Here is a 56,012-nt window from a genome sequence, read left to right as displayed (position 1 = left end):
CAGCTCGGTGACGGACACGCGGGCACGCCGCTCCGGTTCGAGGGCGAGGACGTCACGGATGTGGACCGTGCCGATCACCTCGTCCAGGCTGTCGCGGTAGACGGGGAAGCGGGAGAGACCGGTGGCGTGCGTGAGATTGGCCGCGTCGGCCGCGGTCGCGCCGGCTTCGAGCGCCTGGACGTCGACGCGGGGCGTCATCACGTTCTCCGCGGTCAGCTCGCCGAGTCGCAGCGTCCGTACGAACAGCTCGGCCGAGTCCTGCTCCAGCGCGCCCTCGGCGGCGGAGTGCCGGGCGAGGGAGATCAGCTCGTCGGGGGTACGGGCGGAGGCCAGCTCGTCGGTGGGCTCCAGGCCCATGCGCCGGACGAAACGATTCGCCGTGCTGTTGAGATGCCTGATGAGCGGGCCGAAGGCGGCGGTGAAGCCGCGCTGCGGGCCCGCGACGACCTTGGCGACGGCCAGGGGCCGCGAGATCGCCCAGTTCTTGGGGACCAGCTCGCCGATGACCATCAGCACGACCGTGGAGATCACGACACCGAGAACGGTGGCCACCACCGAGGCGGCCGAGCCGAGGCCGACGGCCACCAGCGGTCCGCGCAGCAGCACGGCCATGGACGGCTCGGCGAGCATGCCGATGACCAGCGAGGTCACGGTGATGCCCAGCTGGGCGCCGGAGAGCTGGAACGTGAGGCGCCGGACGGCCTTCAGGGCGCCTTCGGCGCCTCGCTCCCCGGCCGCGGCGGCGCGCTCCAGGCTGTCGCGCTCGACCGTGGTGAGGGAGAACTCGGCGGCGACGAAGACGGCGCAGGCGAGGGTCAGCCCGAGGGCGATCAGGAGGAGGAAGATCTCGGTCACCGTGCCACCCCCGCTCCGCCGGTCAGCTGCTGCGGAGGAGAAATGGCACGGCTGGTACTAGGAGGCTCCATCGTGGAACTGCTGCTTCCTTCTTGGTCGGTCGGGGCGTCCCCGCCGTGATCGGCAGAAGGGACGGAACATCATGGTAAAGGAATGGCAAACAGAATGGCAGTACCCGGAAGGGTGACTGAGAGTGACTGCGGCGCGGTCCGTGAAGTGGCCCTTCGCCGGACGGGACGGGCCGGTGTCACGTGCCGGATGTCACGTCTCGGGCGTCACGTGCCCGTCGTCACGTGCCCGACGTCACGTCTCGGGCGTCACGTCTCGGGCGGGACTCCGCGGGCACGCCCTCAGTGGCGCTCGCGCCACTCGGCGGCGATCTCTTCTACGTCATAGGGCTTCTTGTTCAGCGTCGGCCCGGCCGGCGGCCTGGCGGTCGCGGCGCGGATCTTCTCGTTGATGTCGGCGATGATCCGCCGCGCCTGCGCCTCCGACGCGGCCTCGCGCGCGGCTGCGACCGCGTCCTCGACCTCCTTACGGAGTCTCAGCGTCGGCGGCAGGTGGGAGATTCCCTCCCGCTCCATCTTTCCCTTGATCCACCACAGTTCGTCGTACGGGGCGTCCACCGACGCCAGCGGCCGCCCGGCGCCCGGCAGGTTGTCGAAGGCGCCGCGCTCCGCCGCCTCCCGGACCTGTCTGTCCACCCAGGTCTCGAAGTTGACGCCGGGTGGCTTGCGCTCGGTCATCGTGCGACCTCCTGTTTCGACTGCGCCTTCGCTTTCGCCTTCGACTTCGATTTCGACGGTGGCTGGGGCACCGGGCCATCTCCATGGTGCCTGGCGACACGGCGCGGGGGAACGTTCAGAGTTCCTTCGCCGGCCAGTCCAGCAGCCGCGCGCCGATCACCGCGGTCTGGAGCGTGTAGCGGTGGAACGGCTCCGCCGGGTCCGACCCGGTGAGCTTGTGTATGCGCTCCAGCCGGTACGTCAGCGCCCGCACGCTCAGATTCAGCCGCCGCGCCGCCTCCGCCGCCACACATCCCGCGTCGAAGTACGCCGTCAACGTGTCGAGCAGCGGTCGCGCTCCGCCGCGCGCCTCCGTAAGAGGACCGAGCGCGCTGCGTACGAGATCCGCCATCGCCTCGCGGTCCCGGCTAAGCACCGGATAGACCAGCAGGTCGGCCGCCCGCAGCACCGGCTCGTCCAGCGCCATGCGGTCGGCGAGATCGTGCGCGCTGAGGGCCTCCTCGTACGACTGCACGACACCGCCCGCCCCCGGATGCGCCCGTCCGATGGCCACCCGCCCGCCGTCCGTCGCCGCGTGCGCCTGCTTGGCGAAGTAGGTGAGAACGTCGCCCTCGTCGGCCGGCGCGACACAGATCAGCCGCCCGTCCTTGGTGGTCAGCAGGATGCGGCGGTCGCCGAAGCGGGAGACGAGGGCGAGTTCGACGCCGCGGGTGACCGGGTCGGTCTCGGCGTACGCGCTCTCCCCCACGGCCACGGCCACCGCGTGCGCGTGGGAGAGCTGGAGCCCGAACCGCCCGGCGCGCTCGGCGAGTCGTCCCAGGTCGCTGCGCCCGTGCAGCAGGTCGTCGATGAACTCGCGCCGGGACGCCTCCTCGCGGCGTACGGCGAGGCGCTGGGCCCGCTCGTACCCCTCGGCGAACGCGTCGACCGCCTGCTCGACGGCGGCCAGGACGCTGTCGGCGGACGCCGTGTCGGCCGAGGAGACGGGCCAGGCGTCGCGGGTGGCGGTCAGATGCCTGCTGACGAGGGCGCGCAGGCCGTGCCCGGCTTCCGCGGCCTGTTCGCCCAGCGCGCGGCGCGAGTCGAGTTCGTCGCGGGTGAGGCGGCGCCCGGTCGCCGCGACGTCCGAGAGGATCCGGTCGTAACCGGTCAGATACTCCTGGAACATCGCGGGATCCATGGTCCGGCCTGTTGTCGTCTGGTCCGTCATCCGAGCCCCCCGGCTTCCTGATCCGTCCTGACGCGTTCTTAACGCGCAGGGCATCCAGCCTGTCAGACCCCGGTCCGGCGAAGGCACCCGGCATTAAGGAAGCGTAAAGATTGCCGGGATCCGGCAATGCGCGCACTGCCCGCCGGCTGACAGGATCGGACCACGGAAAACGGGGGACGGATTCCGGTGCCGGAGTGCGCGCACTCGCACTCCGGCATCCGGAGCCGGTCCGGTCGGACACGACGGCGGAGCGTCGGACGAGGGGGAACGGGAATGCGTGAATTCATCGACGCGGCACTCGGATTCCCCACTTTCCTCTTCACCGCCGCGCTGATCGTGGTCATCGGCTTCTGGCTGCTGGTACTCACCGGCGTCGCCGAGACCGACACCTTCGACTCGGACGTCGACCTCGACGCCGCCGGGATCGGCGGAGTGCCGGTCACCGTGGCCTTCTCCCTGCTGACGGCTCTCGCCTGGTTCGGGAGCCTCGCCGGGTCCGTGACGCTGCACCGCTTCGGTGCCTTCGACGCCTCCGGTCTCGTACGGGCCGTACTGACGCTCACCGTCCTGGCCGGCGCGACACTGCTCGCCTGGTGGGCCACCCGGCTGCTCGTACGGCCGCTGCACACGCTCTTCCCCGACGAACCCGGGCCGTCCCGGCTCGACTTCGTGGGACTGACCTGCACCATCCGCACGGGGAGGGTGGATGCCTGGTTCGGCCAGGCCGAGGTCGCGGCGCGGGACGGTTCCACCGCCGTCGTACAGGTCAGGCAGCACCGCGCGGACATGGCGAAGGCCGACGCGCCGCTCCTGGGCAACGGCAGCACGGGGCTGCTGTACGCCTACGACGAGGCCGGCGAGTTCTTCTGGGTCGCGCCGTACGACACGGCGCTCGACCCGCGCGCCTCGGCCGCCTGACCGCCGCCGCTCCCTCTCCGGCTTCCGTCAACCGATCCTCCCTGTCTTCCCTCACCTGATCCTCGTCGGTCGGGCCCTCATGCCTCCACGCAAGGACTACTCATGGATGCCATCACCTTGGGCGTCGGCGTGCTCGTCGCCGTCGTCCTGCTCGTCGCAGTGACCCTGCTCCTGATCGTCAGCCGGCTCTTCCGCAAGGTCGAGCAGGGCAAGGCGCTGATCGTCTCGAAGATGCGGAAGGTCGACGTCACCTTCACCGGCCAGGTCGTCCTGCCCGTACTCCACAAGGCCGAGACGATGGACATCTCCGTCAAGGCCATCGACATCACCCGCACCGGCCGGGACGGGCTGATCTGCCGCGACAACATCCGCGCCGACATCCGGATCTCGTTCTTCGTCCGGGTCAACAAGACCACCGAGGACGTCATCAAGGTCGCGCAGGCCATCGGCACCGCGCGGGCCAGTGACAAGGAGACGTTGCAGGAGCTGTTCAACGCCAAGTTCTCCGAGGCGCTGAAGACGGTCGGCAAGCAGCTCGACTTCACCGATCTCTACACCAAGCGCGACGAGTTCAGGGACCGGATCATCCAGGTCATCGGCACCGACCTCAACGGCTACAGCCTGGAGGACGCGGCGATCGACTACCTGGAGCAGACGCCGCTCGCGCAGCTCGACAGCAACAACATCCTGGACGCCCAGGGCATCCGGAAGATCACCGAACTGACGGCCATCGAGCACGTGCGCACCAACGAGTTCCGGCGCACCGAGGAGAAGGAGACCACCCGCCAGAACGTCGACGCCCGGGAGGCCATCCTGGAGCTGGAGCGCCGTCAGGCCGACGCGGAGATCAAGCAGAAGCGCGAGATCGACACCGTACGGGCCCGTGAGGAGGCCGAGACGGCGCGGGTGCGCGAGGAGGAGCGGCTGCGGGCGCAGAGTGCCTTCCTCAGTACGGAGGAGCAGCTCGGCGTCCAGCGCGAGAACCAGGCGCGCGAGGTCGCCGTCGCCGAGAAGAACCGCGAGCGGGTCATCGCCATCGAGACCGAGCGCATCGAGAAGGACCGCCTCCTTGAGGTCATCGCACGTGAGCGGGAGACCGAACTGACCCGTATCTCGGCCGAGAAGGAGGTCGAGACGGAGCGCAGGGAGATCGCCGAGGTGATCCGCGAGCGGATCGCGGTGGACCGTACGGTCGCCGAGCAGGAGGAGTCCATCAAGCGGCTGCGCGCCGTGGAGTCCGCCGAGCGCGACCGCCAGGCGATCGTCATCGCGGCGGAGGCCGAGGCGCAGGAGAAGCTTGTCAAGGACATCAAGGGCGCCGAGGCCGCCGAGCAGGCGGCGGTCCACCGGGCCGCCGAGCAGATCACGCTCGCCGAGGCGCGGGTGAAGTCGGCGGATCTGGACGCGCGGGCCAAGACGCGGCTCGCGGAGGGCATCCAGGCCGAGACGGCGGCCGTCGGGCTGGCCGCGGTGCAGGTGCGCGAGAAGGAGGCGGACGCGGTCGAGAAGGCCGGCCGCGCGGAGGCCGGGGCGACGGAGGCGCGGCTGCGCGCGGAGGCGGCCGGGCTGACCGAGAAGGCGGCGGCGATGGCCGCGCTGGACGAGGCGTCGCGGGGCCACGAGGAGTACCGGCTGCGCCTGGAGGCGGACAAGGAGGTACGGCTCGCGGACCTGGAGACGCGGCGGCAGGTCGCCGAGGCACAGGCCGCGGTGCTGGCGACGGGGCTGGAGAGCGCGGACATCAACATCGTCGGCGGGGACACCGTCTTCTTCGACCGGCTGGTGTCGTCGATCTCCTTCGGCAAGGGCCTGGACGGCTTCATGGAGCACTCGGACACCGCGCGGACGCTGGCGGGGCCGTGGCTGGACGGGTCGGCGAGCTTCACGGACGACCTGGCGAAGATGCTCGGGTCGGTGTCGACGGCCGACGTGCGGAATCTGACGGTGTCGGCGCTGCTGACGAAGCTGATGACGTCGGGCGGCGGCGCGGGACCCCGCAGCGGCCAGCTGGGCGAACTGCTCGACAAGGCGAAGCAGTTGGGCCTCGCGGACATGCCGATCGCGGAGCTGAGCGGGGTGGGCGGGGACGTGCGGCTGAACGGCACGCTCAACAAGCCCTGACGGCGGCCCGCCGTCAGGGCGGGGTCCTCAACCGCGACGTTGCGGTCGAAGCCCCGGCCGGTGCTGCGCACGGACCGGCCGTACGCGGCCGGCCTCGGGCCGCGACGGCGCAGCGCCGCGCCGACCGCGGGCACATGACCGGCCGGGGCTGCCACCACGGGGGTGTGGCGGCTCCGGCTCCTCTTCGCCTACCCCGCAGGGAGTGACCACTGATGACAACCACGGCCAACGGGGCGGGTACAGCCACCGATACGGCTCCCGAGCCGGGCACGCCCGCCGGCGCCGGTGCGGACACCCGCATCGACGCCGGTGCCTACGAGGTGCTGCGTGACCGGCTCGCCGCACGGGGCGGCGAACTCGCCCTCCGTACGGAAGCGCTCAACTCCCGCCGCACCGAGTCCTTCGGCTCCACCGAACTGCGGCTCACCGGCACCGGACACCTCCGGACACCGCACGCGAGCATGCCCCGCGACATCGTCGCCGTCGGCGACGCACTGCTCTTCGGGCACGCCGTCGACACCACCGCGGACGCCGGCCGCGGCCCCGAGATCGCGGTCGCCGACGTCTTCGCCCTCCACGACCGCGCGCTCGACCCGCTCCCCGAGGACGCGGTCCCCGGACTGCTGGACGACCCCGCCTTCGTAAGAGAGCTGGGCGCGCTGTTCCGCTACTACCGCGACGCCCGGCTGCTCCAGCTGCGCCATCTCGGCGGCAAACTGCTGGCCGTCTTCCGTACCGGCGAGAAGACCGGTGACATCCGCGTACTGCGCTGGGCGCTGCGCACCGACGGCACCGCCCGGTTCCTCGACGCGCGCGGCGACCGGGACCATGTCTTCCCGCCGTCGCACGACATGGAGTGGACGCCCGCCACCCGCGACGACCACGTCCTCGGCCGCCACCCGCACATCCGCGTCGGCGGTGAGGCGTACGTCTCCACGGTCGGCGGCTCCCTCACCCTCAAGGCCGAGGACGACACCGAGACGGCCGAGGGCATCCACTCCGAGCCCGTCACCGAACCCCTCCAGTCCCTCGCCGACGCCGACGTCGCCCACGCGCGCGTGGGCGCGCTGCTCCTGCTGCGCGTGCGCCCTTACAAGGAGGACGCGTGGCGGCATCTCGTCCTCAACACCCTCACCGGGAAGGTCACCCGTCTCGACGGCATCGGCCGGTCCTGCCGCCGGCTCCCGGAGGACCAGGGCATCGTCTTCCCGGGCGGCTACTACCTGGCGGCCACCGACACCGCCAAGACCTTCGACACGGACGCGGGAGAGGGATCCGCCGGAGACCTGGAGTTCGAGCGGGCGGTGTCCTCCCCCAACGGTGAGGACGTGCTGTACGTCTTCCAGGACCGTGCCGAGGGCCGCACCCTCCTCCTGCCGTACAACGTCATCCGTAAGGAGGCCGCGGCGCCGCTGACCGGCTCCGGGTACGCCGTCTTCGACGACGGCGCCCTCATGACCCTGCGCGCCGCGACGGAGCCCGCGCGGGTGCATCCGCTCCAGCTCTGGCACTCGCCGTACGTCTCAGACACCTACGCCGCCACCCGCCCCGCCGGCACCGGGCCCCTCGCCCGCGTCGGCAACGCCGACCTCGTGCGCGGTATCGCGGACTGTCTCTCGATCGCCCGCGCGGTCGCCGGGACGACGGCGCCCACCGCGACGCCGACGACGGCCGCGTACGCCTCGCTCGTCACCGCCTGCGCCCGCGCCGCCGACCGTCACCACTGGCTGACCGACCCGGAACTGGACGCCCCGCACGACCTGCTGGCCGAGATCAGGGCCACCGCCGAGCAGGTGCTCGGCGAGTTCGAGACCGTACGGACCCTGACCAAACAGGCCGCCGACGCGCTCACCGAGTCCGCCGCCAAGGTCACCGCGCTCGTTCGCCGCGTCCGTGGCGAGGCACCCCGCAGCGCGGCCGACTGGGTGGACCGGCTCACCGAACTCCGCCGTGCACAAGGCCACTTGGTGACACTGAAGGAGATGCGGTACGCGGACACCGACCGGATCGACTCCCTCGTCGCGGCCACCGAGGGCGACATCGACGCCGCCGCGCGCCGCGCCGTCGCCTTCCTCGGACGCGAGGACGCCTTCGCCGGCCACCACGCGGAGGTCGAGCGGCTGACGGCCGACGCGGCGGCCATCACCACCGTCGCCGAGGCCGCACCCGTCGCCGACCGCCTCCGAGAGCACGCCGCCGGGCTGCGGACCGTCACCGACGTCGTCACGGGGCTCGACATCGGCGACACCGTCGTCCGCACGTCCGTCCTGGAGCGCGTCGCGGACGTCCTCGGCGGTGTCAACCGCGCCCGCGCCACGCTCGAAGCGCGCCGCTCCGAACTCCTCGACCACGAGGGCCGCGCCGAATTCGCCGCCGAATTCGCCCTGCTGGGACAGGCGGTGACCGGCGCGCTCGCCGCCGCCGACACCCCCGAGACCTGCGACGAACAACTGGCCTCGCTGCTTCTTCAGTTGGAGGACCTTGAGTCCCGCTTCGTCGAGTACGAGGGCTTCCTCGCCGAGCTGGAAGCCAAGCGCACCGAGGTCTACGAGGCGTTCGCGGCCCGCAGGCAGAGCCTTCAGGACGCCCGCGCGCGGCGGGCCGAGCGGCTGGCCGAGTCGGCCGTGCGCGTACTCGGCTCGATCACCCGCAGGCTCTCCTCGCTCGCCGACACCGACGCCGTCAACACCTACTTCGCCTCCGACCCGATGGTCGCCAAGGTCCGCCGCACGGCCGGCGAACTGCGTGAGCTGGGCGACCGGGTACGGGCGGAGGAACTGGACGGCCGGCTCACCTCGGCCCGCCAGGAGGCCGCACGCGCCCTGCGCGACCGCACCGACCTGTACGCGGACGGCGGCGCCACGATCCGCCTGGGCCGCCACACCTTCGCGGTCAACACCCGGACGCCGGAGCTGACCCTCGTCCCGCACGGCGAGCGCACGGCGCTCGCGCTCACCGGCACCGACTACCGCGATCCCGTCACCGACCCCGCGTTCGAGGCGACCCGCCCGTACTGGAGCCAACTGCTGCCCTCCGAGTCCCCCGAGGTCTACCGCGCGGAGCACCTGGCCGCCCGTCTGCTGGCCGAACACGGCGCCGCCGGGCTCCGGGACGCCGACGACCTCCCGGCGCTCGTCCGCGCGGCGGCGGAGGCCGCGTACGACGAGGGCCACCAGCGCGGTGTCCACGACCACGACGCGACGGCGCTCCTCACCGCGCTGCTGCGTCTGCACGACGAGGCGGGTCTGCTGCGCCACCCGCCCGCGGCCCGCGCGGCGGCGCAACTGTTCTGGGCGCACGGCGTGACGGCCCGGTCACGGGAGGACTGGACGCGGCGGGCGGTGTCGCTGGCGCGCGTGCGCGAGACGTTCGGGCCGGCCGTCGGGATCGACGCCTTCCGTACGGAGGTGGCGTCGGCGGTACGGGACTTCGGCGCGCACGGCGCCGACACCGGAGCTGACACAGGTGCCGGGACGGGTGCCGGGACGGGTGCCGAGACGGATGACGTCACAGGTGCCGTCACGGATGCCGATCCCCTCCACGTCGCCGACTACCTCTTCGAGGAGCTGACCAGCGGCCCGCCCGGTTTCGTCACCGGCGCGGCGGCCCGCGCACTGCTCGACGGCTTCCACCGCTCCCCCGGCGGCCCCGCATTCAACGAGGACCTGAAGCAGGCGCGGGACGACAGCCTCGCCGCCCGGCGACAGCTCGTCGAGGCGTGGCTCATGTCGTACAGCGCCGCGTCCCACGCGCCGGGCGAGCGAGCCGACGCGGGAGACCTGGCCGAGGCGGTGGCCGTCGCGCTCTGCCCGGAACTCGACCGGTACGACTCCACGGCGGACCTCACCACCGAGGTCGACGGCCTGCTCGGCAGCCATCCGCGCGTCACCGGCCGCCGGATGACCGTACGGATCGACGAACTCCTCTTCAAGACAAGGAACTTCCGCGAGCGGACGGTTCCCGGTTTCCGCGCCTACCAGCGACAGCGCACCGCCCTGGTGGCCAGCGAGCGGGCCCGGCTGCGGCTGGACGAGTTCCGTCCCCGGGTCATGTCCTCCTTCGTACGGAACCGGCTCATCGACGAGGTCTACCTGCCGCTGATCGGCGACAACCTCGCCAAGCAGCTCGGCACCTCCGACGACAGCAGGCGCACCGACACCAACGGACTTCTGCTGCTCGTCTCACCGCCCGGCTACGGCAAGACGACGCTCATGGAGTACGTCGCCGACCGGCTCGGCCTCCTCCTGGTGAAGGTCGACGGTCCGGCGCTCGGCCACGCGGTCACCTCGCTCGACCCGGCCGAGGCACCGAACGCCACCGCGCGCCAGGAGGTCGAGAAGATCAACTTCGCGCTGGCGGCGGGCAGCAACACCCTCCTGTACCTGGACGACATCCAGCACACGTCACCGGAGCTGCTTCAGAAGTTCATCGCGCTGTGCGACGCGCAACGCCGCATCGAGGGCGTGTGGGAGGGCGAGGCGCGCACGTACGACCTGCGGGGCAAACGGTTCGCGGTCTGCATGGCCGGCAATCCGTACACCGGCACCGGCGGGCGCTTCCGGGTCCCCGACATGCTCGCGAACCGCGCTGACGTGTGGAACCTCGGCAACGTACTGACCGGCAAGGAGGACGTGTTCGCGCTGAGCTTCGTGGAGAACGCCCTCACGTCCAACCCGGTGCTCGCGCCCCTCGCGGGCCGCGACCGGCGCGATCTCGACGTGCTGGTACGCCTCGCGGACGGCGCCCCCGGAGCCACGTCCGAGGCCCTGGTCCACCCGTACGCCCCCGCCGAGCTGGAGCGTGTCCTCGCCGTCCTGCGGCATCTGCTGACCGCCCGGCGCACGGTCCTCGCCGTGAACGAGGCGTACATCGCGTCGGCGGCGCGGACGGACGAGTCGCGTACCGCACCGCCGTTCCAGCTCCAGGGCTCGTACCGCAACATGAACAAGATCGCGGCGCGCATCGACCCGGTGATGAACGACGCCGAGCTGGCGGCCGTCATCGGCGACCACTACGCGGGCGAGGCGCAGACCCTCACCACGGGCGCCGAGGCGAATCTGCTGCGGCTGGCCGAGCTGCGGTCGTCGCTGACACCGGAACAGGCCGACCGCTGGGCGGAGATCAAGGCGGCCTACGTACGAAGGCAGGCACTCGGCGGCCCGGAGGGCGACCTGATGACACGGGCGGTCGCGGCGCTCGGCCTGCTGGCGGACCGCGTGGCGGCGGTGGAGTCGGCGATCACGCGGGCCGGCACCTCAAGTCTGTCCGTTGACTGAGGACAGGCGCGGCTCACGCGTGGGCCGGCGGCTGCCATCCGGGATCACGCCCGGTCTCGGCCAACAGGGACTCGAACGCCGTCGCGTCCCCGCCCACCGGGAAGGGCTCGCCGAAGACGTTCATCGACCGGGCCGTCGGCGCCAGCGCCGCGAACTCGACGCCCAGCATCCTTACGACGGCGGCGTCCGGCTCGTACGGCTGCCCGGTCGCGCGGGCCAGATCCCAGGAGTGCACGGTCAGATCGCCGAGTGCCATCGCGCCGACGGTCCGCGCGGGCATGTTCATGGCTCCGGTGAGGCCGTCCTCCGCGCCCGGCGCGGCCCATGCCCCGATCAGCCCGTCGATCTCGGCGGCGAACCGCTCGCGCCGGTCGTCCGACAGGCGCTCGGGCGGGGAGCCGAAGTCGGACTCGCCCTTGCCCGCGAGCGCCTGGAAGTTGGTGATCACCTGGAAGAGGTGGTCGAGCAGGCCGTGCACGTCGTACTCGACGCAGGGGGTGGGCAGGGTGAGCTGGTCGTCGCGCACACCGCGCAGCACCGGCAGAGCGTCGGCGGCGGCCGCTTCGAGGAGGGTGCTGATCTTGTCGTCCATGGCACCGACGCTATGGTCGGCGGCCCTCGCGCGTATTGAACAAACGCGACATAGGATCCCGCCATGGCAGCAGCTCCACGGCGCGACACCCGAGGCATCGTCGACGCCTCCGGACTCTTCGCTCGGGCCGATTTCCGCCGCCGCCTGCCGGCACCGGAGCTGCGCCGTTACGTGGAGCTGTACTGGCTGATCGACTGGGATCTGTCGGAGCCTTACGCCTCCCATGTCGTCCCGCACCCCTCGGTGAACGTCGTCTTCCAGCGGTTCGGCGCGGCCCCGCCCTGGGGCGAGGTCGCGGGGATCGGGCTCGAACTGTTCACACAGAAGCTGGAGGGACGCGGCCGGGTGTGCGGGGTGAAGTTCCGCCCCGGCGGCTTCCGGCCGTTCGCGCCCGCGTGGCCGGTGTCCGAGTGGTCCGGCCGGCGGGTGCCGATCGCCGAGGTGCTGCCCGCGAGCGACGCGGACGTCGGCGCGGTCCTGGACCCGCCCGGCGAGGACGCGCGGGTCGCCGCGCTCGACACGTACCTGCTGGGTCTGGGCGCGCGGCCGGACCCGCAGGCGGACGAGGCCATGAGGGTCGTCGCTCTGGTCGGCGAGGACCGTGCGATCCGGCGGGCGGCGCAGCTCGCGACGGCGGCCGGGCTGTCGGTGCGTTCGTTGCAGCGGCTGTTCGCCACCTACGTGGGAGTCGGGCCGAAGTGGGTCATCCTCCGTCACCGCATCCACGAGGCGCTGGAGCGCGCGGAAGCGGCGGACGGAGTCGACTGGGCGGCGCTGGCGGCCGAGCTGGGCTACAGCGACCAGGCGCATCTGGTGCGGGACTTCACGGCGACGGTGGGCGTGCCGCCGACGGCGTACGCGCACGCGCACTCGGTCCGGTAGCTCTCGTCAGTAGCTCTCGGTCACGGCGACGACGCCCAGGCCGTGGGCGGCGGCGTACCGGAGTACCCGCAGCGGCCCCGCCAGCAGCCCGGCGGAGTCGAACTCCCCCTCCGGCGCGTCCGCCATCGCGTACGCCCAGGCGTCGATGCGGGCGAGTACCTCCCTGCGCCGGGGCCCCGTCACGGCCAGCACGGACTCGGCGCCCGGCAGCACGGCCCGCACTTCGTCGGCGGTGAGGAGGAAGTCCCCGAACCAGCCCGGCAGCCGGGACGACGCCTCGGCGCCGAGACCGTGGTGGAGCGCGGTCGCGGGCTCCCCCTTGCGTACGGCAACGGCGAACAGCGCGTCCGGATCGCTCCCGTCGGCGTCGGCACGTCGCAGGAGGCCGGTCGCCGCGTCCTTCATGGCGACCACGGCGGGGGCGGAGGGGCCGCCGCCGCGCGCGAACGCGGCGAAGCGGTGTGCGGCGGGGGTCGGTTCGGGCGTGAAGTACGGTTCGCGGTCGCCGCCGCCCAGCCACCAGCCCAGGTCCTCGGCGCAGCCGTCCGGGACGGTCCAGGTCTCGTCGAGATGGGCGAACCGCCGGGGCAGGGCGACGACCTCGGCGTCGGGCACGGCGCCGACCGACCAGACGCCCGTGTAGCTCACGCGACCGCACCTCCCGCTCCGGTTGTCGGCGCTCCGTTGCCGGTGCCTCTGTCATGGCCTCGTCGTCAGTGCCCCGTTGTCAGTGCCCCGACCTAGAGTCGGTCACATGGAAATGAAAGCACCCCGAGTGCGGCTGGAGCCATGGTCGGAAGGGGACCTCGGCCTGCTGCGCGCCGCCAACGCGCCGGAGCTGATGGAGCATCTTGGCGGCCCCGAGACCGAGGACCAACTGCTCGTCAGGCACCACAGGTACGTGGCCCTGAGCGCCGACCGGACAGGCAAGGGCCGGATGTTCCGGATCGTCCTGCTGCCGGACGGCGTTCCGGTGGGGAACACCGGCTTCTGGGAGACCACCTGGCAGGGGCAGGACGTGTACGAGACGGGCTGGGGCGTGCTCGGGGAGTTCCAGGGGCGCGGGCTCGCGGTGGCGGCGACGAAGGCGGTGGTGGAGGCGGCGCGGGCGGAGCGCGGGCACCGCTATCTGATGGCGTACCCGTCGGTGGACAACGGCGCGTCGAACGCGGTGTGCCGCAAGGCGGGTTTCGAACTGCTCGGGGAGGGCGAGTTCGAGTATCCGGTCGGCCACATGATGCGGTGCAACGAGTGGCGGCTGGATCTGGAGGCGCGGTGATCACGGAGTCGCGGAGTCGCGGAATGATCGCGGAGTGTCGGCGAGCGATCACGGACCGATGCCGCGCCCACGCGGAAAGCCCTGGCCCGCCTCGCGGCCCGGTGACATGCTGACGATGTGAACGGACCGGAGATCCACCTCACCTTCGCCTCCGAGCTGCACGTCTTCGTCCCGGCCGGGCGGCGCGGCGGGCGTACGGCCGTGGCCACGGACGGCTCGTCCACGCTCGGCCACGTCGTCGAATCCCTCGGCGTCCCGCTCACCGAGGCCGGTCAACTCCTCGTCGACGGACGCCCGGTGGCCACGTCGCACATCCCGTCGGCGGGCGAGTCGGTGGAGGTACGGGCCGTGGCCAGGCCGCAGCGCGTACCGGGCGCACCGCTGCGCTTCCTGCTCGACGTCCACCTCGGCACCCTCGCCCGCCGTCTGCGGCTGCTGGGCGTCGACGCGGCCTACGAGAGCGAGGACATCGGCGATCCGGCGCTGGCCGCGCTCTCGGCGAAGGAGCGACGGGTCATGCTCTCCCGCGACCGGGGCCTGCTGCGGCGCCGGGAGATCTGGGCGGGGGCGTACATCTACAGCGACCGCACGGACGACCAGCTCAGGGACGTTCTGGGACGGTTCGCGCCCGTGCTCGCCCCGTGGACCCGCTGCACGGCCTGCAACGGTCCGCTCGGGGCGGCCGACAAGGACTCGGTCCAGGCCAGGCTGGAGCAGGGCACGCAGCGTACGTACGACGTCTTCGCGCAGTGCACGGCCTGCGGCAGGGTCTACTGGCGCGGCGCGCACCACGCGCGGCTGGCGGCGATCGTGGATGAGGCGTTGCGCGAATTCGGCGGCGCGGCGGCGTAGTTGCCGGGCCCTACCTGTTGTCGGGACCCGGATTCAGTAGATGTACAGATCGCCGGTGGCCGGGACGAGCACGTGGTGCTTGTCGTTGTCGGGGTTCAGGTCCACGGCGCCGCCGTTCCACACGGTGGCGATGTCCATGGACATCTCGGCGGGATCGCCGACCGTCCGCAGATCGAGCAGGAACTCGCTGTCCCGTCCGTCGGCCCGCAACGCGCCCGCCTGGCAGTACACGACCTGGTTCCCGCCCCACAGGCACCCGACGGGCAGCGCCTGCCCGACGGCCAGCTGTTCGGAGAACGCGATCCTGGCCGTGGCGCCGGCCAGGTCCGACGGGCCGTGGTTGCCGGTCGACAGCCGTACGGCGAGCCGCCCGCCCCGCAGGGAGACATGGCCGTGGTGCGCGACGTCGGCCTCGGCCGGACCCTGTTCGGGCCCGTGTTCGGAACCCTGGCCGACGCCCGCGCCGGGGGCTTCCACGCCCGAGCCCGAACCCGCGCCCATCATCACGGCCACGGCCGCGGCGGACACCACCATCATCGCTCTGTGCATTACACGCATAATCGGAAGATACCCCCACAACCTTCCCTTACCTGACCAACCGTCAGCGTGGCGAGTCGTCTTCCGCCCTCATGGCGGCCTTCGCCCTCGTGGCACGCTGATCACATGGTCGTAGCCCGCTCCGTCGCCCTCTTCGCCGTCGCCGCCCTCTTCGAGATCGGCGGCGCCTGGCTCGTCTGGCAGGGCGTACGCGAACACAAGGGCTGGATCTGGATCGGCGCCGGAGTCGTCGCGCTCGGCCTGTACGGCTTCGTCGCCACCCTCCAGCCCGACGCCGAGTTCGGCCGCATCCTCGCCGCGTACGGCGGCGTCTTCGTCGCCGGTTCGATCGCCTGGGGCGTCGTCGCCGACGGCTACCGCCCCGACCGCTACGACATCATCGGCGCGCTCATCTGTCTCGTCGGCATGGCCGTGCTGATGTACGCCCCGCGCGACCACTGAGCCGCACCGCCTGCCTATCCTGGCCGGGAGTCGATCAGTCGCCCACACGCGCGAGGAGCACGCCATGACCGTCGCCGGTACCCCCACCGCCGTCGTCACCGGAGCCAGCAGCGGCATCGGAGCCGCCACCGCTCGCCAACTCGCCGCCGCCGGCTGTCACGTCGTCGTGACCGCCCGCCGCAAGGACCGCATCGAGGCGCTGGCCGCCGAGATCAACGCGGCCGGACACTCGGCCACCGCCCATGTCCTCGACGTCACCGACCGCGCCGCCGTCGACGCCTTCGCCGCCGAACTCGGCCGCCTCCCGTCCGTCGACGTACTGGTCGCCAACGCGGGCGGCGCGCTCGGCGCCGACCCGGTCGCCAGCGGCGACCCGGACGACTGGCGCCAGATGTTCGAGACGAACGTCATCGGCACCCTCCACACCACCCAGGCCCTGCTCCCCGCCCTCACCGCGAGCGGCAACGGCACGGTGGTGATCCTCTCCTCGACCGCCGGTTTCGCCACGTACGAGGGCGGCGGCGGCTATGTCGCGGCCAAGCACGCGGAGCATGTCCTGGCGGAAACCCTCCGCCTGGAGATCGTGGGCACGCCGGTCCGCGTGATCGAGGTGGCGCCCGGCATGGTCAAGACGGAGGAGTTCGCCTCCACGCGCTTCCGCGGGGACACCGAGCGGGCGGAGAAGGTGTACGAGGGGGTCGCGGAGCCGCTCAGCGCGGAGGACGTGGCCGACACCATCACCTGGGCGGTCACCCGTCCGCACCACGTGAACATCGACCTGCTGGTGGTACGCCCCCGGGCACAGGCGTCCAACACCAAGGTGCACAGGGAACTCGGATGACCGGGGGCACCCGCCGTCCCGAAGAGATTCACGGTCCCGAGGACGCCCGCCGGGACGCCGCCGTCCGTCGCGCGAGCGCGGCGCTGGAGACGTACACCCTCTCCGGCGACGGCTGGCGCCGCAGCCCCGGCGAGACGCTCTCACGCGTCCTGGCGGACCTGATGCACTGGTCCGACGACACCCAGCGCGACTTCGACGACGCACTGTCACGGGCGCGCGATCTGCGTGCGGCGGAACGGCGCGGCTGACCCGATCACCGTTCCAGCCCCTCCACTCACCAGTGCGAGGGGCGCGCCAGTGAGGCCGGCAGCACGGTCGCGGCGTCGCCCCTCGCCGCGTCGAGCTGCGACTGCGTGAGGAACAGGGCGCCGGTCAGATCGGCGCCCCGCAGGTCCGCGTCCCGGAAGTCGGCGCCGATCAGATCGGCCGTCCGCAGGTCCGCGCCGCGCAGATCGGCGGCGATCAGGAGCGCACCCCGCAGATTGGCGCCCCGCAGGTCGGCGCCCTTGAGCCTGGCGCCCATCAGATCGGCGCCCCTGCGTTCCTTGCGCTTGACCCGGACCCCGGCGCGTACGACTTCGCTGGTGCGCAGCAGCAGCTCGCTGACGCCCGCCCGGTGACCGGCGACGTCCAGTTCCAGGAGGGTCTCGGGGTCACTCGCGGTCAGCCGCTCGGTCGCGTCGAGGGCGGCCCGCAGCTCCCCGTGCAGGCCGCGAGCGGTCTCCATCGCCAGGGCCTCGGTCAGATACCGGAGCAGTTCGTGCAGCTGCCGCATCACGGGAAACACGGCGAACATCCGCCGCGCCGTCGCCGGGTCCTCGCGCCAGTCCCGCCCGCCGAAGGTGACCTGCGAGACCTGCTGGCCGGCGCCGAAGCAGTCGTACACCGTGCAGCCCTGGAAGCCCTTCTCCCGCAGCCTCGTATGGATGCCGCAACGCGAATCGCTCCGCAGGTTCACGCACGGCTGCCCGGCCTTCTTGTCGACGGCGAAGTCCGTCGAGGCGGCGAAGGGCAGCGCGACGCAGCACAGCCCGAAGCAGCTTCCGCAGTCGGCGAGCAGATTGGGTCGATCGGTCACGAAGGCGTTTCTCCATGCTCTGTCGGGTCTGTGGGTGGCTCGGCTCCGCCGCCAGTGAACACCAAGGCGGGGGCCTCGCGGCAACAACAAATCGTTTGCCCGCCCCCTCCCCCGGTGGAACGCTCGCCGTCATGACGACGACCGTCCCCCGCGTTGACCTGCTGGTCCGCCAACTCGACATGGCCTGGGCGCTGTTCGAGTACTACCTCAAGGACCTGGACGACCGGGCCTGCCTCTGGGAACCGTCCCCCGACTGCTGGACGGTCCGCCCGGACGCCGAGGGCAACTGGGTGGCCGACTGGCAGGTCCCTGAGCCCGACCCGGTCCCCAGCACCTCGATCGGCTGGCTGACCTGGCACATCGGCTACTGGTGGACGACCACCCTCACCCACTGCTTCGGCCCGGGAGCCCCGCCCCGCGAGTCCATCCACTGGCCGGGCACCACGGACGCCACGATCACCTGGCTGAACTCCCTGAAGGACGCCTGGCGCACGGAACTGCTCCGGCTCACCGACGCCGACCTCGACTCGAAGTCCCGGACGGCGGGTCTGCCCTGGGGCGAGAACGTGGAACTGGTCCATGTGGCGAGCTGGCTCAACTTCGAACTGACGAAGAACGTGGCGGAAATCGGCCTGACCCAACGCGCCTACGAGTCCTCGACCCGCACCGCCCACCCGCACAAGCCGTGACACGGATGTGGGGGCACCGCGTGCGCGGCGCCCCCACATCCCCCCGGACGGTGGCCGTCAGCCCTTCACGCAGACCACCTGCTTGAGCTTGGCCACCACCTCGACCAGGTCCCTCTGCTGGTCGATGACCTTCTCGATCGGCTTGTACGCGCCCGGGATCTCGTCCACGACGCCGGAGTCCTTACGGCACTCCACGCCCCGCGTCTGGTCCTCCAGGTCACGCACCGAGAACTTCCGGCGCGCGGCGTTCCGGCTCATCTTGCGGCCGGCTCCGTGGGACGCGGAGTTGAAGGACGCCTCGTTGCCCAGGCCCTTCACGATGTACGAACCCGTGCCCATCGAGCCGGGGATGATCCCGTAGTCACCGCTCCCGGCGCGGATCGCGCCCTTGCGGGTGACCAGCAGGTCCATGCCGTCGTAGCGCTCCTCGGAGACGTAGTTGTGGTGGCAGGAGATGACCGGATCGAAGGTGACCTTCGCCTTCTTGAACTCCTTGCGGACGACGTTCTTGAAGAGGTCCATCATCACCGCGCGGTTGTAACTCGCGTACTCCTGCGCCCAGAACAGGTCGTTGCGGTACGCCCGCATCTCCGGGGTGTCCGAGACGAAGACCGCGAGGTCCCGGTCGATCAGGTCCTGGTTGTGCGGAAGGCCCTGTGCCACGCCGATGTGGAAGTCCGCCAGCTCGTTGCCGATGTTCCGGGAGCCGGAGTGCAGCATCAGCCAGACGGATCCGGTCGAATCAAGGCAGAACTCGACAAAATGATTCCCGCCTCCGAGCGTTCCCATCTGCCTCACCGCCCGCTGCTGACGGAATTTGACCGCTTCGGCGATCCCGTCGAACCGCGTCCAGAAGTCGTCCCAGCCGGCGCCGATCGAGTCGGGCTCCACCAGATCGTCATGCATCCCCCGCCCCACCGGAATCGCCTGCTCGATCCTGGACCGCAGCCGCGACAGGTCCCCCGGCAGGTCGTTCGACGTCAGGGACGTCTTGACCGCCGACATGCCGCAGCCGATGTCCACCCCCACCGCGGCCGGGCAGACCGCGCCCTGCATCGCGATGACCGAGCCGACCGTCGCGCCCTTGCCGAAGTGGACGTCCGGCATGACCGCGAGGCCCTTGATCCAGGGCAGCGTCGCCACGTTCCGCAGCTGCTGCATCGCCACGTCCTCGACCGAGGCCGGGTCCGTCCACATACGGATGGGGACCTTCTCGCCCGGCACTTCCACGTACGACATAGTTCCTCGATTCCCCCGAAAATCTTCCCGAAAGTCTGATAATGCAAAAACCGGAACCAGGGCCGCCAAATCAGACAGCGGACCGGCATCCACGGCAATGCGTGAGGTACACATTGTCTCCACCGCACGCCATGCGGCGGCAAACGCTTTTCGCGTGAACTCGCCAGTTGTGCCGTACGTGGAACCAGCACGGCACCTGCATAGTTCTCATCAGTACGACCGCTTAGAACTCATGTCCACATCGCGTAGAAAGGAGCCCGGGACCGTGCAGCGAAAGGCGTACGTACCCGGCCTGGCGGCGCTGCTCGTGACTCTCGTCGCGGGTTGTACTTCCGGCACCGGTGGCGACGGCTCCGACATCGACGCCAAGGCCGGTGTCCCCACCACGACCACCGCGCCTCCGGGCAAGTACCGCACCCTGCGCGAGCCGTGCGGCTCCGTGGACCCCGCCACGCTGCGGGATCTGCTGCCGGGCGTCGCCCAGCTCCCCGAGGAGCAGCGGGAGAAGGCGTACAAGGGCACGGCGGCCGTGACGTACGACACCGACCGCCGCGTCGGGTGCGCGTGGACCGCCGACTCCCCGGACGCCTCGCACAATCTGGTGATCGACGTCGAGCGCGTCGTGTCCTACGACCCGGCGGTGAGCGACGCCGACAAGGCGCAGGAGGTCTACGCGAAGAAGGAGGACGGCGCTGCCCTGCCGCCTCCCGCGGCCGGCGCGACCGATGACTCGGACGATGACGCCGACAGCGACGGCGACACGGGCCCGGCCGGCTCGCCCTCCCCCGGCAAGACCCCCAACGCCGCGACGACACCCCCCGGCCTCCAGCCCCGCCTGCTGGACGACCTCGGCGACGCGGCCTTCGTGGACGACGTCTTCGCCGCGTCCGGTTCGGCCGCCAAGCGCCGTACGGTCAGCGTGGTCTTTCGCACATCGAATGTGGTCGTGACGGTGCGGTACGCGGAGCAGCCGGCCCACTCGACGACGGTCCCCGACAGCAAGGAACTGCAGGAAAAGGCCCGGGGACTGGCCCGGAAGCTGGCCGACCAGCTCAACGAGTAGAGGGTCCGTGGCCACGTTCGGGCCGGGTGTCCGCCCGGGGCCGAGTCCGCCGCCCGGGCCCGTAGCCACGCCCCGTGCGGTTACCGTGGCCGATCGGACCGTACGACTACCGAGTGAAGGAACCATGCAGCGATCAGCCCCGCGACCCAGCCGCTCCCGCACCCGCACCCGTCTGCGCATGCTCGCCTGCGCGGCCGTCCCGGTCATGATCGTCGCCGCGGGCTGCTCCTCCGACTCGGGCTCGGACTCCGACAGCGGCAAGGACAAGCCGGCCGCCTCGGCCTCGAAGGAAGCGACGAAGGTCGCTCCCGCCAAGTTCACGTCCCTGCCCGCCGATCCGTGCAAGTCGATCGCCGCGAAGACGACGGCGGACCTGGTGCCCAAGGCGAAGGACAAGTCGGGCTCGGCGGGCAAGTCCTCGGACATAACGACGCGCGGAAGCTGCTCGTGGAACGGCCTGGACGACAACGGCGTCAAGGGCTCGCAGTACCGCTGGCTGGACATCTCCTTCATGCGGTACGACTCCGAGGAGGGCATCGGCTCGGGCCAGGACCGCGCCGCGGAGTATTACAAGAAGGAGGTCGCCAAGGCGCGCGCCACCGAGGGTGCGAAGGGCGCGAAGGCGACCCCGACGCCGGGCGTGGGCACGGAGGCGACGGCAATCACATACAGCCTGTCGAAGACGGGCGAGACGTTCGGCTACGCGACGGTCGTGGCGCGCTCGGAGAACGTGGTCATCACGCTCACGTACAACGGCGCGGGCTACGCGGGCGCGAAGTCCCCGGCGGCGTCGGACCTGGTGAAGGGCGCGACGAAGGCGACGAAGGAAGCGGTGGCGGCCGTTCCGGCGGCGGCCGAGTAGACCGCCCCGGGGGCGCCCGGCAGCCGGCCCGGCCCGCGCCCCCGCACCACCCGAGTCCGCCCGGCGATTGAGGACAAAAACCCCAGTACGCCGCCCCCGGGCCCCAACTCCCCGGCGCCGCAAGGCTCCCAGGGACACAGCATCCGCACACATGTGCCAGGCTGTGCCCCGCCAGATGTCCAGGACGGGAGGGGCCACGGGTGGCCGCGATGCAGCTCACTCGCACGCACCGAATACTTATCGGCGTCGTCGTCGCCGGCGCGGTTCTCATCGCCGCGATCGGTTTCGCGGGGTCGTACTCCGCCGTGCGCGACCTCGCCGAGAAGAAGGGCTTCGGGCAGTTCTCGATCGTCTTCCCGATCGGTATCGACGCGGGTATCTGCGTCCTGCTCGCGCTCGACCTGCTGCTGACCTGGATGCGGATCCCGTTCCCGCTCCTGCGCCAGACCGCCTGGCTGCTCACCGCCGCGACCATCGCCTTCAACGGCGCCGCCGCCTGGCCGGACCCGCTCGGCGTGGGCATGCACGCGGTGATCCCGATCCTCTTCGTCGTCTCCGTCGAGGCGGCCCGCCACGCGGTCGGCCGCATCGCGGACATCACCGCCGACAAGCACATGGAGGGCGTCCGCCTCACCCGCTGGCTGCTCTCGCCCATCCCCACGTTCAAGCTGTGGCGCCGGATGAAGCTGTGGGAGATCCGCAGTTACGAGGACATCATCCAGCTCGAACAGGACCGGCTCATCTACCAGGCCCGCCTCCAGGCGCGCTACGGCCGCAACTGGCGCCGCAAGGCGCCCATCGAGGCGATGATGCCGCTGCGGCTCGCCAAGTACGGCGTCCCGCTGGCGGACACCGGCCCGGCCGGTCTCGCCGCGGCGGGCATCGAACCGGCCCTGCTCCCGCCGACCCCGGCGACCGCGATCGAGTCCGCGACCGTGTCCGCGCCCGAACTCCCGCAGTCGCAGCAGGAGCGGGAGCTCACGGAGGAGGACTGGATCCAGCTCCAAAAAGAGGAGCAGTGGGCGCGGGATCACGGGCAGCAGCCGCAGGACAACGGTGGCGCTGTCCACGAGAGCCCCTGGTTCGCCGCCCCGCGGGCGCCCGAGGGCCAGTACGAGGGCTCGTACGACCCCGACTTCGACCCGCGGCAGTACGAGCAGCAGCAGTACGAGCAGTACGAGCAGGCCCAGCAGCAGTACGAGCAGTACGAGGCCGAGCGGTACGAGGACCAGCAGCCCCAGGCGGAGCAGCGGCAACCTCAGCAGCAAGCGGCCCAACAGGCCCAACAGACGCAGCAGTCGCAGCAGTTCCCGCCCCGCCGCCCCCTCGGCCCCCAGCCCGCGGTCGACTTCGAGCCCGACTTCGAGCCGGAGCCCGCGCCGGAGCCGGAGGAACTCCCCACCCCCACGCTCCCCGAGGGCATGTCCCGTGAGGAGGCGTACTACAACGCCTTCCGCCGGTATGTCAGCGAGCGCCAGGGCATGCCCAACACCCGCCAGCTCGCGGTCTACTTGCAGGACCTGTACGGCGTGACGGGCCGCACGGGCGGCCCGTTGAGCGAGAGTTCCATGCGTGGCTACGTGAAGGACTTCACGCGCCGCTACCAGGAAGAGCTGGACGCGCAGGACTCCGAGCACATCGCCTAGACACGCTGCTTGCGCACCACCTCCCCCCACATGGCCAGCGCCGCGCCCACCACGGCGAGCACCACGTACAGCGCGGTGGGCGGACTGTCGATGAGGGTGTGCACCAGACCCCAGTCGCTGTCACTGAGCACGCGTCCGGCGACGCCGAGGACTCCCTGGATCCCGAGGACCCAGCCGATGATTTCGATCGTTTCTCTCATGCCTCAAGAGTCGCGTCCGAAAAGTCCGTTTCCATCGTGCCTGTGGCCGAACCCGAGGTAGCCCGAAGGATGCAGCGACACGGTGAGGGCCCTCGTCCGATCAGTCGGACGAGGGCCCTCACCGGCGACGAAGCGGCTCAGCCGCCCAGCAGCGTCCGCACCCGGTCCGCCCCGACCGCCAGCAGCAGCGTCGGCAGCCGCGGGCCGGTGTCCCGGCTCACCAGCAGCCGGTAGAGCACGGCGAAGAACGACCGCTGCGCGGCCTTCAGCTCCGGCGTCGGCTTCGCGTCGGGCGCCAGCCCCGCCAGTACCTTCGGCACGCCGTAGACCAGTGTCGTGAGCCCGTCCAGCGACCAGTGCGAGTCCAGGTCGGCCAGCAGCAGCCGCAGCGCCTCACGCGTCTGCTCGTCAAGCGAGTCCAGCAGCTCCCGGTCGGGCTCGCCACGGACGACCGTCCGCGCCTCGGCAGGCACCTGGCTGGTGATCCAGTTCTCCGCCCTGTCCAGCCGGGGCCGCACCTCGTCCAGCGAGGTCAGCGGATCGGCCGGGTCCAGGTCGCCGAGGATCCGCAGCGTCTGCTCCTCGGCGCCCGCCGTGATGTCCACGACGGAGGCCAGCGTGCGGTACGGCAGCGCGCGCGGCGTACGCGGCAGCTCACGGGCGGCCGTACGCGTGGCCCGCGAGTACGCCGCGGCGTCGGCCGCCTGCACCGACCCGTCCGCGATCTTGCGCTCCAGCGCGTCCCACTCGTCGTACAGCCGCTGGATCTCCTGGTCGAAGGCGATCTTGAAGGACTGGTTGGGCCTGCGCCGCGCGTACAGCCAGCGCAGCAGCGGCGCCTCCATGATCCGCAGCGCGTCGGCCGGGATCGGCACGCCTCCCTTGGAGGAGGACATCTTCGCCATCCCGGAGATCCCCACGAACGCGTACATCGGCCCGATGGGCTGCACACCGTCGAAGATCTCGCGCACGATCTGCCCGCCGACCACGAAGGACGACCCGGGCGACGAGTGGTCGACACCCGACGGCTCGAAGATCACGCCCTCGTACGCCCAGCGCATCGGCCAGTCGACCTTCCAGACCAGCTTGCCGCGGTTGAACTCGGAGAGCCGTACGGTCTCCTCGAATCCGCAGTCCTGGCAGACGTAGGTCAGCTCGGTCGTCGCGTCGTCGTACGCCGTGACGGTCGTCAGGTCCTTGCCGCAGCCCTCGTTGCCGCAGTACGGCTTGTACGGGAAGTACCCGGCCGATCCGGCGCCGTCGTCCTCGTCGGCGGCGCCCGATCCCTCGGCGGCCTCCAGCTCGGCCTCGTCGACCTTCTTCTGCTGCTGGGGAGCCTTCTTCTGAGGGCCGGCCGCCTTGTCCTTCGTCCGGTAGCGCCCGAGGATCGCGTCGATGTCGCCCCGGTGCCGCATCGCGTGCAGGATCTGCTCGCGGTAGGTCCCCGCCAGATACTTCTCGGTCTGGCTGATCCCGTCGTACTCGACGCCCAGCTCCACCAGGGACTCGATCAGCTGCGCCTTGAAGTGCTCGGCCCAGTTCGGGTACGCGGACCCGGCCGGCGCGGGCACGGACGTCAGGGGCTTGCCGATGTGCTCGGACCAGGACGGGTCCACCCCGGGGACCCCGGCCGGGACCTTGCGGTAGCGGTCGTAGTCGTCCCACGAGATGAGGTGCCTGACCTCGTGCCCCCGCCTGCGGATCTCGTCGGCGACGAGGTGCGGTGTCATGACCTCGCGCAGATTGCCGAGGTGGATGGGGCCGGAGGGGGAGATGCCGGATGCGACGACGACCGGTTTGCCAGGCGCACGTCGCTCCGACTCGGCGATGACATCGTCCGCGAAACGGGAGACCCAGTCGGTCTCGGTGCTCTGAGCCACGGTCGGTACGTCCTTCTTTCTCATACGCCCTGCGAATACGCCTGCGATAGCGGCGACGGCCATTGTCCCAGGCCCTTACGACAATGCGAAAACGACTTGTTGCCCCATGGGAGAATGGGGTCACCGACATCCCCTTCTACAGGAACGGCTCCCAGCCCATGGCCCCGGTCACTTCCCTCGCATCGACCGTCGATCAGCGCATCGCGGACGCCCTCTCGGCAGCCCTGCCGGAGGCCGGCCCCGCAGACCCCCTGCTGCGACGTAGCGACCGGGCGGACTTCCAGGCCAACGGGATGCTGGCCCTCGCCAAGAAGCTGAAGGGCAATCCGCGCGAGCTGGCGGCGAAGGTCGTTCAGGCGCTGTCCACCGGCGACCTCGTCAAGGAGGTCGAGGTCTCGGGCCCCGGCTTCCTCAACATCACCGTCACGGACCGGGCGATCACCGAGACGCTGGCCGCCCGCGCCGCCGACGACCGCCTCGGCGTCCCGCGCGCCGCGGACCCCGGCACGACGGTCATCGACTACGCGCAGCCCAACGTCGCCAAGGAGATGCACGTCGGCCATCTGCGCTCCGCCGTGATCGGCGCCGCGATGGTCGAGATCCTGGAGTTCACGGGCGAGAACGTGATCAGGCGCCACCACATCGGCGACTGGGGCACGCAGTTCGGCATGCTCATCCAGTATCTGACCGAGCACCCGCACGAGTTGGACCACAGCGGCGCGGAAAACGTCTCCGGCGAGGAGGCGATGTCGAACCTCGGCCGTCTCTACAAGGCCGCCCGCGCGATCTTCGACTCCGACGAGGAGTTCAAGGCCCGAGCGCGCGACCGCGTCGTGGCCCTCCAGGCCGGTGACGCGGAGACCCTCGCCCAGTGGCAGCGGTTCGTGGACGAGTCGAAGATCTACTTCCACTCGGTCTTCGACAAGCTCGACATGGAGATCCGCGACGAGGACGTCGTCGGCGAGTCCGGCTACAACGACATGCTCGAAGAGACCTGCCGCATCCTTGAGGAGACGGGCGTCGCCGTCCGCTCCGACGGGGCGCTGTGCGTCTTCTTCGACGACGTGAAGGGCCCGGACGGCAATCCGACGCCGCTCATCGTCAAGAAGAGCAACGGCGGTTACGGATACGCGGCCACCGACCTCTCCGCGATCCGCGACCGGGTGGGGAACCTGAAGGCCGACACCCTGCTGTACGTGGTGGACGCCCGCCAGTCGCTGCACTTCAAGATGGTCTTCGAGACCGCCCGCCGGGCCGGCTGGCTGAACGAGGACGTCAAGGCCGTCCAGCTCGCCTTCGGCACCGTCCTCGGTAAGGACGGCAAGCCGTTCAAGACCCGTGAGGGCGAGACGGTGCGGCTGGTGGACCTGCTGGACGAGGCAGTCGAGCGCGCGTCGGCGGTCGTCCGGGAGAAGGCGAAGGACCTCACGGAGGACGAGATCGTCGAACGCGGCACGCAGGTGGGCATCGGCGCGGTGAAGTACGCCGACCTGTCGACCTCCGCCGCGCGGGACTACAAGTTCGACCTGGACCAGATGGTGTCGCTGCACGGCGACACGAGCGTGTACATCCAGTACGCCTACGCCCGTACCCGCTCGATCTTCGGCAAGGCGGGCGACCGCTCCCCGGTGGCCCACCCCGAACTCGAACTCGCCCCGGCGGAACGGGCACTGGGCCTGCACCTGGACCAGTTCGGCGAGGTGCTCAACGAGGCGGCCTCCGCGTACGAGCCGCACAAGCTGACCGCGTACCTGTACCAACTGGCGTCGCTGTTCACGACGTTCTACGACAAGTGCCCGGTCATCAAGCCGGCCCCGCCGCAGGAGATCGCGGAGAACCGCCTCTTCCTCTGCGACCTCACGGCCCGCACGCTCCACCAGGGCATGACCCTGCTCGGCATCCGCACCCCCGAGCGCCTGTAGATCCGCCCTCGATCGCCGGCCGGGCCATAAGCCCGTCCGGCGATCGAGGACATCACCCGTGCCTACGCGGCGCGCGCCCCCGGCAGTACCTCCGGGTACTTCACCTCGTCCGGGAGCCGGTAGCCGAGTTCGGTCAGGCGGGTGGCTACGTCCGACGGGCTGCGGCCCGTCAGGGTCGCGGAGCGCAGGACGTGTTCCAGGTGGACGTCGTCCAGGTACGAGCGGGTGAGCGTTTCCAGGAGGTGGATGTCCGACTCGTCGGCGACCGCCGACAGGTTCGCGTTCTCGTGGAGCCAGTGGCCCAGCGCGGCCAGCCTCTCGGCGACCTGTGCGGGGCTGCGGCCCGTGATGAGGGACGCGCGCAGGATGTGGCGTACCTGGAGGCCGACGACGTTGTTCTTCCACAGCCAGGGCGCGTGGCCGTCCAGGTTCGCGCTGAGGAGGACGAAGTCGTCCGCCTCCGGGGCGTCGGGCACGTTCCCGTCCGGCCGCTGGCAGCCCAGTTCGTTCAGCCGGGCGAGGACGTCCGCCTGCGAGCGGCCCGTATCGCGGACGACGTCGAGGATGTGCCCGACGGGCGGGGCCGTCCAGCGGCCGAGCCAGCCGGCGCCGAGGGTGTCCGCGTACTTCAGCAGCCGCTCGTCCCCCGGCTCGGGCGTGTACGGCAGCCGGAAGCCGAGCTCGATCAGCCGCTTCGCGGCGACGTGCGGGCTGCACGACAACTCCAGTGCCACGCCCAGCACATGCTGCGGGGACACCTCGTCTCCCCAGTCGAGCCACGACCCCGAGCTTCTGCGGTCGGTGAGGATCAGCGCGACATCACGCGGGTCGGCGGTCTCGGGCAGCGGCAGGGCGCCGGTCCCGACCTGGTAGCCGTACGCGGTCATACGCCGTGCGACGTCGGCCGGGGAGCGGTCCGTGAGAGCCGCCGATTCGACTATCTGCCGCAGGGTCACGGTCTTGTCGACGTCGACCGGGACGGCGCCGAACCTCCTCTCCACGCCGGTGATCAGCGGTGCGTCGTCGGGCTCGACAGCGTCGGGCAGCGGGCCCTCGGAGCGCTGGACGTCGGCGTACCCCAGCGCGCCCAGCCGTACCACGACCGCGGCGGGGCTCCACTTCAGCTTGGCCGCGACGAGCAGCACGCGCCCGTACTGCACCTGCTCGGCGGGATCCTGCCAGGGGTACCTGCCGTTGAGATTCTTGCTCACGATCAGGAGATCGTCCGGGTCCTGGGACTCAGGAGCATGACGTTCGGATGCGCGGGACATGGTGGTGCGGCCTTTCGACGTTGGACGGGAGTGGGTGGCGCAGGTGCTCATTCGGACGCAGCGATGTACCGGCCGTCCTCGTCCCACTCGTCCGCCTCGCGTTCGTGCTTCATCGTCAGATCCACCCTGACCCCCGCCGGCTCCAGCGCCGTCCAGAGCCGCAGCATCATCTCGTCGCTCATGAAGTGGAAGGAGAGATCGAGCTCTCGCAGGTGGGTGAGCGGCTGCCCCTGGAGCAGCGACGCGGCGCCCTCGTCGGAGAGCGTGCCCATCGACAGGCTCAGCGAGGTGAGTTGGGACACGACCGGCGCCGAGGCGAGCGCGGTGGCCAACTCGTCCTGGATGAAGCTGTTCTGGAGGCCGAGGTGGCGCAGCGCGGGCTTGCCCTCCCCCGTGAGCAGCGGGGCGAGCTGCTCGACCGTGACGCCGCCGCCGTAGTTCTCGTCGCCGAGCCACAGCTCCAGGCGTTCCAGTGACGGCAGTTGGGCGGCGGCGATGTGTTCCGCCGCGACCGGCGGCAACCCGCCGGACTCGACGCGCAGCACACGCAGTCCCTCGTGGCCGGAGACGGGGAAGTCGAGGCCTTCCCCGCCGCGTACGGCCAGCTCCCGGAGGCCGGGGTACGCCTGGAGGATCGGGGCGACGTCGCAGTGGCTGATCGTGGAGAGCATCGCCTGCTCGTCCTCCAGATCGCCGAGGAAGAGCGCTTCGAGCCCGGTCAGCCGGTCGCGCAGCTCGATGAGTGGCTCGTCCGTCATCCCGCCGTCGCCGTCGTACCAGGGTTGACCGAAGACGATCGCCCGTACCTTCTCCAGCTCGACCGACTCGGTGAACCGCTTCCAGCAGTCTTCCGCGCTCTCCTCGGCGTCGTACGGCTCCCGGTGCAGGCGCCAGGCGACCGCGTCGGCGGGTGGCAGGTCCGCCGGATCGGCGTACGGCGGGAAGTTGAAAGCGGGCAGTCCGTAGAACCGCTCGACATGGTGCACGTAAGACAAGATCGGGCTCCTGAGGCTCCTGGTACGCCAGTTGGCCCTCGCCATCCTTCCGCGTCCAGCCCATCTCTCGCACACACTTCCGTATCTCGCTCGCTTACCTTCCGGTGCGTACCGCACTAAATAGTCAGTACTTGTAGGCAGAAGTCCTCCGCCCGAAGATCGAGAGCGACCACCCAGTTCGCCCGCCCGGAGGAGCACCCGCATGTCCCCGACCACAACCCCCAGGCCCGCCGTCTCCGTCATCGGCCTCGGCATGATGGGCACCGCCCTGGCCGCCGCGTTCCTCACGGCCGGACATCCCGTCACCGTGTGGAACAGATCCCCCGCCAAGACCGGCCCACTGGTCGCCCAGGGCGCGACCCCCGCCGACACGGCCGCCGAGGCGGTGGCCGCGAGCCCGCTGACCGTCGTCTGCCTCACCACGTACGACACGGTCCGCACCGTCCTCGAACCGCTCTCCGGACAGCTCACCGGCAAGACTGTCGCCAACCTGACCAACGGCACCCCCGAGCAGGCACGCGACCTCGCCGCCTGGGCGGCCAAGGAGGGTGCCGGCTACCTCGACGGCGGGGTCATGGCCGTCCCGCAGATGATCGCGGGGCCCCACGCGTACGTCTTCTACAGCGGCGCGCGGGAACTCTTCGACGCGCACCAGGAGACGTTCGCCGCGCTCGGCGGCACGAAGTACGTCGGCACCGACCCCGGCCTCGCCGCCCTGTACGACCTGGCGCTGCTCACCGGCATGTACGGGATGATCATGGGCGTGATGCAGGCGTACGCCCTGGTCGGTACGGAGTCCGTCCCGGCCACCGAATTCTCGGAGCTGCTGGTGCCGTGGGTGGGCGCGGTGCTCGGCTCGGCCCCGGCGTGGGCGGCGGCGATCGACTCGGGGCGGCATCTGACGGACGTGTCGAGCCTGGCCGTCAACCAGGAGGCGTTCCCCAACCTGCTGGAGACGTTCGCCGCGCAGGGCGTCAGCACGGAGCTGTTCGCCCCGGTGCAGCCGCTGCTCGACCGCGCGGTGGCCGAAGGACACTCGGCGGACGGCCTGTCCCGGCTCGCCGACCTGCTGCGTACGGGACCGGCCGGGGGAAGTTCCACAGACTGAACTCCGTTGTCAGTGGCGGCCTTTAGTGTCTCCTGCATGGCGACGCTCCCCAACCCCCTGCCCGCCCTGGCCACCGACCCCTCGGGCCGGTCGGTGGGGCTCCAACTGCCGCCCGGCAAGCTGGTCGACACGACCATCGACGGGACCTGGCACGAACCACTCCTCTGGTACGCGGACGAGCCGGCGGCCCCCCGCGCATGGGCCGATCTGCTGCCCGCCCGCAGGGCGGGGCTGCATCCGCTGCTCGTCCACGGCGGTCACCGCAAGGAGTGGCCGGAGGAGTGGGACCTGAGCCCGGAGTCGGTGACCTATCCGGGCGACCACGACACGGAGGAGATCCTCGCGGAGTCCTGGGAGCGTCTGTCGGAGGACGAGGAGTGGCCGGGCCTCGCCGCCCCGCAGGAGTCGTCCGCCGACCCCGACAAGGAAGCGGCCGAAGTCGCCTCCATCCTTACCGACGAGGGCAGTTGGATGCAGGGCGCGCGAGTGGCCCTGGTGCCCGCCCGCCGCAGCGCGGACATACCGGCGGCGATCGGCTGGTCGGGACCGGTGAACCACGAGGACGACGTGGCGCGGCTGTGCGCGGTGCTTCGATCGTGGGAGGACCGGTTCGGGATACGGGTGGTGGCGCTCACCTTCGACCAGCTGGTGGTCTCGGTGGCCGCCCCGCCGACGACCCAGGAGGAGGCCGAGGCGGTCGCGGCGGAGCACTTCGCGTTCTGCCCGGACAACATCCACCAGGGCCGTCACACGACCCTGCCCGCGTACGCCACACACCAGGTGCTGAACCAGCCGGCCTGGACGTTCTGGTGGGACTGACCGGCCGGAGACGCAGACCGGTCAGATCACGAACTCGCACCACACGACCTTGCCGGGATCTCGCTCCCCCACACCCCACTTGTCGGCGAGCGCCGCGACGAGCATGAGCCCGCGCCCCGACTCCCCGTACGGCTCGCGGACACTCGGCCGCCCGTCACCGCTGTCGTGCACCTCGACACGGAACACCCCGTCCGCGAGCAGCGACAGGCTCAGCCGGTAGCCGCGCCCCGGCGGAACTCCGTGCACCAGGGCGTTGGTCGCCAGCTCGCTCACACACAGCAAGACATCGTCGAGCCGGTCGCCGAGCGCCCAGTCGGTCACGGCCTCCCGTACGAACTGCCTGGCGGCGGGCACGGATCGGCGTTCGCGGCGGTAGAAGCGCTCACGCGGGGCGGGGGGTGGATTCGTCTCATTCACGGGGCGATTGTCACTGCCTGTGATTACGCTGATGCAGTGCGCATGCCCGTACAGAGATTTCGTACGGGCGGTACGGGCGTGACGTACGTACGGGAACGGGGAGTTGGTCGGACATGCACAGCAGAAAAAGACAGCGGAAGAACGCGTCGGCGATGAAGCTCGTGGGCGCGCTGGTGGCCCTCTTCCGTGAGGCGGCGGGCCTGACCCAACGCCAACTCGCGGAGCGCGCCTGCGTACACACGGAGACGATCGCGTCGGTGGAGCAGGGCCGCCGACTGCTCAAGCCCGATCTGGCGATCCTGCTGGATCAAGTGCTGCTGACGAAGGGGGCGTTGGAGACGGCGGTGGACAACATGCCGGAGATCGACCGGTATCCGACGTGGGCGGCGGCGTTCATCGACCAGGAGCAGGAGGCGATCGCCATCTCCTGGTACGAGAACCAGGTGATCCCTGGCCTGCTCCAGACCGAGAACTATGCGCGAGCGGTCTTCCGCAGCAGGGTGCCGGCCTTCAGCGAGGACGAGATCAACACCCGCGTCGCCGGGCGCATCGAGCGCCAGCAGATCCTGCACCGCAAGGTCCCTCCGACATGCAGCTTCCTCATCGGCGAAGCCGTGCTCAAAGACCGACTGGGCTCCCTTGCCGTATATGCGGAACAGCTTCACCAGCTCCGGGAGAGCGCCGACCTTCCAGGTCTGACCCTTCAGATCATGCCGTTCGGCCGGACCACTCACGCGGGACTCTCCGGACCGTTCGTGCTGCTGGAGACACCCGATCATCAGCATCTCGCCTATGCCGAGACCCAGCGGGGCAGCCTCTTTGTCGAGGACCCGGATGAGGTCAGCATCCTGGCTCGCAAATATGCGATGCTGCGGACGCAGGCCCTCAACCCCGAAGAGACGAAAGGCCTGTTGGACCGGCTGCTAGGAGAGCAATGAGCACCGCACTGGAGTGGTTCAAGTCCAGCTACAGCGGCGAAGAAGGCGGCGCCTGCGTCGAGGTCGCCGCGCACCCCGCCGCCGTGCATGTCCGGGACTCCAAGGTCTCCGACGGCCCGGTACTCACCCTTGCCCCCGCCGCCTGGGCGGCCTTCACCGCGGACGTGGTCCGCTGACCGTCGCGCCAACTGCGCCGGTGAGGTGAATACCGCCCCGACACACGCCGTCAGCCGTGACTTTTGCGCCCGTTCTGCGCCATAGACAGACCGGACCATGAGGACTACGACGAGCAGACGGGCTACCACCAGAGATGAAAGCCACACGCACCCTGACAGTCCTTGGCGCGGCGGTGCTGGCCGCCGTGATCCCGGCCAGTGGCGCCGCCGCGGACGAGACCCATACGAACTCTCACAACGGCGGCTTCACGGTGCTCTCGATCGGCCAGATCGACGACCCGGCCGAGGACGTTCTGGAACACGCGACCGTGTTCGGCGAGACGAACATGATCGAGGGCGCCGAGGCTCCGGACGCACCGGAAGCCCCGGAGGCCGCCGAAGCACCCGAGGCAGCCGATACCGCTTAGCTTCCGGCCACATTCGTCAGACGAGGACGGGGACGGTCTCCGACGCGTTGGTGGACCAGTTGGTGACGATGGGCTTGTCGACGGTGGCGGTGTCGGGGAGCTTCAGCTGGGCCGGGTTGGGGTCTTCCTCGGTCGTGCCGATGATGACGTGCTCGAACTCTGTGCCGCCGTCGGTCTCGGTGGTCTTGGGGTTGATACCGGTGTACGCGACGGCGGAGCCGGTGAGCTTGATCGGCTCCTCGCCACCCTGTCCGACCGGGGAGGCCACGCCGTCGAGGTCGGAACCGAAGGACACCGTGGGGGTGTTGACGTCCAGGTAGCAGGTGATGCCGGACTTGGCCTTGGCGGTGACGCGGTAGTAGCCGCCGGCCTGGGACTCCGAAGTGACCGTGAAGTCCAGGTCGTTGGTGCCGCAGGACTGCCCGTAGCCGCTCTTCCCGCTGTCTGCGGAGTCGGACTTGTCGTTGGAGCCGCTGGAGTCGGAGCCGCCGGTGGAGGACTTGTCACCGGCGGACTTGTCGCTCTCGTCGCTGCCCTCGCCCTTCTCGGCGCCGTCCGAGGCGGCGGAGGGGGCCGCGGAGCTTCCGCTGTCCGCGAGTTCTTCCGGGCCGCAGGCGGTGGTGGTGGCGGCGAGGGCCGTCACGGCCACGGCGGCCAGGACGAGACGGGCGGAACGGGCGGCGAGACGCGAACGCATCATGATCTCCAGTGGCTGTCGGTTGCGGTGTTCCCTGCTGACACCGACGACACTAGGGGCGAGTCGATCCGCAAATGATCCTGCGGATGTCCGGGTTCCGTCTCAGCGAATGGGTTCCAGAAAAACGGCATTGGATTTGCAACAGCCCCAGCTCAAGGGGCATTTCGGCACCGACGTGACCGTACCGGCAACGTACGACTCCGCGCGTTCGTCCCGTCGGCCCAGGACGCCGGCCAGCAGCCTCGCCGTGGCCTCGGGGGCCTCCACCGGGCTCGCCGCGCGCGTCGCGTCACCGGTCTCGTCGGCGAGACTCCCGGCCGCTACCGCAACCGTCAACTCCCCACCCGGGTACGTGACGGAGCCCGGGAGCATGTCCAGCTCCCGGGCTCCAGCTTGCCACCCATTTGCGCACACCGGCGGCGTTTAAGAACCGCGGGTCATGTTGAGATCGACGTGTTCTGCCTTTGAACTACAGCGCCACGAGAGAGGCGCCGGAGGGACTTGAACCCCCATCCGTCGATGTTCGCCCACGCTCGGTCGATCCGGTGTTCGGCGGCGAATACTGAGACTGGAGCGAGAATCTGAGTTTCATGGGGCCGCCTCTGCCAGGCTTGGGCCACCCCCGCACGTGGTGCGGGGAGAGGGATTCGAACCCCCAACTGACACCCCTTCATCAGCTTCAACATCAGTTTCAGCTTGCGCTCATCGCGCACCCTCCGCTCGCGACGGAGGGCGTATGTGGGGCTACCGGAAGAGGTAGCCGAATACCGCGTCGCCGACCCGCTGGTCGGTGACCTCGGAGTTGTTCGCCTCCTCGCGGGCGAACTTGACGGACTGCTGGAGCTTCTCGACGCGGTCGAGGAGCTCGTTGACCCGCCGGGCGGGCAGCGCGCCGGAGAACTTCACCGTGGTCCAGTAACCGACCGGGACGTCCTCGTAGTACACCTCGACCTGCGCCGGGTGCTTCTCCGTGGCCTCGGCCTTCACGTGGTTGCGCGGAACCTTCTTCGTGCGGATGGTCCGCACCGGGTCCGTCTTCCACGAGTCCGTCGAGGGGTCCAGGTTCCACGACTCGGAGGCGTCGAGCACCGGCAGCTTGCGCACGAAGGTGTGCAGGTCGGTGAGTTGCTTCTCCAGGAACAACAGGTACGGGACGGGCACCTGGGGCAACAGCACCGTACCGTCGACCACCACGTCCGCGACCGCGGACCGGTTCGCCCAGTCCTTCGTCGCGGTCACGTCGAAGAGCCGCGTCAGCGTCCCGGCGGTCTCCCGCAGAGCGTCCTCGGCCTTGATCTGCACCCGCGTGGACTCGGGCGGCAGCTGCTCGCCCTCCTCGTCCTTGGGCTGGTAGGTCCGGGAGATGCCGGCCAGCAGGGCGGGCTTCTGCACGTCCTGGTGAGCCTGGGTCAGCTCTTGGAGGGCCTTGGACTTGACGCCCTTTTCGACTGCGATGATCTGATTCAGCTTCGGCACACGGCGAACCTAACAACCCCGCGCCGCACGCACATCCGATTTAACGTCTGCCCCCGCAAGGCGAAGGGCCTCGGCTCCTACCGAACCCGGTCACAGCACCAGGAGTGTCCCCAGGTCCGCACGCCGAACCACTGCTCGGCGCCGTACTCCTCGAACCGCTCCACCTCGGTGAAGCCCAGCTTCGCCGCGAGGCGCATCGAGGGGGTGTTGGCGCTCTGGGTGCAGAGCACCACCGGCTCGCCGGGAAGTGCGTCGGCGAACCAGTCGAGTGCCGCCGCGCACGCCTCGGCGGCGTACCCGCGTCCCCACGCGTCCGGCAGGAACATGTAGCCGAGCTCCGCCTCCTGGGCATCCGGAAGAAGGTGCCCCGGACGCTCCGCGTCGCGCCGATCGAGCGTGATCGTGCCGATCATCGCTCCGTCGAGATCGATCACGAAGAGGCCGGGGCGGCGCCCGGGCACGGCGGGCACCGCGCGTTCGAGCTCGTCACGCGGTCGGGGGCCACCGAGGTAGGTGCGCACCTCCGGCGAGGCGAACAGCTCGATGAACGCCGCACGGTCGCGGGCCTCGGACTCACGGAGCACGAGCCGTTCGGTGCTGATCGGTGCTGGCGGCCAGGCGACGGGGCCGAGTCCGGTCATGGCTGAGGGCTCCCTACGGATACTGGTCCGGGTCGTTCACGGCTGCCGTCTCCCACTTCGAGTCGCCCCCGAGCGGGTAGTCGAACGACGGCCGCCCCTGCGCGCCGCTGGTACGGAACGGCTTCCCGTGGTCGTCGATGCGGAGCGTGCCCTCCCGGTCGCCGCTGGACCACTCCAGTTCGAGGTACCAACTGACGTAGCGGGCCGAGGCTTTCGCGGTGACCTGGAAGACCTCCGGGTCGGACTCGCTCACCTTGTAGGGGAAGTCCCGCTGCCCGCCCTGCGGTTCGACGCTGGGGCGGCCCGCGTCCAGGTCCACGGTGAACGCCCTGGTCGTGACACCGCCGCCGCAGCCGACACCCGTGCCGAAGTCGTTCCAGGCGAGCGGCGCCGCGCTCCCCACCACGCGCACGTTCAGGTCGTTGAGCACGACGGTCTCGCTCCCGGTGCCCTGTAGAGCCAGTTCGATGAACTGGCTGCCGCTGGAGACCGCGCCGAGCACGGCGACCCAGCCGGGCGCGTCCGGCTCGTTGGGGGGCGGGGGAACCTCGGCCGGGGGGCGGTCGACAAGATAGCGCTGGGTGCACGGGTCCTCGAAGGCGTACGGCCTGGTGTTCACCGTCACGGGCACTTCGGCGACCGGGCCCGTACCTTTCCCTTCCTCGCCGCCGCCCTCCTTGTCCTTCGCGGTCTCCCGGGCCGACGGACTGGCTTTCGGCGAGGCCGACTTGTCGGGGGAAGGCGATCCGGTGGGCGACGCGGACGGCGTGGGCGACTTCGACTCACCGCCCTCCGAGACCTCGGACGCGACGGGTGAACGGTCGGTCGACGGATCGTTCAGCGGGCCGAAGATGATGGCCGGTACGGCGACGGCCACGACGACCGCCGCGGCGGCGAGAGTGACGTACAGACGCTTCCTGCGTCGCGAGGCGGACGCGTCGCCTTCGGGCCGCGCCGGCGTCGCGGCGTCGGCCGCATCGGAGGGCCCAGCGGCCGACTCGGCGGGCTCGGACGGTCCGGCGGCCGACTCGGCTACCGGAGTGTCCGGAGCCGGAGCGGAGGCTTCAGGACTCTCGGAGGCCGTGGCCTCGACAGGAGTTGTCGGCCCCGCCGCCCGTGCCCGCCGTCGCGCCTCGTCCGCGAGGATCCAACGCCGGTGCAGCTCCACGAACTCCTCGCCCGTCGCGCCGCACAGCCGCCCGAACCGCTCCGCCGCCGAGAAGTCGGCCGGCACGGCGTCACCGTTGCAGTACCGGTGGAGAGTTGACGTACTGACATGGAGCTTCGCGGCGAGCACGCCGTAGCTGCGTCCCGAGCGCTCCTTCAGTTCGCTGAGCAGTTCCGCGAAAGCCTTGGCCTCGGTCGTCGCCACTCGCAGTTTCCCTCCACATCGGTAAGCCACGGTCCGCGGCCGTTCCAGGAACGCGTCCCAGGGAAACATCGTTCCCGCAGGTCACAGGCGTCTCAGCGTTCCAGCTTCCCTCATTGTCCCTTGCCGATTGCGGGCGGTTCCAGCCGCCCCGCAAGGTGATCCCAGCAGCCGCCGAAACGAGGAGGAGCAATCCGAACCCGCCTCCGCGACAGCCTCGTCGACGGCGTCGCCGTCTGCGTAGTGATCGCCTGCACGAGCGTTCTGATCGTGCTCATCAACCGCACCTGACCGCACCACCGAAACGGGAGACAGAAACTCATGCGCAACCGTCGAATCCGCTCCGCCGCCACCTCCACCGCCACGGCCGCCACCGTCACCGCTCTCATGACCGCACTCGCCCTCACGGCCTGCGGGCCGTCGGACGCGGTCGGCGCCGACCCGAAGCCCGATTCCACGGCCGCGGCGGCGTCCACGTCCACGGACGAGCCGGACGCCAAGGCGAGTGACAAGCCGCAGCCGCCCGCCGACCAGAACGCCGACGACGGCGCCGACAGCAACAGCACCGGGAACGGCAGCGGCAGCAAGAACGCCGACACCAAGACCGACGCCAAGAGCAAGAGCAAGACCACCACCTGCACCGGCTCCAACACCAAGGTCACCGTCACCGAGGTCACCCGGCCCATCAACCACCTGCTGGTGACCGCCACCAACACCGGCAGCGGCAACTGCCACGCCTACTACGCGCCTCTCCTCGGTTTCGACGACGCCCAGTCCGTCACCCAGATCAACGAGGACAGCCAGCCGCAGGCCGTGGTCACCCTGGCGCCCGGCGAGTCGGCCTACGCCTCGATCGCGCTCGGCGGCGACGGCTCCCCGGACATCGCGGCGTACAAGCTCAGCGTCCACTTCGCGGGCCGCGACAACCAGGGATCGGTGGGCTCCGCCGCCAACCTCACCCTCCCCAAGGGGACGATGATCTCCGACAGCACGTCGGTCTCCTACTGGCAGTCGACGATGGCCGACGCCCTGGTCTGGTAGCCGACCCCGGTCACGCGCGGGCGCATCAGAGCGCCCGCGCGACCTCCGTCGCCCAGTACGTGAGGATCATCCCCGCGCCGGCCCGCTTGATCCCGGTCAGGCTCTCCATGATCGCCTTGTCCCGGTCGATCCAGCCCTTCTCGGCCGCCGCCTCGATCATCGAGTACTCACCACTGATCTGGTACGCGGCGACGGGCACGTCCACCTCGGCCGCGACCTTCGCCAGCACATCGAGATACGGCCCGGCGGGCTTCACCATCACCATGTCGGCGCCCTCTTCGAGATCCAGCGCCAACTCGCGCATGGACTCACGGGAGTTGGCCGGGTCCTGCTGATACGTCTTGCGGTCGCCCGTCAGCGAGGAGCCGACCGCCTCCCGGAACGGGCCGTAGAACGCGGACGAATACTTCACCGCGTACGCCAGAACGGCCACGTCCTCCTTGCCGATGGTGTCCAACGCGTCGCGGACCACCCCGACCTGACCGTCCATCATCCCGCTGGTGCCCACCACATGAACGCCCGCGTCGGCCTGCACCTGGGCCATCTCCGCGTACCGCTCCAGCGTCGCGTCGTTGTCGACGCGCCCGGCGGCGTCGAGGACCCCGCAGTGGCCGTGGTCGGTGTACTCGTCCAGACAGAGGTCGGACATGATCACCAGATCGTCGCCGACCTCGTCGCGCACCGCCCGGACCGCCACCTGGAGGATTCCCTCCGGGTCGGTCCCGGCCGTCCCGAGCGCGTCCTTCTTGGCGTCCTCCGGCACACCGAACAGCATGATCCCGGAGACACCCGCCGTGACCGCCTCGACGGCCGCCTTACGCAGCGTGTCCAGGCTGTGCTGGACGACCCCGGGCATGGCCGAGATGGCCACCGGCTCGGTGACGCCCTCCAGCACGAACGCGGGCAGGATCAGATCGGCCGGATGCAGCCGCGTCTCGGCGACCATGCGCCGCATCGCGGGGCTGGTCCGCAGCCGGCGGGGCCGGGCACCGGGGAAGGAACCGTACACAGTCATGGTGAGTCGCCTCGTGGTCAGAAAGGGCTGTCGCTGACGTACCCGTCCACGCTACGCCGCATCCCGCGCGCGCGGACGGCCCCCTCTCACCGTTGCGCTACGTCGTACGCCGCCGCCTCGACCCAGGCCGCCGCTCGCTCGGCCGGGTGACCGTTTCTCCGGCCTCCCGCGCCGCCTCACGGCGCTCCGCGCCGAACGCCGCCAGCGCCTCGGCCAGCTTGTGCACCGAAGGCTCCGGCGACAGCACGTCCACCCGCAGCCCGTGCTCCTCCGCCGTCTTGGCGGTCGCGGGGCCGATACACGCGATGACGGTCACGTTGTGCGGCTTGCCCGCGATCCCGACCAGATTCCGCACGGTGGACGACGAGGTGAACATCACCGCGTCGAAGCCTCCGCCCTTGATGGCCTCCCGCGTCTCGGCGGGCGGCGGCGACGCGCGCACGGTCCGGTAGGCCGTGACGTCGTCGACCTCCCAGCCGAGCTCGATCAGCCCGGCGACCAGCGTCTCCGTGGCGATGTCGGCGCGCGGCAGGAACACCCGGTCGATCGGGTCGAAGACCGGGTCGTACGGCGGCCAGTCGTCCAGCAGCCCTGCCGCGGACTGCTCACCGCTGGGCACCAGGTCCGGCTTGACGCCGAAGTCGACCAGCGCGGCGGCGGTCTGCTCGCCGACCGCGGCGACCTTGATTCCCGCGAAGGCACGGGCGTCGAGCCCGTACTCCTCGAACTTCTCCCTGACGGCCTTCACCGCGTTGACCGACGTGAAGGCGATCCACTCGTAGCGCCCGGTGACCAGGCCCTTGACCGCGCGCTCCATCTGCTGGGGCGTACGCGGCGGTTCGACCGCGATGGTCGGGACCTCGTGCGGTACGGCGCCGTATGACCGAAGCTGGTCGGAGAGCGAGGCGGCCTGCTCCTTCGTACGCGGTACGAGCACCTTCCAGCCGAACAGCTGCTTCGACTCGAACCACGCGAGCTGGTCGCGCTGCGCGGGCGCGCTGCGCTCCCCGACCACGGCTATGACCGGCTGATGCCCGGACGCCGAGGGCAGGACCTTCGCCTGCTTCAGCGTGAGCGCGATCGTGCCGAGCGTCGCGGACCAGGTGCGCTGGCGCGTCGTCGTACCGGCGACGGTGACCGTCATCGGCGTGTCGGGCTTGCGGCCCGCGGCGACGAACTCACCGGCGGTCGCGGCGACCGTGTCGAGCGTCGCCGAGACGACGACCGTGCCGTCGCTCGCGCCGAGTTCGGTCCAGCAGCGCTCGCCGGCCGTACGGCTGTCGACGAAGCGGACGTCCGTGCCCTGCCCGTCCCGCAGCGGCACACCCGCGTAGGCGGGCACCCCGACGGCGGCGGCGATACCCGGCACGACCTCGAAGGGAATGCCCGCGGCGGCGCACGCCAGCATCTCGGTGCCGGTGTCGCTGTCGAGACCGGGGTCCCCGGTCACCGCACGGACGACCCGCTTGCCGCCGCGCGCGGCCTCCATGACAAGATTGACGGCATCCCTGATCGCTGGGATACCGGCGGCTGTTGACGCATCGTCAACAATCGTGATCTCAGGCGTGCTCACACCCGGACGGGCATGGCCGCGTACGACTTCGAGCACATCCGGCTCGGCGATCAGTACCTCCGCCCCCGCGAGCGCCTCGACGGCGCGGAGTGTCAGCAGACCCGGATCCCCGGGTCCGGCACCGAGGAAGGTGACGTGCCCTGATGCGTGGACTGCCGGATGGTCGGCGATGGGGCTCAAAGTGCTCGCTCCCCCATAAGACCGGCCGCACCCTTGGCGAGCATCTCGGACGCGAGTTCGCGACCGAGCGCGACGGCGTCGCCGTGCGACGTGGGTACGGGACCGGTGATGGACAACTGCACGAGCGTCGAGCCGTCGGTCGTGCCGACGACGCCACGCAGGCGCAGTTCGTTGACAAATCGCGTGTCCTGTCCGTCGCCCAGCAGGTCGGCCAGCGCACCCACAGGTGCGCTGCAACCGGCCTCCAGGGCGGCGAGCAGGGAACGTTCCGCGGTGACGGCGATCCGCGTGTGCGGATCGTCGAGGCCGGCGAGTGCGGCGGCGAGTTCCGGGTCGGAAGCCGCGCATTCGACGGCGAGTGCCCCCTGGCCGGGGGCCGGCAGGACGGAGTCGACCGACAGGAAGTCGGTCACCTCGCCGGTCCTGCCAAGTCGGTTGAGACCCGCGGCGGCCAGCACGACCCCGTCGAGCTCACCGCCGTGTACGTAGCCGATGCGGGTGTCGATGTTCCCGCGTATCGGCACGGTCTCTATGAGGAGGCCGTGGCTGCGGGCGTGCGCGTTGAGCTGCGCGGTACGCCGCGGGGAGCCCGTACCGATCCTGGCGCCGTGCGGCAGCCGGTCGAGGGTCAGCCCGTCGCGTGCGATCAGCACGTCCCGCGGGTCCTCGCGGCGCGGTACGGCGGCCAGCGTCAGGTTCTCGGGCTGCGCGGTGGGCAGGTCCTTGAGCGAGTGCACGGCGAAGTCGACCTCGCCACGCAGCAGCGCGTCGCGCAGCGCGGTGACGAAGACGCCCGTGCCACCGATCTGGGACAGCTGCTCGCGGGAGGTGTCGCCGTACGTCGTGATCTCGACGAGCTCCACCCGCCGTCCGGTCAACTCCATGACGGCGTCGGCCACTTGCCCGGACTGGGCCATGGCGAGCTTGCTGCGCCTGGTCCCGAGTCTCAGTGTCTTCTCGGTCATACCCGCCCTCGGTTCTTGAGGTCGACCGTGTTCCGGTCGCCGGCCTCGCTCCGGTCGGCCCGGCTGACGGCGGCGACCGTCTGCGGGTCGAGGTCGAAAAGTTCGCGCAGCGCGTCCGCGTAACCCGCGCCGCCCGGCTCACCGGCGAGTTGCTTCACCCGCACGGTCGGGGCGTGCAGGAGCTTGTCGACGACGCGGCGCACGGTCTGTGTGATCTCGGCGCGCTGCCGCTCGTCGAGGCCGGGGAGCCGGCCTTCGAGACGCGTGATCTCGTTGGTGACGACATCGGCGGCCATGGCGCGCAGGGCGACCACGGTCGGGGTGATGTGGGCGGCGCGCTGGGCGGCGCCGAAGGCCGCGACCTCGTCGGCGACGATCCGCTTGACCAGGTCGACGTCGGCGGCCATCGGGGCGTCGGCGGACGCGTCGGCCAGGGACTCGATGTCGATCAGCCGGGCGCCGCCGAGGCGGTGGACGGCGGCGTCGATGTCGCGGGGCATGGCGAGGTCGAGGAGCGCGATCTCGCGGTCTCCGGGGACCGGGCCTGTGGCCGCCTCGACGGCGTCGGCCGTCAGGACGAGACCGGTGGCGCCGGTACAGGAGACGACGATGTCGGCACGTGTCAACTCGGCGTCGACAGCGCCCATGTCGACGGCGCGGGCCTTGACTCCCGTACCGCCGGGCTCGTTCAGGATCGCCACCAGCCGGTCCGCGCGGGACGCGGTGCGGTTGGCGACGACGATCTCGGCGACCCCGGCACGGGCGAGCGTCGCGGCGGCGAGCGAGGACATCGACCCGGCGCCGACAACCAGCGCGCGCCGGCCCCGGGCCCAGGTGCCGACGTCCGCGCCGGCGGCGAGCTGTTCGAGACCGAAGGTGACGAGCGACTGCCCGGCCCGGTCGATCCCGGTCTCGCTGTGGGCACGCTTGCCGACGCGCAGCGCCTGCTGGAAGAGGTCGTTGAGGAGCCGGCCGGCGGTGTGCAGCTCCTGGCCGCGCGCGAGCGCGTCCTTGATCTGCCCGAGGATCTGGCCCTCGCCGACGACCATCGAGTCCAGTCCGCAGGCCACCGTGAAGAGATGGTGGACGGCGCGGTCCTCGTAGTGCACATAGAGATAAGGGGTCAGCTCGTCGAGGCCGACGCCGCTGTGCCGGGCGAGCAGCGTGGACAACTCGGCGACACCCGCGTGGAACTTGTCCACGTCCGCGTACAGCTCGACCCGGTTGCACGTCGTGAGGACGGCCGCCTCGGTCGCCGGTTCGGCGGCGAGTACGTCCTGAAGGAGCTTGATCCGGCTGTCCGGTGACAGCGACGCCCGGTCCAGCACGCTCACGGGCGCGCTGCGGTGGCTCAGACCGATGACCAGAAGACTCATGCCGGCATCACGGCGGGGACATCCCCGTCGGGTCCCTTCCGGGTCGCGCCGGTCGAGCGGATCGGCGGCGGCGTACCCGCCTCGGCGGCTGCGGCTTCCTCACCGGCCTTGCGCTGCTCGTGGAAGGCGAGGATCTGGAGCTCGATCGAGAGGTCGACCTTCCGTACGTCCACACCGTCGGGCACGGTCAGCACGGTCGGCGCGAAGTTGAGGATCGAGGTGACACCTGCGGCGACGAGGCGCTCGCAGACCTGCTGGGCACCGCCCGCCGGGGTCGCGATGACCCCGATGGAGACGCCGTTGTCGCTGATGATCCGCTCCAGCTCGTCCGTGTGCTGGACGGGCATCCCGGCGACCGGCTTGCCGGCCATCTCGGGGTCGGCGTCGATCAGCGCGGCGACGCGGAAGCCGCGGGAGGCGAATCCGCCGTAGTTGGCGAGCGCGGCGCCGAGGTTACCGATACCGACGATGACGACGGGCCAGTCCTGTGTGAGGCCGAGTTCGCGGGAGATCTGGTAGACGAGGTACTCCACGTCGTACCCGACACCACGGGTTCCGTAGGAGCCGAGGTACGAGAAGTCCTTGCGCAGCTTCGCGGAGTTGACCCCGGCGGCCACGGCGAGTTCCTCGGACGACACAGTGGGTACGGAGCGCTCGGAAAGTGCGGTGAGCGCCCGCAGATACAGCGGAAGCCGGGCGACCGTGGCCTCGGGGATTCCTCGGCTACGGGTCGCCGGTCGGTGAGTTCGGCCAGTTGCCACGGTGCTCCTGCGGGATGAGCGGGGCTGCAGGCGGCCGTTTGTCCCAGGACCGCCCCGTCGTGTGCAGGGTATGTCTTTGTGAACGCGTGCACAAAGATTGTGTCCGCTTTGTCCGTACGAAGTGACCGGGGTCACGCGACCCGAACGAGGGATCTTGGAACCCTCGACCGCACCGGCCCGTTGAACCCATGATGGGGGCAAAACCGTACAACTCCTCACGACCACGCCCCCGAGACCGCTTCGCCACGCCCGCCGGAGCCGGTCGTCCCGGTTCTTCGGAAAAAGCTCGGTAAAGCGCCCACGATCGTAACCGTCTTTCTGTCAGGTCCCCAGTTCCTTGCGGAGCCGATCGGCGTCAACACGCCAGAAGGTGTGCTGTTCACCGTCCACGAGCACGACCGGAATCTGCTCCCAGTAGGCGCGGTGCAACTCTTCGTCGACCGTGATGTCCTTCTCCTCCCAGGACGCCCCGGTCTCGGCACAGACGGCGGCCACGACGGCGCGCGCGTCGTCACAGAGATGACAGCCGGGTTTGGAGACGAGCGTCACCACGCGCTCGGCGGGTTTCTTCTTCGTACGGCGCAGGAGGGGGCTCATGAGATCCATTCTCCGCCGTACGGGAGCCGTCCCGGAGCCGTACGCACGTTCTCCGTCCGCCGCCTTCCCGGAGAGTTCACACCGACGGCACTCCGGCGCGTCCGGAAGTACCGAACAGACTGACTATGCTCACGCTATGGCCGCACTGGGATGGCTCACCCCCCGTAAGCGCTCCGCGACAGCACGGAGCGTGCTCGCGGGTGAGGCCGCAGCAGAGGCAGGACTCAAGTCGTCGCAGGAGATCGACGGCGTCGGCGCGGCACCGACAGGCATCGCCGAGCCCGTCGTGCCCGACTTCCCCGTCATCGGGGACGCGCGCGCCGCGGCGTTCTTCGATCTGGACAACACGGTCATGCAGGGCGCCGCGATCTTCCACTTCGGACGCGGGCTGTACAAACGGAAGTTCTTCCAGCGCCGCGAACTGGCCAGGTTCGCCTGGCAGCAGGCCTGGTTCCGGCTCGCCGGCGTCGAGGACCCGCAGCACATGCAGGACGCGCGGGACAGCGCCCTGTCGATCGTCAAGGGCCACCGGGTCTCCGAGCTGATGTCCATCGGCGAGGAGATCTACGACGAGTACATGGCCGACCGCATCTGGCCGGGCACCCGCACCCTCGCCCAGGCGCACCTCGACGCCGGGCAGCAGGTCTGGCTGGTGACCGCCGCGCCCGTCGAGACGGCCACGATCATCGCCCGGCGGCTGGGGCTGACCGGCGCGCTCGGCACGGTCGCCGAGTCGATCGACGGCGTCTACACCGGCAAGCTCGTCGGCGAGCCCCTGCACGGCCCGGCGAAGGCCGAGGCGGTACGGGCGCTGGCGGCGGCCGAGGACTTCGACCTGGCCCGCTGCGCGGCGTACAGCGACTCGCACAACGACATCCCGATGCTGTCGCTGGTCGGACATCCGTACGCGATCAACCCGGACAGCAAGCTCCGCAGGCACGCCAAGGACCGTGAGTGGCGGCTGCGCGACTACCGGACGGGCCGCAAGGCGGCCAAGGTCGGCATCCCGGCCGCCGCCGGGGTCGGCGCGCTGGCGGGCGGCACGGCCGCCGCGGTGGCTCTGCACCGCCGCCGCCGCTGAGCACTGGCCCCGAGCCCTGGCCCGCGGGCCCCTGACACCCCCGCCCCCCGGCCCCCTGGCCCGCGCCCGTGATCGGCGAATCGACCGCCACCGATCACGTCAGCTGACACATCGTGACGCCAAGCGATCAATAACCGCTCCCAATGTGCTGCTTGATTCGCCGTATAGGCGTAACAGAAGCGACGTAATCGATGATTTGAGCAACTGGGTGTAGCGCTGCCTGTACGAAGCGTTATTCTCCTCAGACGCATACCGGACCCCACACGTCGCCACGACGAGTGAACGGTCCCGCATCCGCACTGAACGTGATGGAAGCTCTGCCTCTGGGAGTCCCGTGTACCCACACGTCGGGGTTGACGCCTCGGGCCTGGCTACGCTGCGCGCATCGGTCCTCGACCGCTTGCGCGGCTTCGTCCCCACCGCGTACGCCGTCCCCGCCCTCGCCGCCGCGGCCCCTGCCGTGAGCGGCCCGATTGGTCCTTGCTATGCCCTGGCGAACGGCGGTGCGGCGGTCGGCAGACGGGGAAGCCGACACAGCAGCACCACCGCCGCCTCCACCCCCGTCCGCCGGCCCACGGCGGACAGCGACAGCGCCCGCATGATGGAGCTCGTCGAGCGCGCCCAGGCCGGCGAGGCCGAAGCGTTCGGCAGGCTGTACGACCAGTACAGCGACACCGTCTACCGCTACATCTACTACCGCGTGGGCGGCAAGGCGACGGCGGAGGACCTCACCAGTGAGACCTTCCTGCGCGCCCTGCGGCGCATCTCCACGTTCACCTGGCAGGGCCGCGACTTCGGCGCCTGGCTGGTCACGATCGCGCGGAATCTGGTCGCCGATCACTTCAAGTCGAGCCGATTCCGGCTGGAAGTGACCACCGGCGAAATGCTCGACGCCAACGAGGTGGAGCGCAGCCCGGAGGACTCCGTCCTAGAGTCCCTCTCCAACGCCGCGCTGCTCGAAGCCGTACGGAAACTCAACCCCCAGCAGCAGGAGTGCGTGACCCTGCGCTTCCTGCAAGGGCTCTCGGTCGCCGAGACGGCCCGTGTGATGGGGAAGAACGAAGGAGCGATCAAGACCTTGCAGTACCGGGCCGTGCGCACGCTGGCGCGACTGCTCCCGGAGGACGCCCGCTGACGGCCGTCCGGCGCACCGTTCAACTCACCGTCGGTGACGCCCCGATGACGCACTGGTCCGATCATCTTTCGCGCGTAACCCAAGTGCCGCGACGCTCGTTGTGCGGGATGCAGGCTCCCTGTGGATGCGCTCAAGGCGTGCAACCTTCCGAACGGTCAGGGGAGTCGATCTTCATGACGAGAGGAGGTGCCGCCAGTGATCGCGAATGTCTCGGCACACCGGCGGGCGAACGCCTTCGCCCAGGCTCTGGAAGACCGGACGCCCCCGGGCGCTGCGGTGGAACAGCCCGCCGCGTCGGCCGAACCGACTGAGCAGGGGCGGCTGTTGGCCGTGGCGAACGGTCTCGGTGAGCTACCGAGACCCAAGCTGGACCCCGAGGTCAAAGTGGTGCAACGAGCACAGCTCGTGGCAGCCATGGAGGCCATGCTGCTGGAGGGCGCGGCGGGCGGAGCGACGTCCACGGGCCCTACGGTGCCCGAGCAACGGCGGACATCGGGGAGGGGAGCCCACCGGGCGTCCCCGCTCCGGAAGTTCCGCCCCAGGTCGCGCTGGTCGAAGGGGCTCGCGGCCGGAGGACTCACCGTCGGTGTGGCCGCCGGTGCCTTCGGCGGAGTGGCCGCTGCCAGTTCCGACGCCCTGCCCGGTGATTCGCTGTACGGGCTGAAGCGCGGCATGGAGGACTTCAAGCTCGGCATGGCCGACGAGGACGCCGACCGCGGGAGTCTCTACCTCGACCATGCCTCGACCCGGCTGAACGAAGCCCGCCGGCTGCTGGAGCGTGGCCGCTCCGGAGCGCTGGACCATGAATCGCTCGGCGAGATCCGCCGGGCGCTCAACGGCATGCGGCACGACGCCACCGAGGGCCACCGGCTGCTGAACCGGGCGTACGAGAAGGACGGCAAGATCAAATCGATCGCGACGCTGTCCTCGTTCTCCGAATCGCACCGCGCCATCTGGAACGGCCTGCGGGACCGGCTGCCACCGCAGCTGAGCGACGTGGGAAGCCAGGTCAACTCGGTGTTCGACGCCATAGACGAGGACGTCGCCCCGTTGCAGTCGCTGCTGCCGCGCAGTCCCGACAAGAACGGTCGCTCGCAGGCACCCGGCGGTCCCACGACGGACACCGACAGCTCCGGCGGTACGGACAGAAGCCCGTCGCCGTCGAAGTCGGCCTCCGACCAGGACGGTACGGACAGCGCGGGCAAGCCGAGCCCATCGGCTCCCGGAACCCCGGAGAACGACGGGCTACTGCCCGACGCGCCCGGCGATCTGCTCAATCCGCCGTCCGGCAGCGGTCTTCCGTCGGCGCCCGGAGAGGGCGGTATCCCGCCGGCCCCGGACGTCACGATCCCGCCGCTGCTGCCCGGCCTGCTGCCGGGGCTGGGCATCGACACGGAGGACTGACACTGCCTGACACCGTCTGACACCGTCTGACACCGCGTGACTGATAGCGAATGGGGCGAGGGCCGGTGGCCCTCGCCCCGTTCGCATGGCGGCGCACCCGGGTCGGGCACCGGGGTCGGGCACCCGAGGCGAGCACCTGGGTCAGAAGAAGACCGACCGGCGCTGTACGAGCAGCTTGTAGAGCGTGTGCTGGATCTGCTCCCGTACCTGATCGGTCAGGTTGAACATCAGCATCGGATCCTCGGCCGCCTCCGGCGGATAGCCGTCCGTGGGGATCGGCTCGCCGAACTGGATCGTCCACTTCGTCGGCAGCGGCAGCGCGCCCAGCGGCCCGAGCCACGGGAACGTCGGCGTGATCGGGAAGTACGGGAATCCCAGCAGCCGCGCCAGCGTCTTGGAGTTGCCGATCATCGGGTAGATCTCCTCCGCCCCGACGATCGAGCACGGCACGATCGGCACACCGTGCCGCAGCGCCGTCGAGACGAAGCCGCCCCGGCCGAAGCGCTGCAACTTGTAGCGCTCGCCGAAGGGCTTCCCAAGTCCCTTGAAGCCTTCCGGCATCACGCCCACGATCTCGCCGCGCTGGAGCAGCCGCTCCGCGTCCTCGGCGCACGCCAGGGTGTGACCGGCCTTGCGCGCCAGCTCGTTGACGACCGGCAGCATGAACACCAGGTCTGCGGCGAGCAGCCGCAGATGGCGGCCGGCGGGGTGGTTGTCGTGGACGGCGACCTGCATCATCAGCCCGTCGAGCGGGAGGGTGCCGGAGTGGTTGGACACCACCAGGGCGCCGCCGTCGGAGGGGATGTTCTCGATGCCCTTCACCTCGACGCGGAAGTAGTTCGCGTAGAGCGGGCGGATCAACGACATCAGGACCTGGTCGGTGAGTTCCTTGTCGTACCCGAACTCGTCGACCTCGTAGTCACCGGTGACCCGGCGCCGCAGGAAGGCGAATCCCTCGGCGAGCCGCCGGTCCCAGTCGCTGCCGCCGGACTCGGCCGGGTCTTCGGGCGTGGCAGGGCCTTCAGCCGTGGCAGTGCCTTCGGCCTCGGGTGCGGCGGTGTGCGGCTCGGGCTGTGCCGGATCCGGGTGTGCCGGCTCGGGCTGTGCCGGATCCGGCCTCGGCTTGTCGTCGGGCATGGCGTCCTCGATCCCGTCCGGCTGATCGGGCACGGACGAGAGCGAGTGCGAGCCGGATGCCGCCGCGGCCCCGGGACCGGAGCCCAATCCCGAACCGGCTCCCGGACCGGAGTCCGACGAGGGCGACGGGGAGGCGGACGAGCGGCCGCGCCCCCGCGCGCGCTTCGCCGCGCGCCGTGACCGGGGCTCTTCGCCGAAGGGGATGACCTTGGCATCGGCCATTTCAGATGCGCTCCTTGCTGACGAGGGTGGCGAACTGGTCGACCGCGTCGGCGACAGCCTCCGGCGGCAACAGCCCGGCACCCCGGCTACGTGCGAAGTCCGTGAATGCCTCCGCCGTCGTGTACGTGGGTACGAACCCCAGTGTCTCGCGCATCTGGTCCGTGCTGACGACCCTGCCGTGGGTCAGCAGCCGGATCTGCTCCGGCGAGAAGTCCGTCACGCCGAGCGTGCGCAGCGCGGAGCCGACCCAGGTCACGGCCGGCAGCAGCACCGGCACCGTCGGCCTGCCGAGCCGCCGGGAGCACTGCGAGAGCAACAGCACGCCGTCACCGGCGATGTTGAAGGTGCCGCTGTTGAGCGTGCCCCGCCGGGGCTCGTGCAGGGCGATCCGCAGGACGTCGATGACGTCGTCCTCGTGGACGAACTGGAGCCGCGGGTCGTAACCGAAGACCGTCGGCAGCACGGGCAGCGACAGATACTCGGCGAGCGGCGAATCCGCCGCGGGCCCGAGGATGTTCGCGAAGCGCAGTACGCAGACGGCGACGTCCGGGCGGCGGCGCGCGAAGCCGCGTACGTACCCCTCGACCTCCACCGCGTCCTTCGCGAAGCCGCCGCTGGGCAGCGATTTGGGCGGGGTGGTCTCGGTGAAGACGGCCGGGTCGCGGGGCGCGGAGCCGTACACGCTCGTGCTGGACTTGACGACCAGGCGCTCGACGGTGGGCGACTTCTGGCAGGCACCGAGCAGCTGCATGGTGCCGATGACATTGGTCTCCTTGACCGCCGTCCGGCCGCCGGCGCCGAGCGGTGTGCCCGTCACGTCCATGTGCACCACGGTGTCGACGGAATGCTCGGCCAGGACGCGCGCTATGGCGGGCTGGCGGATGTCCGCCCGGACGAAATCGGCACCGCCGAGACTGTGCTCGGGAGTGACGGCGTCCACACCGATGACCCGGTCCACCTCGGAATCGCGCAGGATTCGCCGTACGAGACGGCTGCCGAGCTGGCGGGCCACTCCGGTCACGAGCACGACCTTGCCCAAGATCAGCGCCTTCCCCTGAATTTGATGTCTGGCCCAAGCACATTGCTTGCCTCAGCCGTCACCGTAGCGGGTCGCCGCAGCCACGTGACGGCCTCGCGGGGCTCTTCTCCGCACCTTCGCGAATCTTTGACCCGAACTGACCTCAGCGACACCAAAACGCACCGCGGCCCTCCCACCTGCATGGTGGAAGGGCCGTGATGTCACGTACAGCTGTCGCTCACTTCTTGTTACGACGCTGAACGCGGGTGCGCTTGAGCAGCTTGCGGTGCTTCTTCTTGGCCATCCGCTTACGCCGCTTCTTGATAACAGAGCCCACGACTACCCTCGCTCACTTCTCTTCACTCGGTGCGGGGCGTCTGGGCCCACACGACCTACGTTGGCCCAGCCTACCCGTCGCCGAGTGAGGGACGTAATCCGAGGGAAATCTCAGGCGGATTCGACCCCCACGAAAGACTCGCGGAGATACTCGTGAACCGCTTGCTCCGGAACCCGGAAAGACCTGCCCACCCGGATCGCCGGCAGATGACCACTGTGCACCAATCGGTACACGGTCATCTTCGACACTCGCATCACCGAGGCAACTTCCGCCACGGTAAGGAACTTGACCTCGTTGAGAGGCCTCTCGCTGCCAGCAGCCATGACCCACCTGTACCTTCCGCACCCGACGGCCACCGGCTTCCCCTCCGGTAACTCTTCGTCGCTGTGCGCTCACTCCCCAGACTAGGGGCGGGTGATGCGAGTGGGGAAGAGGAGCAGCACATGGTCTCCTACTGTGACAGACACGCTCGATTGAGTACATAGCGAGTCAACGGGCGGTAGTAGTCGGACCGCACACCGTCGTCAACCGGGACCACGACGGAGACGCGCCCCTCCGCCTCGCCGACGAACAGCGCGGGGTCGTCGGTGTCCGCGAGGCCGACGGCCTCAATGCCCAACTGACCTGCTCCGCAGACCCATCCGTGGTCTCCGACGACCAACTCGGGAAGCGGCCCGCCGGCCTCGGCCACGCAGTCCAGCACAACCCGAACGGGGAGGGGGGAATGGCTGTGTGCGCCGGTCTCACTCCCGGCGTGCGACGCTTCGAATTCCCGCACCAACGCGACTCGTCGTACGTAGTCGAGGCAGTGCGTACGTACGCCGAACCGGGTCGTTATGTCGATACATCGCCCCTTCGCGGGGGTGAGGACGAGACATCCCGCCGCCGACAAAGCGTCTGCCAGACCCGCGTAGAACCCGATCAGCCGGTGCGGATGCCCGGTCCCGAACAGCACGGGAGCCCGCCGTCCGGCGGCACTGCCGAGGCGCGCGGCGAAGGCGTCGAGACTGCTCAACGTCCGCTCGGGATCGATGACATCACCGCCGGAGACATGCGCCGGATCCCCGGAGACCCCGCACCGGTCAGCCATGAGCCGCAGCAAGTCACTCTCGCGCCAGGCCCGTTCGGGGGTGAGCCCCAGCGTCGCACGCGGATCGCCGGCGGCGAAGAGCCGGTAACTGCGCAGGTTCTGCTCCCGCGTGGTGGCCACTGGGCCGGCCAGTCTGGCGGCCAGCAGATGGGCCCGTAGGGCTCCGGTACTCAACACAGCCCCGATGCTCCCCCACGCCGCCCCCAAGGGGACCAAAACGCCTACGGCACCGCACAGTTGGCGTAACGACACGACTGAACCCACCACTGGGCCCGCCACTTGAGCCCGTCCGGCGATTGAGGACCCGCCCACCGGGCGGCCCCGGACACCACCGCCCCTCAGACCACCGCCCAACGCGCCACGCGCTACGCCAGCAACCCCCGCAACGGAAACACCGCCTTGCGGGTCGCCAGAATCGCCTGATCCAACCGATCCGCAGGGTCGTAACCCGCATCCCACGCCCGCCAGTTCGGCGTACGCCCATCCGTCATCCGCCGCGGCGCGGACTCCCGCGTACGGGCGTAGACCTCGTTCCGCCACTCCTCCGGGACCGCCGACTCCGGGTCGATGGGCGCGTGCGCCGCGATCGACACCAGATGGGTCCACGAGCGCGGTACGACGTCCACGACCGAGTACCCGCCACCGCCGAGCGCGACCCAGCGCCCCCCGTCGACGTACTCGTGCGCCAGCTCGTGGCACGACGCCTGCACCGCGCGCTGCGCGTCCAGCGACACCGCGAGATGCGCCAGCGGGTCCTCGAAATGCGTATCGGCACCGTGCTGCGTCACCAGCGCCTGCGGCCGGAAGTCCGCCAGCAGTTCCGGTACGACGGAGTGGAACGCCCGCAGCCACCCCTCGTCGCCCGTCCCGGCGGGCAGCGGCAGATTGACCGCGCTGCCCTCCCCCGCGCCCTCGCCCGTCTCCTCCGGCCAGCCGGTCTGCGGGAAGAGCGTGCGGGGATTCTCGTGCAGCGAGATCGTCAGGACGCGCGGGTCGTCCCAGAACGCCGCCTGGACGCCGTCCCCGTGATGCACGTCCACGTCCACGTAGGCGACGCGCTCCGCACCCAGCTCCAGGAGCCGCGCGATCGCGAGCGACGCGTCGTTGTAGATGCAGAAGCCCGAGGCCGAGCCGGGCATCGCGTGGTGCAGGCCGCCGGCGAAGTTCACGGCGTGCTTCGTCGCGCCGCGCCACACGGCCTCGGCGGCGCCGACCGACTGCCCGGCGATCAGCGCGGAGGCCTCGTGCATCCCGGCGAAGGCGGGATCGTCGACGGTCCCGATGCCGTACGAACCGTCGGCGGACCTCGGGTCGGCCGAACAGCGCCGTACGGCGTCGATGTACGCCTCGTGGTGAACGAGTCTCAGCGTGGAGCCCCCGGCCGACGGGGCGGACACCACATCCACCTCGCGGTCGAGCCCGAACGCGCGCACGAGCTCCCTCGTCAGTGCCAGGCGTACCGGGTCCATCGGGTGGCTGGACCCGAAGTCGTAGCCCGTTACGGCGTCATCCCACATCAGCTGTGCGCGACCGGTCATGCCCGCCACCGTATCGGGCGGTCCCGTCGGCGAACGAGCGGGCGTACACCAGCGTCACAAGGATCATGGCCATGGGAACGAGCATCGCGCCCCGGTAACTCCACACGTCACCGAGTGCGCCGACGAGCGGCGAGCCGATCAGGAAGCCCACGTAGTTGAAGATGTTCAGCCGGGCTACAGCAGCATCGCTGGCCTCGGGAAACATCCGCCCGGCGGCGGCGAAACACTGCGGCACGAGGACGCAGAGACCGAACCCGAGCATGGTGAACCCGAGGATCCCCACCCACGCTCCGGGCGCCAGCGCGACCACCGCGAAACCCGCGGCGGCGAAGACCGACCCGAACCGTACGACCGCGACGGGCCCGAAGCGGCGCACCCCGAAGTCTCCGGCCGCGCGGCCGAGGAGTGTGGTGACCATGTACGCGTTGTACGGAACGGTGGCGACCTCGTCGGAGCTGCCCAGCACGTCCTGGAGGTACTTCGCGCTCCAGTTGGAGACGGTGGAGTCGCCGATGTAGGCGAAGGTCATGACGAGGCAGAGCGGCAGGAGGGCCTTGAAGGCGATGCTCTTCCCGGGGGTGGTGGTCGCGGGTTCGCCCGGTATTCGGATGTCCGATTTCGTATCCCCGCCCGCTCCGGCTCTCACGTCCGCGTCCGTGTACCAGCGGCTCCCGAGGAGCGCGGCCGGCAACAGCACGACGACGACCGGCAGATACGACACGAGCAGCGACAGATCCCAGTGCGCACCGGCCCACGCGAGGGAGGCTCCCGCGATGCCCCCGAGGCTGTACGTGGCGTGGAAGCCGAGCATGATGCTGCGCCCGTACGCCCGCTGAAGGCGCACACCCAGCATGTTCATCGACGCGTCGAGCGCCCCGACCGACAGACCGAACGCACCGAGCGATGCGGCGAGTTGCCACACCTGATCACCGGCGGCGACCCCGAGGAGAGCGAGCAGCACGAGCGGCTGGGCCCACCGCAGTACGACTCGGGGCCGTACGCGCGCGACGATCTTCTCGGTGAGAACGCTGCCCACACCGGCGAGAATCGGCACGGCCGCCAGAAACACCGGAAGCAGGGCGTCGGATATCCCGTAGCGGACCTGGATGGCCGGAATGCGCGTGACGAGGAGGGCGAAGGCCACTCCCTGCACGGAGAAACTCAGCGCCAGGGACACCCGTCCGTGTCTCAACCGCACGTCTGTGTTGACCGGCTTGGCTGTCATGGCCGGACAGCGTATGGCTCCGCGCTACCCAGGGGTAGATGGATCAGCCAAGCAGTTCCGGAAGCTCGGCCATGGAGGAGAAGTACGCGGTGGCGCCCGGCAGCTGCGCGACGGGGGTCATCGCGGTGAACGCGTACACATCCATCCCAGCCGCCCGCGCCGCGGCCACCCCGAGCGGGCTGTCCTCGACGACCATGCACCGCGCGGGAGAGACACCCATCCGCTCGGCCGCGTGCAGGAAGAGATCGGGCGCCGGCTTTCCGCGTCCGACGTCCTGCGCGCTGAAGACGATCCCCGGCTCGAACCACCGGTCCAGCCCGGTCTTACGGTGCCCGACCCGGATCCGCTCATGGCTCCCGGACGACGCCACACAGTACGGCCGACTATCGGCGGCCAGCTTCTCCAGCACTTCGACGGCCCCCTCCACCGGCTTCAACTCCCGCTCGAACGCGGCGAACACGCGGCTGTGCAGCGTGTCGTCGAAGTCATCGGGCAGCAACTGCCCAGTTCTCTCTCTTACGAGATCGTGCACCCGGTGCACCGCGGAGCCCATGTAGTCGCGGAGCGAATCCTCGTAGGTGGTGGGATGACCGAGTTCGGTGAGATAGCCGGCGAGGATGGTGTTGGAAAGCGGCTCACTGTCGACGAGGACCCCGTCGTTGTCGAAGATGACCAGTTCATAGCTCATGTGCCGACTGTAGGCGGCCCCTGAACGCAGAAATGCCTCAGCCCCCGAACATGGTTCGGGGGCTGAGGCTAAAGATTGTTCGGCGGCGTCCTACTCTCCCACAGGGTCCCCCCTGCAGTACCATCGGCGCTGAAAGGCTTAGCTTCCGGGTTCGGAATGTAACCG

54 protein-coding genes and 1 rRNA gene (1 of these 55 running past the window's edge) are annotated in these 56,012 nt (G+C 70.3%); 23 read left to right on the top strand and 32 right to left on the bottom strand.

The genetic code is table 11. The features are described from left to right. From ACFWHU_RS32720 to ACFWHU_RS32710, 3 genes are all read right to left on the bottom strand, one after another. Nucleotides 1–855 carry the 5' portion of a hemolysin family protein gene (locus tag ACFWHU_RS32720; protein ID WP_387229384.1) on the bottom strand. 582 nt of this gene lie to the left of the window's left edge, so 855 of the gene's 1,437 nt are visible here — the first part of the coding sequence; the start codon lies at nucleotides 853–855; the stop codon falls past the left edge of the window. A gap of 350 nt (nucleotides 856–1,205) precedes the next feature. Continuing rightward, nucleotides 1,206–1,601, bottom strand: a complete 396-nt coding sequence (locus tag ACFWHU_RS32715) for a DUF1992 domain-containing protein (protein WP_387229382.1) — start codon at nucleotides 1,599–1,601, stop codon at nucleotides 1,206–1,208. A 115-nt stretch (nucleotides 1,602–1,716) separates the two neighbouring features. Then, nucleotides 1,717–2,811, bottom strand: a complete 1,095-nt coding sequence (locus ACFWHU_RS32710) for a PucR family transcriptional regulator (RefSeq protein ID WP_387229380.1) — start codon at nucleotides 2,809–2,811, stop codon at nucleotides 1,717–1,719. A 273-nt stretch (nucleotides 2,812–3,084) separates the two neighbouring features. Between ACFWHU_RS32710 and ACFWHU_RS32705 the strand changes: the two genes are divergently transcribed. From ACFWHU_RS32705 to ACFWHU_RS32695, 3 genes are all read left to right on the top strand, one after another. Beyond that, a complete protein-coding gene (locus ACFWHU_RS32705; protein WP_385801277.1) occupies nucleotides 3,085–3,729 on the top strand; it encodes a hypothetical protein in 645 nt (214 codons plus the stop codon). 102 nt (nucleotides 3,730–3,831) lie between these two features. Beyond that, nucleotides 3,832–5,850, top strand: a complete 2,019-nt coding sequence (locus tag ACFWHU_RS32700) for an SPFH domain-containing protein (RefSeq protein WP_385801278.1) — start codon at nucleotides 3,832–3,834, stop codon at nucleotides 5,848–5,850. 212 nt (nucleotides 5,851–6,062) lie between these two features. Then, nucleotides 6,063–11,126, top strand: coding sequence for a DNA repair ATPase (locus ACFWHU_RS32695; protein ID WP_387229377.1), 5,064 nt, complete (start codon nucleotides 6,063–6,065; stop codon nucleotides 11,124–11,126). 13 nt (nucleotides 11,127–11,139) lie between these two features. Here the strand turns inward: ACFWHU_RS32695 and ACFWHU_RS32690 are convergent, their stop codons facing one another. Then, nucleotides 11,140–11,718: a TIGR03086 family metal-binding protein gene (locus ACFWHU_RS32690; protein ID WP_387229374.1), complete on the bottom strand. Its 579-nt coding sequence runs from the start codon at nucleotides 11,716–11,718 to the stop codon at nucleotides 11,140–11,142. A 63-nt stretch (nucleotides 11,719–11,781) separates the two neighbouring features. On the opposite strand from ACFWHU_RS32690, the gene ACFWHU_RS32685 reads away from it, so the two are divergent. Continuing rightward, nucleotides 11,782–12,600, top strand: a complete 819-nt coding sequence (locus ACFWHU_RS32685; RefSeq protein ID WP_387229372.1) for a DUF6597 domain-containing transcriptional factor — start codon at nucleotides 11,782–11,784, stop codon at nucleotides 12,598–12,600. A gap of 6 nt (nucleotides 12,601–12,606) precedes the next feature. Here ACFWHU_RS32685 and ACFWHU_RS32680 read toward each other — a convergent pair whose 3' ends face one another. Next, nucleotides 12,607–13,248, bottom strand: a complete 642-nt coding sequence (locus ACFWHU_RS32680) for a hypothetical protein (RefSeq protein ID WP_387229370.1) — start codon at nucleotides 13,246–13,248, stop codon at nucleotides 12,607–12,609. Nucleotides 13,249–13,354: 106 nt separating this feature from the next. On the opposite strand from ACFWHU_RS32680, the gene ACFWHU_RS32675 reads away from it, so the two are divergent. Further along, nucleotides 13,355–13,879 (top strand): GNAT family N-acetyltransferase, encoded by a 525-nt coding sequence (locus ACFWHU_RS32675; protein WP_385801287.1) that lies wholly within the window; start codon nucleotides 13,355–13,357, stop codon nucleotides 13,877–13,879. Nucleotides 13,880–13,996: 117 nt separating this feature from the next. Beyond that, the gene (locus tag ACFWHU_RS32670) at nucleotides 13,997–14,731 is read left to right on the top strand and encodes a Mut7-C RNAse domain-containing protein (protein WP_385801289.1); all 735 of its coding nucleotides are present in this window, start codon (nucleotides 13,997–13,999) and stop codon (nucleotides 14,729–14,731) included. 33 nt (nucleotides 14,732–14,764) lie between these two features. Here ACFWHU_RS32670 and ACFWHU_RS32665 read toward each other — a convergent pair whose 3' ends face one another. Beyond that, nucleotides 14,765–15,280: a hypothetical protein gene (locus tag ACFWHU_RS32665; protein WP_385801291.1), complete on the bottom strand. Its 516-nt coding sequence runs from the start codon at nucleotides 15,278–15,280 to the stop codon at nucleotides 14,765–14,767. A 114-nt stretch (nucleotides 15,281–15,394) separates the two neighbouring features. Between ACFWHU_RS32665 and ACFWHU_RS32660 the strand changes: the two genes are divergently transcribed. From ACFWHU_RS32660 to ACFWHU_RS32650, 3 genes are all read left to right on the top strand, one after another. Beyond that, the gene (locus ACFWHU_RS32660) at nucleotides 15,395–15,730 is read left to right on the top strand and encodes a YnfA family protein (protein ID WP_387229366.1); all 336 of its coding nucleotides are present in this window, start codon (nucleotides 15,395–15,397) and stop codon (nucleotides 15,728–15,730) included. Between the two features lie 64 nt (nucleotides 15,731–15,794). Next, on the top strand, nucleotides 15,795–16,571 hold the full coding sequence (locus tag ACFWHU_RS32655; protein WP_385801293.1) for an SDR family NAD(P)-dependent oxidoreductase: 777 nt from the start codon (nucleotides 15,795–15,797) through the stop codon (nucleotides 16,569–16,571). Further along, entirely contained in the window at nucleotides 16,568–16,819 is a 252-nt protein-coding gene (locus ACFWHU_RS32650) for a hypothetical protein (RefSeq protein ID WP_385801295.1), read from the top strand. Before ACFWHU_RS32655 ends, ACFWHU_RS32650 begins: the two co-directional genes overlap by 4 nt. A 26-nt stretch (nucleotides 16,820–16,845) precedes the next feature. Here the strand turns inward: ACFWHU_RS32650 and ACFWHU_RS32645 are convergent, their stop codons facing one another. Beyond that, complete coding sequence (locus ACFWHU_RS32645) at nucleotides 16,846–17,649, bottom strand: pentapeptide repeat-containing protein (RefSeq protein ID WP_385801297.1); 804 nt, start codon at nucleotides 17,647–17,649, stop codon at nucleotides 16,846–16,848. Nucleotides 17,650–17,780: 131 nt separating this feature from the next. Between ACFWHU_RS32645 and ACFWHU_RS32640 the strand changes: the two genes are divergently transcribed. After that, entirely contained in the window at nucleotides 17,781–18,338 is a 558-nt protein-coding gene (locus ACFWHU_RS32640) for a DinB family protein (RefSeq protein WP_385801299.1), read from the top strand. A 57-nt stretch (nucleotides 18,339–18,395) separates the two neighbouring features. Here ACFWHU_RS32640 and ACFWHU_RS32635 read toward each other — a convergent pair whose 3' ends face one another. Further along, nucleotides 18,396–19,577: an RtcB family protein gene (locus ACFWHU_RS32635; RefSeq protein ID WP_387229362.1), complete on the bottom strand. Its 1,182-nt coding sequence runs from the start codon at nucleotides 19,575–19,577 to the stop codon at nucleotides 18,396–18,398. A gap of 265 nt (nucleotides 19,578–19,842) precedes the next feature. On the opposite strand from ACFWHU_RS32635, the gene ACFWHU_RS32630 reads away from it, so the two are divergent. The 3 genes from ACFWHU_RS32630 to ACFWHU_RS32620 all read left to right on the top strand — a co-directional run bounded on the left by ACFWHU_RS32630 (nucleotide 19,843) and on the right by ACFWHU_RS32620 (nucleotide 23,148). Then, nucleotides 19,843–20,640 carry a DUF3558 domain-containing protein gene (locus tag ACFWHU_RS32630; protein ID WP_385801303.1) on the top strand — a complete coding sequence of 266 codons (798 nt, stop codon included), beginning with the start codon at nucleotides 19,843–19,845 and terminating at the stop codon, nucleotides 20,638–20,640. Between the two features lie 124 nt (nucleotides 20,641–20,764). After that, nucleotides 20,765–21,502: a DUF3558 domain-containing protein gene (locus ACFWHU_RS32625; protein ID WP_385801305.1), complete on the top strand. Its 738-nt coding sequence runs from the start codon at nucleotides 20,765–20,767 to the stop codon at nucleotides 21,500–21,502. Nucleotides 21,503–21,702: 200 nt separating this feature from the next. Then, on the top strand, nucleotides 21,703–23,148 hold the full coding sequence (locus ACFWHU_RS32620) for a DUF2637 domain-containing protein (RefSeq protein WP_387229359.1): 1,446 nt from the start codon (nucleotides 21,703–21,705) through the stop codon (nucleotides 23,146–23,148). Here the strand turns inward: ACFWHU_RS32620 and ACFWHU_RS32615 are convergent. Beyond that, nucleotides 23,145–23,348, bottom strand: a complete 204-nt coding sequence (locus tag ACFWHU_RS32615) for a hypothetical protein (protein ID WP_385801309.1) — start codon at nucleotides 23,346–23,348, stop codon at nucleotides 23,145–23,147. The two genes, ACFWHU_RS32620 and ACFWHU_RS32615, sit on opposite strands and share 4 nt — an antisense overlap. Nucleotides 23,349–23,485: 137 nt before the next feature. Then, complete coding sequence (lysS, locus tag ACFWHU_RS32610) at nucleotides 23,486–25,252, bottom strand: lysine--tRNA ligase (RefSeq protein WP_385801311.1); 1,767 nt, start codon at nucleotides 25,250–25,252, stop codon at nucleotides 23,486–23,488. A gap of 134 nt (nucleotides 25,253–25,386) precedes the next feature. Between lysS and argS the strand changes: the two genes are divergently transcribed. Continuing rightward, nucleotides 25,387–27,150 (top strand): arginine--tRNA ligase, encoded by a 1,764-nt coding sequence (gene argS / locus ACFWHU_RS32605; protein WP_385801313.1) that lies wholly within the window; start codon nucleotides 25,387–25,389, stop codon nucleotides 27,148–27,150. 62 nt (nucleotides 27,151–27,212) lie between these two features. On the opposite strand, the gene ACFWHU_RS32600 is transcribed toward argS, so the two are convergent. Together ACFWHU_RS32600 and ACFWHU_RS32595 are read right to left on the bottom strand one after the other, a co-directional pair. Continuing rightward, entirely contained in the window at nucleotides 27,213–28,421 is a 1,209-nt protein-coding gene (locus ACFWHU_RS32600) for a hypothetical protein (RefSeq protein ID WP_387229356.1), read from the bottom strand. A 47-nt stretch (nucleotides 28,422–28,468) separates the two neighbouring features. Next, nucleotides 28,469–29,407, bottom strand: coding sequence for an STM4015 family protein (locus ACFWHU_RS32595; RefSeq protein ID WP_387229475.1), 939 nt, complete (start codon nucleotides 29,405–29,407; stop codon nucleotides 28,469–28,471). A gap of 211 nt (nucleotides 29,408–29,618) precedes the next feature. Between ACFWHU_RS32595 and ACFWHU_RS32590 the strand changes: the two genes are divergently transcribed. Further along, the gene (locus tag ACFWHU_RS32590; RefSeq protein WP_387229353.1) at nucleotides 29,619–30,524 is read left to right on the top strand and encodes an NAD(P)-dependent oxidoreductase; all 906 of its coding nucleotides are present in this window, start codon (nucleotides 29,619–29,621) and stop codon (nucleotides 30,522–30,524) included. Between the two features lie 36 nt (nucleotides 30,525–30,560). Then, nucleotides 30,561–31,343, top strand: a complete 783-nt coding sequence (locus tag ACFWHU_RS32585; protein ID WP_387229351.1) for a DUF4253 domain-containing protein — start codon at nucleotides 30,561–30,563, stop codon at nucleotides 31,341–31,343. 21 nt (nucleotides 31,344–31,364) lie between these two features. Here ACFWHU_RS32585 and ACFWHU_RS32580 read toward each other — a convergent pair whose 3' ends face one another. After that, on the bottom strand, nucleotides 31,365–31,760 hold the full coding sequence (locus ACFWHU_RS32580; RefSeq protein WP_355188540.1) for an ATP-binding protein: 396 nt from the start codon (nucleotides 31,758–31,760) through the stop codon (nucleotides 31,365–31,367). A gap of 152 nt (nucleotides 31,761–31,912) precedes the next feature. Between ACFWHU_RS32580 and ACFWHU_RS32575 the strand changes: the two genes are divergently transcribed. The 3 genes from ACFWHU_RS32575 (at nucleotide 31,913) to ACFWHU_RS32565 (ending at nucleotide 33,281) form a co-directional block, all read left to right on the top strand. Beyond that, nucleotides 31,913–32,698: a Scr1 family TA system antitoxin-like transcriptional regulator gene (locus ACFWHU_RS32575; RefSeq protein ID WP_387229348.1), complete on the top strand. Its 786-nt coding sequence runs from the start codon at nucleotides 31,913–31,915 to the stop codon at nucleotides 32,696–32,698. Continuing rightward, on the top strand, nucleotides 32,695–32,874 hold the full coding sequence (locus tag ACFWHU_RS32570) for a DUF397 domain-containing protein (protein ID WP_387229346.1): 180 nt from the start codon (nucleotides 32,695–32,697) through the stop codon (nucleotides 32,872–32,874). Before ACFWHU_RS32575 ends, ACFWHU_RS32570 begins: the two co-directional genes overlap by 4 nt. A gap of 173 nt (nucleotides 32,875–33,047) precedes the next feature. Next, nucleotides 33,048–33,281, top strand: a complete 234-nt coding sequence (locus tag ACFWHU_RS32565) for a hypothetical protein (protein WP_385801324.1) — start codon at nucleotides 33,048–33,050, stop codon at nucleotides 33,279–33,281. Between the two features lie 16 nt (nucleotides 33,282–33,297). Here ACFWHU_RS32565 and ACFWHU_RS32560 read toward each other — a convergent pair whose 3' ends face one another. The 4 genes from ACFWHU_RS32560 to ACFWHU_RS32545 form a co-directional block, all read right to left on the bottom strand. After that, entirely contained in the window at nucleotides 33,298–33,978 is a 681-nt protein-coding gene (locus tag ACFWHU_RS32560; RefSeq protein ID WP_387229472.1) for a hypothetical protein, read from the bottom strand. A 744-nt stretch (nucleotides 33,979–34,722) separates the two neighbouring features. Next, complete coding sequence (locus tag ACFWHU_RS32555; protein ID WP_385801326.1) at nucleotides 34,723–35,454, bottom strand: hypothetical protein; 732 nt, start codon at nucleotides 35,452–35,454, stop codon at nucleotides 34,723–34,725. A gap of 77 nt (nucleotides 35,455–35,531) precedes the next feature. Next, nucleotides 35,532–36,095, bottom strand: coding sequence for a GNAT family N-acetyltransferase (locus ACFWHU_RS32550; protein WP_387229343.1), 564 nt, complete (start codon nucleotides 36,093–36,095; stop codon nucleotides 35,532–35,534). 13 nt (nucleotides 36,096–36,108) lie between these two features. Next, entirely contained in the window at nucleotides 36,109–37,467 is a 1,359-nt protein-coding gene (locus ACFWHU_RS32545) for a helix-turn-helix domain-containing protein (RefSeq protein WP_387229341.1), read from the bottom strand. A gap of 318 nt (nucleotides 37,468–37,785) precedes the next feature. On the opposite strand from ACFWHU_RS32545, the gene ACFWHU_RS32540 reads away from it, so the two are divergent. Further along, complete coding sequence (locus ACFWHU_RS32540) at nucleotides 37,786–38,505, top strand: DUF4232 domain-containing protein (protein WP_387229339.1); 720 nt, start codon at nucleotides 37,786–37,788, stop codon at nucleotides 38,503–38,505. 25 nt (nucleotides 38,506–38,530) lie between these two features. Here ACFWHU_RS32540 and hemB read toward each other — a convergent pair whose 3' ends face one another. From hemB to ACFWHU_RS32510, 6 genes are all read right to left on the bottom strand, one after another. Then, complete coding sequence (hemB, locus tag ACFWHU_RS32535; protein WP_385801333.1) at nucleotides 38,531–39,520, bottom strand: porphobilinogen synthase; 990 nt, start codon at nucleotides 39,518–39,520, stop codon at nucleotides 38,531–38,533. A gap of 97 nt (nucleotides 39,521–39,617) precedes the next feature. Then, on the bottom strand, nucleotides 39,618–41,273 hold the full coding sequence (locus ACFWHU_RS32530) for a uroporphyrinogen-III synthase (protein WP_385801335.1): 1,656 nt from the start codon (nucleotides 41,271–41,273) through the stop codon (nucleotides 39,618–39,620). Next, on the bottom strand, nucleotides 41,270–42,238 hold the full coding sequence (gene hemC, locus ACFWHU_RS32525) for a hydroxymethylbilane synthase (protein WP_385801337.1): 969 nt from the start codon (nucleotides 42,236–42,238) through the stop codon (nucleotides 41,270–41,272). Before hemC ends, ACFWHU_RS32530 begins: the two co-directional genes overlap by 4 nt. Then, nucleotides 42,235–43,614 (bottom strand): glutamyl-tRNA reductase, encoded by a 1,380-nt coding sequence (locus ACFWHU_RS32520; RefSeq protein WP_385801339.1) that lies wholly within the window; start codon nucleotides 43,612–43,614, stop codon nucleotides 42,235–42,237. Before ACFWHU_RS32520 ends, hemC begins: the two co-directional genes overlap by 4 nt. Continuing rightward, entirely contained in the window at nucleotides 43,611–44,375 is a 765-nt protein-coding gene (locus ACFWHU_RS32515) for a redox-sensing transcriptional repressor Rex (RefSeq protein WP_385801341.1), read from the bottom strand. The genes ACFWHU_RS32520 and ACFWHU_RS32515 overlap by 4 nt, the downstream gene beginning before the upstream one ends. A gap of 321 nt (nucleotides 44,376–44,696) precedes the next feature. Further along, the gene (locus ACFWHU_RS32510; protein ID WP_078079553.1) at nucleotides 44,697–44,972 is read right to left on the bottom strand and encodes a glutaredoxin family protein; all 276 of its coding nucleotides are present in this window, start codon (nucleotides 44,970–44,972) and stop codon (nucleotides 44,697–44,699) included. A 136-nt stretch (nucleotides 44,973–45,108) separates the two neighbouring features. Between ACFWHU_RS32510 and ACFWHU_RS32505 the strand changes: the two genes are divergently transcribed. The 3 genes from ACFWHU_RS32505 to ACFWHU_RS32495 all read left to right on the top strand — a co-directional run bounded on the left by ACFWHU_RS32505 (nucleotide 45,109) and on the right by ACFWHU_RS32495 (nucleotide 48,592). Then, nucleotides 45,109–46,053 (top strand): HAD family hydrolase, encoded by a 945-nt coding sequence (locus ACFWHU_RS32505; protein WP_385801343.1) that lies wholly within the window; start codon nucleotides 45,109–45,111, stop codon nucleotides 46,051–46,053. Nucleotides 46,054–46,387: 334 nt separating this feature from the next. Continuing rightward, the gene (locus tag ACFWHU_RS32500; RefSeq protein WP_385801345.1) at nucleotides 46,388–47,188 is read left to right on the top strand and encodes an ECF subfamily RNA polymerase sigma factor, BldN family; all 801 of its coding nucleotides are present in this window, start codon (nucleotides 46,388–46,390) and stop codon (nucleotides 47,186–47,188) included. Nucleotides 47,189–47,383: 195 nt separating this feature from the next. Then, on the top strand, nucleotides 47,384–48,592 hold the full coding sequence (locus tag ACFWHU_RS32495) for a DUF5667 domain-containing protein (protein ID WP_385801347.1): 1,209 nt from the start codon (nucleotides 47,384–47,386) through the stop codon (nucleotides 48,590–48,592). Nucleotides 48,593–48,733: 141 nt separating this feature from the next. On the opposite strand, the gene ACFWHU_RS32490 is transcribed toward ACFWHU_RS32495, so the two are convergent. The 9 genes from ACFWHU_RS32490 to rrf form a co-directional block, all read right to left on the bottom strand. Then, complete coding sequence (locus ACFWHU_RS32490; protein WP_387229333.1) at nucleotides 48,734–49,951, bottom strand: 1-acyl-sn-glycerol-3-phosphate acyltransferase; 1,218 nt, start codon at nucleotides 49,949–49,951, stop codon at nucleotides 48,734–48,736. A 1-nt stretch (nucleotide 49,952) separates the two neighbouring features. Next, a complete protein-coding gene (locus ACFWHU_RS32485) occupies nucleotides 49,953–50,990 on the bottom strand; it encodes an NAD-dependent epimerase/dehydratase family protein (protein ID WP_078075713.1) in 1,038 nt (345 codons plus the stop codon). Between the two features lie 217 nt (nucleotides 50,991–51,207). After that, nucleotides 51,208–51,306, bottom strand: a complete 99-nt coding sequence (locus tag ACFWHU_RS32480) for a 30S ribosomal protein bS22 (protein ID WP_003948845.1) — start codon at nucleotides 51,304–51,306, stop codon at nucleotides 51,208–51,210. Nucleotides 51,307–51,416: 110 nt separating this feature from the next. Beyond that, nucleotides 51,417–51,629, bottom strand: a complete 213-nt coding sequence (locus ACFWHU_RS32475; protein ID WP_014046653.1) for a helix-turn-helix domain-containing protein — start codon at nucleotides 51,627–51,629, stop codon at nucleotides 51,417–51,419. 128 nt (nucleotides 51,630–51,757) lie between these two features. Further along, nucleotides 51,758–52,573: a phosphatase gene (locus ACFWHU_RS32470; RefSeq protein ID WP_385801353.1), complete on the bottom strand. Its 816-nt coding sequence runs from the start codon at nucleotides 52,571–52,573 to the stop codon at nucleotides 51,758–51,760. 188 nt (nucleotides 52,574–52,761) lie between these two features. Further along, complete coding sequence (locus tag ACFWHU_RS32465; protein WP_387229329.1) at nucleotides 52,762–53,934, bottom strand: acetoin utilization protein AcuC; 1,173 nt, start codon at nucleotides 53,932–53,934, stop codon at nucleotides 52,762–52,764. Next, a complete protein-coding gene (locus ACFWHU_RS32460) occupies nucleotides 53,903–55,159 on the bottom strand; it encodes an MFS transporter (protein ID WP_387229327.1) in 1,257 nt (418 codons plus the stop codon). The genes ACFWHU_RS32465 and ACFWHU_RS32460 overlap by 32 nt, the downstream gene beginning before the upstream one ends. Nucleotides 55,160–55,202: 43 nt before the next feature. Further along, a complete protein-coding gene (locus ACFWHU_RS32455; protein WP_387229324.1) occupies nucleotides 55,203–55,847 on the bottom strand; it encodes an HAD family hydrolase in 645 nt (214 codons plus the stop codon). A 77-nt stretch (nucleotides 55,848–55,924) separates the two neighbouring features. After that, nucleotides 55,925–56,012 (bottom strand): 5S ribosomal RNA (gene rrf / locus ACFWHU_RS32450); the annotation flags it as partial.

This window comes from Streptomyces sp. NPDC060366 (genome assembly GCF_042725135.1).
In the GTDB taxonomy this organism is placed as follows: domain Bacteria; phylum Actinomycetota; class Actinomycetes; order Streptomycetales; family Streptomycetaceae; genus Streptomyces.
Note: the sequence above shows the minus strand (reverse complement) of the source record. Positions and strands in the feature narration are given on the sequence as shown.

Bases quoted from the DNA above. Each gene is read 5' to 3' on its own strand.
- ACFWHU_RS32715 (WP_387229382.1), bottom strand. From the start codon at position 1,601: ATGACCGAGCGCAAGCCACCCGGCGTCAACTTCGAGACCTGGGTGGAC.
- ACFWHU_RS32710 (WP_387229380.1), bottom strand. From the start codon at position 2,811: ATGACGGACCAGACGACAACAGGCCGGACCATGGATCCCGCGATGTTC.
- ACFWHU_RS32705 (WP_385801277.1), top strand. From the start codon at position 3,085: ATGCGTGAATTCATCGACGCGGCACTCGGATTCCCCACTTTCCTCTTC.
- ACFWHU_RS32700 (WP_385801278.1), top strand. From the start codon at position 3,832: ATGGATGCCATCACCTTGGGCGTCGGCGTGCTCGTCGCCGTCGTCCTG.
- ACFWHU_RS32695 (WP_387229377.1), top strand. From the start codon at position 6,063: ATGACAACCACGGCCAACGGGGCGGGTACAGCCACCGATACGGCTCCC.
- ACFWHU_RS32690 (WP_387229374.1), bottom strand. From the start codon at position 11,718: ATGGACGACAAGATCAGCACCCTCCTCGAAGCGGCCGCCGCCGACGCT.
- ACFWHU_RS32685 (WP_387229372.1), top strand. From the start codon at position 11,782: ATGGCAGCAGCTCCACGGCGCGACACCCGAGGCATCGTCGACGCCTCC.
- ACFWHU_RS32675 (WP_385801287.1), top strand. From the start codon at position 13,355: ATGGAAATGAAAGCACCCCGAGTGCGGCTGGAGCCATGGTCGGAAGGG.
- ACFWHU_RS32665 (WP_385801291.1), bottom strand. From the start codon at position 15,280: ATGCACAGAGCGATGATGGTGGTGTCCGCCGCGGCCGTGGCCGTGATG.
- ACFWHU_RS32660 (WP_387229366.1), top strand. From the start codon at position 15,395: ATGGTCGTAGCCCGCTCCGTCGCCCTCTTCGCCGTCGCCGCCCTCTTC.
- ACFWHU_RS32655 (WP_385801293.1), top strand. From the start codon at position 15,795: ATGACCGTCGCCGGTACCCCCACCGCCGTCGTCACCGGAGCCAGCAGC.
- ACFWHU_RS32650 (WP_385801295.1), top strand. From the start codon at position 16,568: ATGACCGGGGGCACCCGCCGTCCCGAAGAGATTCACGGTCCCGAGGAC.
- ACFWHU_RS32640 (WP_385801299.1), top strand. From the start codon at position 17,781: ATGACGACGACCGTCCCCCGCGTTGACCTGCTGGTCCGCCAACTCGAC.
- ACFWHU_RS32635 (WP_387229362.1), bottom strand. From the start codon at position 19,577: ATGTCGTACGTGGAAGTGCCGGGCGAGAAGGTCCCCATCCGTATGTGG.
- ACFWHU_RS32625 (WP_385801305.1), top strand. From the start codon at position 20,765: ATGCAGCGATCAGCCCCGCGACCCAGCCGCTCCCGCACCCGCACCCGT.
- ACFWHU_RS32615 (WP_385801309.1), bottom strand. From the start codon at position 23,348: ATGAGAGAAACGATCGAAATCATCGGCTGGGTCCTCGGGATCCAGGGA.
- lysS (WP_385801311.1), bottom strand. From the start codon at position 25,252: ATGAGAAAGAAGGACGTACCGACCGTGGCTCAGAGCACCGAGACCGAC.
- argS (WP_385801313.1), top strand. From the start codon at position 25,387: ATGGCCCCGGTCACTTCCCTCGCATCGACCGTCGATCAGCGCATCGCG.
- ACFWHU_RS32600 (WP_387229356.1), bottom strand. From the start codon at position 28,421: ATGTCCCGCGCATCCGAACGTCATGCTCCTGAGTCCCAGGACCCGGAC.
- ACFWHU_RS32590 (WP_387229353.1), top strand. From the start codon at position 29,619: ATGTCCCCGACCACAACCCCCAGGCCCGCCGTCTCCGTCATCGGCCTC.
- ACFWHU_RS32585 (WP_387229351.1), top strand. From the start codon at position 30,561: ATGGCGACGCTCCCCAACCCCCTGCCCGCCCTGGCCACCGACCCCTCG.
- ACFWHU_RS32575 (WP_387229348.1), top strand. From the start codon at position 31,913: ATGAAGCTCGTGGGCGCGCTGGTGGCCCTCTTCCGTGAGGCGGCGGGC.
- ACFWHU_RS32570 (WP_387229346.1), top strand. From the start codon at position 32,695: ATGAGCACCGCACTGGAGTGGTTCAAGTCCAGCTACAGCGGCGAAGAA.
- ACFWHU_RS32560 (WP_387229472.1), bottom strand. From the start codon at position 33,978: ATGCGTTCGCGTCTCGCCGCCCGTTCCGCCCGTCTCGTCCTGGCCGCC.
- ACFWHU_RS32550 (WP_387229343.1), bottom strand. From the start codon at position 36,095: ATGACCGGACTCGGCCCCGTCGCCTGGCCGCCAGCACCGATCAGCACC.
- ACFWHU_RS32540 (WP_387229339.1), top strand. From the start codon at position 37,786: ATGCGCAACCGTCGAATCCGCTCCGCCGCCACCTCCACCGCCACGGCC.
- hemB (WP_385801333.1), bottom strand. From the start codon at position 39,520: ATGACTGTGTACGGTTCCTTCCCCGGTGCCCGGCCCCGCCGGCTGCGG.
- hemC (WP_385801337.1), bottom strand. From the start codon at position 42,238: ATGACCGAGAAGACACTGAGACTCGGGACCAGGCGCAGCAAGCTCGCC.
- ACFWHU_RS32520 (WP_385801339.1), bottom strand. From the start codon at position 43,614: ATGAGTCTTCTGGTCATCGGTCTGAGCCACCGCAGCGCGCCCGTGAGC.
- ACFWHU_RS32510 (WP_078079553.1), bottom strand. From the start codon at position 44,972: ATGAGCCCCCTCCTGCGCCGTACGAAGAAGAAACCCGCCGAGCGCGTG.
- ACFWHU_RS32505 (WP_385801343.1), top strand. From the start codon at position 45,109: ATGGCCGCACTGGGATGGCTCACCCCCCGTAAGCGCTCCGCGACAGCA.
- ACFWHU_RS32490 (WP_387229333.1), bottom strand. From the start codon at position 49,951: ATGGCCGATGCCAAGGTCATCCCCTTCGGCGAAGAGCCCCGGTCACGG.
- ACFWHU_RS32475 (WP_014046653.1), bottom strand. From the start codon at position 51,629: ATGGCTGCTGGCAGCGAGAGGCCTCTCAACGAGGTCAAGTTCCTTACC.
- ACFWHU_RS32465 (WP_387229329.1), bottom strand. From the start codon at position 53,934: ATGACCGGTCGCGCACAGCTGATGTGGGATGACGCCGTAACGGGCTAC.
- ACFWHU_RS32460 (WP_387229327.1), bottom strand. From the start codon at position 55,159: ATGACAGCCAAGCCGGTCAACACAGACGTGCGGTTGAGACACGGACGG.
- ACFWHU_RS32455 (WP_387229324.1), bottom strand. From the start codon at position 55,847: ATGAGCTATGAACTGGTCATCTTCGACAACGACGGGGTCCTCGTCGAC.